The 57671-nt window shown below is 47.4% G+C and carries 55 protein-coding genes and 1 other annotated feature (1 of these 56 cut by a window edge); of the genes, 35 read left to right on the forward strand and 20 right to left on the reverse strand.

Going from position 1 to position 57671, the window contains the following annotated elements:
- The 3 genes from A1OO_RS20040 to A1OO_RS20050 all read left to right on the forward strand — a co-directional run.
- On the forward strand, positions 1–1873 hold a 1873-nt coding region (locus A1OO_RS20040), incomplete at its 5' end, for an RHS repeat domain-containing protein (protein ID WP_035008684.1).
- A gap of 153 nt (positions 1874–2026) precedes the next feature.
- A complete protein-coding gene (locus A1OO_RS20045; protein WP_016961181.1) occupies positions 2027–2278 on the forward strand; it encodes a hypothetical protein in 252 nt (83 codons plus the stop codon).
- 81 nt (positions 2279–2359) lie between these two features.
- Positions 2360–2602, forward strand: a complete 243-nt coding sequence (locus A1OO_RS20050) for a hypothetical protein (RefSeq protein ID WP_016961180.1) — start codon at positions 2360–2362, stop codon at positions 2600–2602.
- Between the two features lie 84 nt (positions 2603–2686).
- Here A1OO_RS20050 and A1OO_RS20055 read toward each other — a convergent pair whose 3' ends face one another.
- Together A1OO_RS20055 and A1OO_RS23380 are read right to left on the reverse strand one after the other, a co-directional pair.
- Positions 2687–3586 carry an IS4 family transposase gene (locus tag A1OO_RS20055; RefSeq protein WP_139128080.1) on the reverse strand — a complete coding sequence of 300 codons (900 nt, stop codon included), beginning with the start codon at positions 3584–3586 and terminating at the stop codon, positions 2687–2689.
- A complete protein-coding gene (locus A1OO_RS23380) occupies positions 3583–3885 on the reverse strand; it encodes a hypothetical protein (protein ID WP_139124445.1) in 303 nt (100 codons plus the stop codon). Before A1OO_RS23380 ends, A1OO_RS20055 begins: the two co-directional genes overlap by 4 nt.
- Before the next feature lie 2189 nt (positions 3886–6074).
- On the opposite strand from A1OO_RS23380, the gene A1OO_RS20080 reads away from it, so the two are divergent.
- The 9 genes from A1OO_RS20080 (at position 6075) to A1OO_RS20115 (ending at position 12173) form a co-directional block, all read left to right on the forward strand.
- On the forward strand, positions 6075–6431 hold the full coding sequence (locus A1OO_RS20080; protein ID WP_017004224.1) for a hypothetical protein: 357 nt from the start codon (positions 6075–6077) through the stop codon (positions 6429–6431).
- A gap of 66 nt (positions 6432–6497) precedes the next feature.
- Entirely contained in the window at positions 6498–6830 is a 333-nt protein-coding gene (locus A1OO_RS20085; RefSeq protein WP_017004225.1) for a hypothetical protein, read from the forward strand.
- A gap of 8 nt (positions 6831–6838) precedes the next feature.
- Positions 6839–7231, forward strand: coding sequence for a hypothetical protein (locus A1OO_RS23165; RefSeq protein WP_083248056.1), 393 nt, complete (start codon positions 6839–6841; stop codon positions 7229–7231).
- Positions 7232–7593: 362 nt separating this feature from the next.
- Positions 7594–7929: a hypothetical protein gene (locus A1OO_RS20090; protein WP_016961173.1), complete on the forward strand. Its 336-nt coding sequence runs from the start codon at positions 7594–7596 to the stop codon at positions 7927–7929.
- Between the two features lie 128 nt (positions 7930–8057).
- Positions 8058–8342, forward strand: coding sequence for a 2Fe-2S iron-sulfur cluster-binding protein (locus tag A1OO_RS20095; RefSeq protein ID WP_016961172.1), 285 nt, complete (start codon positions 8058–8060; stop codon positions 8340–8342).
- 171 nt (positions 8343–8513) lie between these two features.
- Complete coding sequence (locus A1OO_RS20100; protein WP_016961171.1) at positions 8514–9185, forward strand: YoaK family protein; 672 nt, start codon at positions 8514–8516, stop codon at positions 9183–9185.
- A 98-nt stretch (positions 9186–9283) separates the two neighbouring features.
- Positions 9284–10552, forward strand: a complete 1269-nt coding sequence (locus A1OO_RS20105) for an O-acetylhomoserine aminocarboxypropyltransferase/cysteine synthase family protein (RefSeq protein WP_017004226.1) — start codon at positions 9284–9286, stop codon at positions 10550–10552.
- 168 nt (positions 10553–10720) lie between these two features.
- Positions 10721–11230, forward strand: a complete 510-nt coding sequence (locus A1OO_RS20110; RefSeq protein WP_017004227.1) for a VC2046/SO_2500 family protein — start codon at positions 10721–10723, stop codon at positions 11228–11230.
- Between the two features lie 268 nt (positions 11231–11498).
- A complete protein-coding gene (locus A1OO_RS20115; RefSeq protein WP_016961168.1) occupies positions 11499–12173 on the forward strand; it encodes an SDR family NAD(P)-dependent oxidoreductase in 675 nt (224 codons plus the stop codon).
- A 167-nt stretch (positions 12174–12340) separates the two neighbouring features.
- Here A1OO_RS20115 and adhE read toward each other — a convergent pair whose 3' ends face one another.
- The gene (gene adhE, locus A1OO_RS20120) at positions 12341–15046 is read right to left on the reverse strand and encodes a bifunctional acetaldehyde-CoA/alcohol dehydrogenase (protein ID WP_017004228.1); all 2706 of its coding nucleotides are present in this window, start codon (positions 15044–15046) and stop codon (positions 12341–12343) included.
- A gap of 603 nt (positions 15047–15649) precedes the next feature.
- Here adhE and A1OO_RS20125 point away from each other — a divergent pair.
- Entirely contained in the window at positions 15650–16291 is a 642-nt protein-coding gene (locus A1OO_RS20125) for a YchE family NAAT transporter (protein ID WP_017004229.1), read from the forward strand.
- Positions 16292–16382: 91 nt separating this feature from the next.
- Here A1OO_RS20125 and A1OO_RS20130 read toward each other — a convergent pair whose 3' ends face one another.
- Both A1OO_RS20130 and cysS read right to left on the reverse strand, forming a co-directional pair.
- Positions 16383–17330 carry a porin gene (locus A1OO_RS20130; protein WP_026023964.1) on the reverse strand — a complete coding sequence of 316 codons (948 nt, stop codon included), beginning with the start codon at positions 17328–17330 and terminating at the stop codon, positions 16383–16385.
- Positions 17331–17694: 364 nt separating this feature from the next.
- Positions 17695–19080 (reverse strand): cysteine--tRNA ligase, encoded by a 1386-nt coding sequence (cysS, locus tag A1OO_RS20135; protein WP_026023965.1) that lies wholly within the window; start codon positions 19078–19080, stop codon positions 17695–17697.
- A 237-nt stretch (positions 19081–19317) separates the two neighbouring features.
- Between cysS and A1OO_RS20140 the strand changes: the two genes are divergently transcribed.
- The 3 genes from A1OO_RS20140 (at position 19318) to A1OO_RS20150 (ending at position 21355) form a co-directional block, all read left to right on the forward strand.
- The gene (locus A1OO_RS20140; protein WP_016961163.1) at positions 19318–19815 is read left to right on the forward strand and encodes a peptidylprolyl isomerase; all 498 of its coding nucleotides are present in this window, start codon (positions 19318–19320) and stop codon (positions 19813–19815) included.
- Between the two features lie 41 nt (positions 19816–19856).
- Positions 19857–20585 (forward strand): UDP-2,3-diacylglucosamine diphosphatase, encoded by a 729-nt coding sequence (gene lpxH / locus A1OO_RS20145; RefSeq protein WP_026023966.1) that lies wholly within the window; start codon positions 19857–19859, stop codon positions 20583–20585.
- A gap of 161 nt (positions 20586–20746) precedes the next feature.
- Positions 20747–21355, forward strand: a complete 609-nt coding sequence (locus tag A1OO_RS20150; protein WP_016961161.1) for an EAL and HDOD domain-containing protein — start codon at positions 20747–20749, stop codon at positions 21353–21355.
- Between the two features lie 134 nt (positions 21356–21489).
- On the opposite strand, the gene A1OO_RS20155 is transcribed toward A1OO_RS20150, so the two are convergent.
- Both A1OO_RS20155 and A1OO_RS20160 read right to left on the reverse strand, forming a co-directional pair.
- Positions 21490–22977, reverse strand: a complete 1488-nt coding sequence (locus tag A1OO_RS20155) for a CoA-acylating methylmalonate-semialdehyde dehydrogenase (RefSeq protein ID WP_016961160.1) — start codon at positions 22975–22977, stop codon at positions 21490–21492.
- Between the two features lie 22 nt (positions 22978–22999).
- Positions 23000–24334, reverse strand: coding sequence for an aspartate aminotransferase family protein (locus tag A1OO_RS20160; RefSeq protein ID WP_017004231.1), 1335 nt, complete (start codon positions 24332–24334; stop codon positions 23000–23002).
- A gap of 199 nt (positions 24335–24533) precedes the next feature.
- On the opposite strand from A1OO_RS20160, the gene A1OO_RS20165 reads away from it, so the two are divergent.
- Positions 24534–26030, forward strand: coding sequence for an aldehyde dehydrogenase (locus A1OO_RS20165; RefSeq protein WP_017004232.1), 1497 nt, complete (start codon positions 24534–24536; stop codon positions 26028–26030).
- Positions 26031–26136: 106 nt separating this feature from the next.
- Here the strand turns inward: A1OO_RS20165 and A1OO_RS20170 are convergent, their stop codons facing one another.
- Positions 26137–27354: a bifunctional alpha/beta hydrolase/OsmC family protein gene (locus A1OO_RS20170; RefSeq protein WP_017004233.1), complete on the reverse strand. Its 1218-nt coding sequence runs from the start codon at positions 27352–27354 to the stop codon at positions 26137–26139.
- A 159-nt stretch (positions 27355–27513) separates the two neighbouring features.
- Positions 27514–28818, reverse strand: coding sequence for an NAD(P)/FAD-dependent oxidoreductase (locus tag A1OO_RS20175; RefSeq protein ID WP_017004234.1), 1305 nt, complete (start codon positions 28816–28818; stop codon positions 27514–27516).
- Positions 28819–29152: 334 nt separating this feature from the next.
- On the opposite strand from A1OO_RS20175, the gene A1OO_RS20180 reads away from it, so the two are divergent.
- Positions 29153–29701, forward strand: a complete 549-nt coding sequence (locus tag A1OO_RS20180) for a cupin domain-containing protein (RefSeq protein WP_016961155.1) — start codon at positions 29153–29155, stop codon at positions 29699–29701.
- Between the two features lie 82 nt (positions 29702–29783).
- Here the strand turns inward: A1OO_RS20180 and A1OO_RS20185 are convergent, their stop codons facing one another.
- The 8 genes from A1OO_RS20185 to A1OO_RS20220 all read right to left on the reverse strand — a co-directional run bounded on the left by A1OO_RS20185 (position 29784) and on the right by A1OO_RS20220 (position 38911).
- Positions 29784–31112, reverse strand: a complete 1329-nt coding sequence (locus A1OO_RS20185; protein ID WP_017004235.1) for an NAD(P)/FAD-dependent oxidoreductase — start codon at positions 31110–31112, stop codon at positions 29784–29786.
- 9 nt (positions 31113–31121) lie between these two features.
- Positions 31122–31964 (reverse strand): ABC transporter permease subunit, encoded by an 843-nt coding sequence (locus tag A1OO_RS20190; RefSeq protein ID WP_016961153.1) that lies wholly within the window; start codon positions 31962–31964, stop codon positions 31122–31124.
- A complete protein-coding gene (locus tag A1OO_RS20195; protein WP_017004236.1) occupies positions 31961–32905 on the reverse strand; it encodes an ABC transporter permease subunit in 945 nt (314 codons plus the stop codon). The genes A1OO_RS20190 and A1OO_RS20195 overlap by 4 nt, the downstream gene beginning before the upstream one ends.
- Positions 32902–34029 carry a polyamine ABC transporter ATP-binding protein gene (gene potA, locus A1OO_RS20200; RefSeq protein WP_016961151.1) on the reverse strand — a complete coding sequence of 376 codons (1128 nt, stop codon included), beginning with the start codon at positions 34027–34029 and terminating at the stop codon, positions 32902–32904. Before potA ends, A1OO_RS20195 begins: the two co-directional genes overlap by 4 nt.
- An 87-nt stretch (positions 34030–34116) precedes the next feature.
- Positions 34117–35217: a polyamine ABC transporter substrate-binding protein gene (locus A1OO_RS20205; RefSeq protein WP_017004237.1), complete on the reverse strand. Its 1101-nt coding sequence runs from the start codon at positions 35215–35217 to the stop codon at positions 34117–34119.
- Positions 35218–35350: 133 nt separating this feature from the next.
- Positions 35351–36739, reverse strand: coding sequence for an aspartate aminotransferase family protein (locus A1OO_RS20210; RefSeq protein ID WP_017004238.1), 1389 nt, complete (start codon positions 36737–36739; stop codon positions 35351–35353).
- A gap of 59 nt (positions 36740–36798) precedes the next feature.
- Positions 36799–38145, reverse strand: coding sequence for a glutamine synthetase family protein (locus tag A1OO_RS20215; RefSeq protein ID WP_016961148.1), 1347 nt, complete (start codon positions 38143–38145; stop codon positions 36799–36801).
- Complete coding sequence (locus tag A1OO_RS20220) at positions 38138–38911, reverse strand: gamma-glutamyl-gamma-aminobutyrate hydrolase family protein (protein WP_017004239.1); 774 nt, start codon at positions 38909–38911, stop codon at positions 38138–38140. Before A1OO_RS20220 ends, A1OO_RS20215 begins: the two co-directional genes overlap by 8 nt.
- Before the next feature lie 318 nt (positions 38912–39229).
- On the opposite strand from A1OO_RS20220, the gene A1OO_RS20225 reads away from it, so the two are divergent.
- From A1OO_RS20225 to pseI, 17 genes are all read left to right on the forward strand, one after another.
- On the forward strand, positions 39230–40639 hold the full coding sequence (locus A1OO_RS20225) for a glutamine synthetase family protein (protein ID WP_241819211.1): 1410 nt from the start codon (positions 39230–39232) through the stop codon (positions 40637–40639).
- A 110-nt stretch (positions 40640–40749) separates the two neighbouring features.
- Positions 40750–41250: a YchJ family metal-binding protein gene (locus tag A1OO_RS20230; RefSeq protein WP_017004241.1), complete on the forward strand. Its 501-nt coding sequence runs from the start codon at positions 40750–40752 to the stop codon at positions 41248–41250.
- Between the two features lie 60 nt (positions 41251–41310).
- Positions 41311–41499, forward strand: coding sequence for a hypothetical protein (locus A1OO_RS20235; RefSeq protein WP_017004242.1), 189 nt, complete (start codon positions 41311–41313; stop codon positions 41497–41499).
- Positions 41500–41781: 282 nt separating this feature from the next.
- Positions 41782–41921: a sequence feature (His leader region), on the forward strand.
- A 70-nt stretch (positions 41922–41991) separates the two neighbouring features.
- Positions 41992–42888 (forward strand): ATP phosphoribosyltransferase, encoded by an 897-nt coding sequence (gene hisG, locus A1OO_RS20240; protein ID WP_016961143.1) that lies wholly within the window; start codon positions 41992–41994, stop codon positions 42886–42888.
- 3 nt (positions 42889–42891) lie between these two features.
- Positions 42892–44187, forward strand: a complete 1296-nt coding sequence (gene hisD / locus A1OO_RS20245) for a histidinol dehydrogenase (RefSeq protein WP_017004243.1) — start codon at positions 42892–42894, stop codon at positions 44185–44187.
- 20 nt (positions 44188–44207) lie between these two features.
- On the forward strand, positions 44208–45248 hold the full coding sequence (gene hisC, locus A1OO_RS20250; protein WP_026023970.1) for a histidinol-phosphate transaminase: 1041 nt from the start codon (positions 44208–44210) through the stop codon (positions 45246–45248).
- Between the two features lie 25 nt (positions 45249–45273).
- The gene (gene hisB, locus A1OO_RS20255) at positions 45274–46341 is read left to right on the forward strand and encodes a bifunctional histidinol-phosphatase/imidazoleglycerol-phosphate dehydratase HisB (RefSeq protein ID WP_017004244.1); all 1068 of its coding nucleotides are present in this window, start codon (positions 45274–45276) and stop codon (positions 46339–46341) included.
- Positions 46342–46352: 11 nt separating this feature from the next.
- Positions 46353–46955: an imidazole glycerol phosphate synthase subunit HisH gene (hisH, locus tag A1OO_RS20260; protein ID WP_017004245.1), complete on the forward strand. Its 603-nt coding sequence runs from the start codon at positions 46353–46355 to the stop codon at positions 46953–46955.
- A 2-nt stretch (positions 46956–46957) separates the two neighbouring features.
- Positions 46958–47695, forward strand: a complete 738-nt coding sequence (gene hisA / locus A1OO_RS20265) for a 1-(5-phosphoribosyl)-5-[(5-phosphoribosylamino)methylideneamino]imidazole-4-carboxamide isomerase (RefSeq protein WP_017004246.1) — start codon at positions 46958–46960, stop codon at positions 47693–47695.
- Positions 47677–48450 carry an imidazole glycerol phosphate synthase subunit HisF gene (gene hisF / locus A1OO_RS20270; protein ID WP_016961137.1) on the forward strand — a complete coding sequence of 258 codons (774 nt, stop codon included), beginning with the start codon at positions 47677–47679 and terminating at the stop codon, positions 48448–48450. Before hisA ends, hisF begins: the two co-directional genes overlap by 19 nt.
- Positions 48447–49085, forward strand: a complete 639-nt coding sequence (gene hisIE / locus A1OO_RS20275) for a bifunctional phosphoribosyl-AMP cyclohydrolase/phosphoribosyl-ATP diphosphatase HisIE (protein ID WP_016961136.1) — start codon at positions 48447–48449, stop codon at positions 49083–49085. Before hisF ends, hisIE begins: the two co-directional genes overlap by 4 nt.
- Before the next feature lie 152 nt (positions 49086–49237).
- Complete coding sequence (gene pseB / locus A1OO_RS20280) at positions 49238–50233, forward strand: UDP-N-acetylglucosamine 4,6-dehydratase (inverting) (protein ID WP_017004247.1); 996 nt, start codon at positions 49238–49240, stop codon at positions 50231–50233.
- On the forward strand, positions 50230–51384 hold the full coding sequence (pseC, locus tag A1OO_RS20285) for a UDP-4-amino-4,6-dideoxy-N-acetyl-beta-L-altrosamine transaminase (RefSeq protein WP_017004248.1): 1155 nt from the start codon (positions 50230–50232) through the stop codon (positions 51382–51384). The genes pseB and pseC overlap by 4 nt, the downstream gene beginning before the upstream one ends.
- A gap of 8 nt (positions 51385–51392) precedes the next feature.
- Complete coding sequence (pseF, locus tag A1OO_RS20290; RefSeq protein WP_017004249.1) at positions 51393–52094, forward strand: pseudaminic acid cytidylyltransferase; 702 nt, start codon at positions 51393–51395, stop codon at positions 52092–52094.
- The gene (gene pseG, locus A1OO_RS20295; RefSeq protein WP_017004250.1) at positions 52091–53158 is read left to right on the forward strand and encodes a UDP-2,4-diacetamido-2,4,6-trideoxy-beta-L-altropyranose hydrolase; all 1068 of its coding nucleotides are present in this window, start codon (positions 52091–52093) and stop codon (positions 53156–53158) included. Before pseF ends, pseG begins: the two co-directional genes overlap by 4 nt.
- On the forward strand, positions 53155–53706 hold the full coding sequence (pseH, locus tag A1OO_RS20300; protein WP_017004251.1) for a UDP-4-amino-4,6-dideoxy-N-acetyl-beta-L-altrosamine N-acetyltransferase: 552 nt from the start codon (positions 53155–53157) through the stop codon (positions 53704–53706). Before pseG ends, pseH begins: the two co-directional genes overlap by 4 nt.
- 8 nt (positions 53707–53714) lie before the next feature.
- A complete protein-coding gene (gene pseI / locus A1OO_RS20305) occupies positions 53715–54767 on the forward strand; it encodes a pseudaminic acid synthase (RefSeq protein WP_017004252.1) in 1053 nt (350 codons plus the stop codon).
- 64 nt (positions 54768–54831) lie between these two features.
- Here pseI and A1OO_RS20310 read toward each other — a convergent pair whose 3' ends face one another.
- The 3 genes in view from A1OO_RS20310 to A1OO_RS20320 are tightly spaced (at most 48 nt apart) and all read right to left on the reverse strand, a layout consistent with a single transcriptional unit that may run on beyond the window.
- The gene (locus A1OO_RS20310) at positions 54832–55833 is read right to left on the reverse strand and encodes a formate dehydrogenase subunit gamma (RefSeq protein WP_017004253.1); all 1002 of its coding nucleotides are present in this window, start codon (positions 55831–55833) and stop codon (positions 54832–54834) included.
- Positions 55834–55881: 48 nt separating this feature from the next.
- On the reverse strand, positions 55882–56487 hold the full coding sequence (gene fdh3B / locus A1OO_RS20315) for a formate dehydrogenase FDH3 subunit beta (protein ID WP_016961129.1): 606 nt from the start codon (positions 56485–56487) through the stop codon (positions 55882–55884).
- Positions 56488–56502: 15 nt separating this feature from the next.
- Positions 56503–57671, reverse strand: partial view of a formate dehydrogenase subunit alpha gene (locus tag A1OO_RS20320; protein ID WP_017004254.1) — the 3' portion only. 1687 nt of this gene lie beyond the right edge of the window; 1169 of the gene's 2856 nt are visible here — the last part of the coding sequence; its start codon lies beyond the right edge, outside the window — the gene reads right to left on this strand; it ends in the stop codon at positions 56503–56505.

The following is a 57671-nucleotide window of genomic DNA, read 5'->3' on the forward strand; positions in this document are numbered from 1 at the left end:
CCTATCAGAGGATGTCGCAGCGCTTTCCGGTGTTTACTGTGAAATGGCCAACCAACTCGGGGGCAGCCTGACCACGGCGCAACGTTCAGATTGCCAAAACAACAAAGAAACCAGTCAGGCTGAGCAGCTTAATACCCTCTTAACTAACGCAGAATTAGCCGCAGCCAATGACGACAGCACGTACCTGTATTATTGGCAACGTCGCGAAACCGATGCGTGGGACCATACCCTGTCTGAAACGCTGGGTAATGGTTTGGTGAATACCTATCACCATAATGCCAATACAGGCCGACCAGACTATATTGCTACGCACAAAGCGAGTCAGTTATTTAGTAAAGGTGTGTCTGGTTATACCGCGACGGGCAGAAACCTTCGTTTGATTGAATACAAATATGATAATCATGACAACGTCACCTATCGTTATGACCAGTTCTTGGGCATTCGCGACGCCTTCGAGTATGACGGACTGGATCGCGTCACTAATAACAGTGTGGTTTTGGATACACCTGACAAACACTTGGCAGGCAACCCAGACTTCAATGGTCCGTTTGCGGTGCAATACGACAAGTTAGGGAATATCAAACAGCGTTCAGAAATCGGTGACTACACCTATAGCGGTGTGCAGGCTGGTCCACATGCTGTCACGCAAGCTAACGGCCTGACTTACCAGTATGATGACGTCGGTAACATGGTCAGCGCCAAAGCGGTGGCAGGCACTGACAATGCCATGGAGCGCGAACTGGAATGGAACGCGTTCAACAAACCAACCAAAATCACCCGCAACGGTAAAACCGTTGAATTCAAGTATTACGCCAACCACAGCCGCTATCTGAAAACTAACAGTGACGGTGTGGAAACCTTCTACTTTGATAAAACCTATGAGCGCGTCAAAGACACCACAACTGGCGAAGTACAACACAAACACTTTGTGTATGCCGACGGCAAGCTAATTGCGCTGAACACCCAAACCCGTGACAGCGAAGACAAACTCAAAGACAAGCAGGTGCGCTACCTGCACTATGATGCTTTGCAGTCCGTCGACATGATCACGGATGGTTATGGTGTGGTGGTCGAGCGCCGCAGCTATAATGTATGGGGTAAACAGCGTAAAGTAATCTGGCAGGAAGACAGCACGACATCGGTGCAGCTAAAAATCATTACTAACCGTGGCTATACCGGCCATGAGCAGATCGAGGAAGTCGGTCTGACCCACATGAATGGGCGGGTTTATGATGAGGAGGTGGGGCGGTTTATTAGTGCGGATCCGATTGTTCAAGCGCCGTTTGTGACCAATAGCTTTAATCGGTATGCGTATGTTTGGAATAATCCGCTGAAGTATCGAGATCCTTCTGGGTTTGTAGCAAGATCTCATTATGAAAGCAGTTTAGACTATGATCCTATATTGTCTGGTGCGGATTCCTATGCTGAACATATGGGCTCACGATATGGCAGTACTATAGAGATACAACAACCACATAACATGGGATCTTCTGGAAACTTATTTGGTGCTGCAGTTGCGGCAGCTATCCATGCTGTGGCTGCGAGTTCATTGCAAGACGAAATTGGCAACATCCAACAAAGCAAACCAGAAGATGTAGATGAGCCTCTTGATGCTGACAATGAAATTGAAACAAAATACCATGGCGAACCAACACAATTCGATGATGATGATATAGTATCGGTTGAGCTCAGAAATAAAAAGCATACTAATAGATTGGGGGGTGCTGCTGATGGGCATGGAATCACAATTACTTTAGAAGATGGTACAGAGATTGATGTAGAGGAAACTCGTGCGAAAGAGAAAAAGGACGACCCGTTCAATCCTTCAGGTAGAAGTCCGGTACGATTTAAGCACGCTTTAAGCACGCTTTAAGCAGCGATGGTAAGAAGAGAGTTGCTCAACCTAAAGAGTTAGATCTACTTCGAGAAGCTGTTGAAAACAAAACAAAACAAAACAAAACAAATCTTCAGACTCTAAAGCGAAGGAAGGAAACGAAAATAATGACAACAATGAGTATTCAGGAAGATGATTGATTACATAACCAAACAAAGAGTAACTGTAGAGCTAGATGAGAACAGCTGCCCAGTCATTGAAATAAGCAATTATAGCGACATGGATCAACTAGATGATATTCTCTCTGAGAAATTTCATTTAATATATATATACAGCACCACTACCCGCCTAAGAAAACATGGAGGAGAGCGATTTCATTTCAGCTCATTAGTTGATCGTGAAGAATTACAGAAAGTATTAGATTCTATTGATTTAAACGAATAAAACCCAAAAAAATCTTGAAATCCTAGCATCCATGCACTTATATATAATCACTTCAAAAAGAAATAAAGGATAGTGAGGACAATGATTGACAACGTAACAAAAAGAAAAATAGTAATAGAGCTTGATGAAGAAAGCTGTCCTTTTGCAGATGTGAGTAGCGCTAATGATGCTGATCGATTGGCGGAAAATTTAGCAAGAAAATTTCACATCCTTTCTATATTCTCTTACCACGAGCACTTAAATGAATATGAAGGAAAAAGACTCGAGTTCGGTGCATTAGTAGACCCTCAAAGACTACAAGAAATAATAGACACCATAGAGTAATTGAGAAGATTAGCACTTAATAACGGCGTTGTTGATCAAATAATTCGAAGACAACGGGGACAGCACTGAGGGATCCCCACAAAGTTAAGCAGTAACCTTTTGAGCTAACGATAATTTATCTAATAGTAATATAAGTGTGTCTCGCCAAACATCTACAGAGAATCGCCAAGACGACTTTTTATAGAGGCGTAAACCTAGGTTCATGTAGCTCAATACTCGCCGATCCTTGATGGAATTTGCTTGGAAACGACGCTGAATGCCTTGTTGTTCGGCGAGTAAACCTAACGTTATCAAGATCGTGTGCACAATGGTGCCAATCAGCACCAAGATACTCATTCTCTGTTGCTGTTTAGTGCCATGTAACGTCATTCCCAAGCCAAAGCGTTTTGATTTGCAATCTCTAAAAGCTTCTTCAATTTGCATTCTTTTCTCGTAAATGCCAACGGCTCGTTTTGCTAGGCCTCTACGAGCGGGTAAAGAAGTGACGAGTATCCATGGGTCATGAGCTCTGCGCGCATTTTTTCGGCTGTAGTTAGACTGTTGTCGCTGACCTTTTGCCGTTTTGGCTATTCGCCCTACAGGTTTTGCCTTATACAATACCATGTTGATTTTATAGGGATTTACGTTACCCATGTACCAGTTTTTCATTAACTTGGCGGTAGATGTTGCCTGTGGAAAGAGCGTTTTGCATAGCAACCCTTTCTCGCCATTATTGCTGAGACAAACACGTCCGCGTACTCGACCCATAAAGTGCCAACCTTGACCTCTGACTGCTTTAAACCAAGGGCGCTTAAATCCAGCATCGGTAACAATTATGGGGTGACTAAAAGGCGGCAATAGCAGCTTGAGTGTTGCCAAAAATGCGCTATGTGTGGCTGCCGTTTCCTTGGTTTCTATTGGATGAACTTCTTCGTAAAGAGTCAGGGAGCGCCCCTCAAAAGAGAGCGATGCTCGAAGTAAAAATAGCGTTTTTTGCTTATTCAAATCAGACCAATCAACATAATAACTGGCTCATTAAGGTGAGAGGAAAGCAGGGTAACAATATGTTTATATTGAATAATTTTCGCATTGAACAGATGGTCATTGGAGCACAGCCTATCTGCCCGTTTAATGGCATGTTTTTCATAAGCTTGCGTTGATATGCCTCGCCCCATTGAAGTTACAGAGAGTGAATGCCCCGATAAAATGCTCTCGACGCAGGCTCGAAAGGCATTTGCTCGAGTTTTATGCATTGAGCCAAGGATTGAAGAGAGAAAAAGCGATACGATGTTATTTACATTCATGGCGCTATTCCTGTTAAGGGTGAAAAACAGATTTGTTGTGGTGATAAATCTGTGATCACAAAGCACCATGAATGTTTCTAACAAAATGAATTCATTTGCTTTTTGTCTTATTTTTGAGGGGATACCTCAGGGACAGACACCCTAAGAGAAAGTCAGTAACTCTTCTATCAGCAAGCCATTGTTATAACGATAGATTTATCAGAAAATCACTCAAAACAGCTAAGTAACCAAATTTCGCATTAAATCACACAAAATCAGTGCGTTTCAGACAGCACAAAAACAGGCGATTGCCTGTTGGTTGAAGGGGTTTGGGCTAGGAAAGAGAATTTAGCCGTCGGGCAGTCTAAATCCCGACACTCGCTTTCGGTTTAGGAGAGGAAGTGCTGCTTTAATTGCGTGATGACTGCCCACTGACCTGCCCTGCTCCGCTTTTGTGCAGGCATTGAGCCAGTCGACAGAATCAAAGCCGATTCGGGAAATAATTGGCGGTATCGTGTTGACAATATAACCGCGTTTGTTGTCCCTGAGTTGTCTGCCTGCCCAGTCGATGTCCGCCATCAGAACGGCTAACGCTTTTCATCAGGTATTACTTCGTTGTTTGAATACAATCTTCACAAATCCATATTGCTACTACCTTCTCGACTCACTTGATAACAGATTAAAGACTAGCAAGGACAAATAATGAGAAAAAAATTGATAATCAAACTTACTCTTGTTGGGCTGTCATTAGTTATGTCACATCCAGTGATGGCACTTAGAAACAACACGTACAGCACCATAATCCAGATGAACTCTTGGGCAACGGAAAATGACATCTATTTAAGTGAAGATCATTTATGTACTGGTTCAGAAAAATCACTATATAAATTATCGAAAATTGATAACCAGCAATTTTCCCTACTACTCGCAGCATTTTCTTCCGGATTCAAGGTTAGGTTAAACTATGACTGTGCCTCTAATGACTACCCCATAATTACTGCTATTCGAGTTCAAAAATAGAAGTAATAACCTTAGCCAAATCAATCTTATAAAAATAGGCATGTGAAAAATGAACCACATTAAAATTTTGCCACTTATAATAACACTATTTTTCTCCAGCATTGCTAATGCGGCCAAGTGGAGCGGGCCTACTGATATACGAAAAATATACCCTCACTCAAATAACAACGGTGTAGGTACAATATATTTTTCATTTGGGACCATGATAAACCCCTCAGCTTGTTCTGAAAATTGGTTAATCGCACTAAGAAAAGACAATAAATTATCGAGTGAAATTTACTCCTTAATTTTATCAGCATTCACAACTGATAAAAAAGTGAATTACTACACAGGAGGTTGCGACGATTCAGGGTTCCCATTGTTACTTCACATTCAATTGGATAAGTCTTAAACCAAAAGTCATTAAAAGGTTAGACATGAGAATAACAGCACTCGCTTTACTATTATTTACCAGCTCCAGTTATGGAACCGTCTACTCTGTTGAAGCATCCCTTAGTGGAAATGCACTACATGTAATATCAACTGATACTCCCAGGCTGTATATTTACGGCGTTCCACTTAATGCTCAATGTGAACACCAGACTCCCGTATTATTGCTCGGTGGTGAGCACAAAAATCCAATCGCAGCCGAAATGTACTCTGCCCTGCTAATGGCAAAGGCAAGCAGCAAAAAGATCACCATCCAATCCACACACTGCTGGGAAGCGTGGTCAACACCTGTTATAACATCGATTTATATACAAGATTAGCAATGGGTTTAATACCATGATAAATATAAAGGCATTAAAAAAATCACTTTATCCACACTCTTATTATTAGTGCCTATTTCAGCACAAGCATCAATTAAAACAACAGCAACAGGAATAATAACGAAAATCTATGCTTATGATGATTGTGGTTCAATACACGGCGTTGAAGGTGCAGATATAGCGGTCTTCTTCCCAACAGGTTTGCCACAATGTGCGGCTGGCGTATGGCTTTCTCCTGCTCAACCGAGTTATAAGACACTAACCTCTTTCTTGCTCTCTGCTTACAGTGCGAATATATCTGTTCGCTTTCAAGTGTATGAAGACCAATTGTGGGCCGGAACCTCGAGCAAGTTAGGTAAGATTGATGCTGTTAGGTTGGAAAAATAAGATCAATACAATACATGCAGACAAACAATAATTTAATTATGGTGAATTAAAATCATGAAAGTACATTATTTCTTGTTTATATTTTTAGCATTACTCTCTTTCTATGCGAAATCAGAAATATCATATGATAACAAAATAGGATGGATTGCAGTAAGCACTTTCAATTCAAACAAAGGGAATTTTGTTGAGTTAGAAAACCTGCTTCAAAATGAAAATGATTGCAGGTATGACCTTAACCACATGCCTAGAATTATGTTTTCTAAAGAAGATAAAGATATATTATCTCTACTTTTAACCGCTAAGGCGTCAAACAACTTCGTCGGATTTTATTATTCAAAAACCAGTTCTATCCCTAAAGCTACTGGTCATGGCTTATCGGAATGTGAATTCATTAACGTGTGGATAAAATAGAGATCGCAGTAATCACCACACTTTCCATCTCCTTTCACTATAACAACGACACCTAGAGAAACCACAATGAAGTATATCTTTTTTCTCCTTGTTTTTTGCTTCAGTGCTCATGCAACCGAAAACCCCGGACCATTTAAGATAAATGAAGTCTACATGGCCCATCCTGCCAATTTTCATTTTCGTGTTATATCAGATAACCCCGAAGCTTGGCATTGCCATAATGGCCCCAAAAACCCTGCGTGGTCTTTTGTAAATGAAGCTGCCCCTGGAAGTAAAGGAATGATGTCAGCATTATTGGCGGCATACGTTTCCAATAAGACTGTGACTTTAGTAACGCTGGGTGTTGATACATATGCTGGGCGTATGTGCCAAATTGTTGAATTAAAAATATCCCAATAGGTGGAAACATGTCACGAAGAATACTGTTATTTCTGTCCTTACTATTTTTAGCTGTAGCAACATCAACACCGATAAGAGCTGCGACACCAATTTTCCATTCAACTCCTCACAATTACTGTCAATATCACGGGATGGTAAAAAGCATTTATGTGAACTCTGGAAACATAATACTTTTATATTTTGACACCCCATTACATATCAATTCCGCATCGTCAGTTGGCTTTAACGTCTCTTTTGGTGAAGCTGCTGCAATATACATTAATGATAACCCTGAATTTGCCAACCTTTTCTATTCCACAGCTCTAGCGGCTCAAGCTTCAAACCAACCAGTTACAATACAAATGCGTGGCGAACATTCTGGATATTTGAAAATTGACAGAATATGGCTATCAAAACAATGAGGTTCTCCATGATTAAATATTTTTTGTTACTAACTACCATCTCGGCTTTTAGTGCGAATTCTTATGCAGCAATCAACTGTAGCGGCCAAATAGAAGTGCTACTTCAATATAGTAATGGCGACGTCAATGTCCGAACCTCGTATAGAGGTGACTACACGGTTTTTTGTAATCTTGAAAACAGGTGGAAAGATGTAAGCCCTGAAGCTTGTAGAGGCATGCTAAGTATCCTTCTCGCAGCAAAATCTACAGGTAAGCCGATTTTGACGTACTACCCAACATCCGCATATAGCTGCGAGTCTCTTCCAATTTATGGAAGTACACCTGCTCCAACCTATGTTGGTTTGGTTGAATAAGGTTTCTCAATGAACAAAAAAGTGTCGTTTTTTCTTTTACTGTTATTTTCGTCCACAGCTATTGCCGAGCGACAGAGTGGTCAAATCACGGGCTATATCCCCTACACAAATGACGGCAAAAAAATCATCATCTTTCAAATAACATCTAATGTTAGCGGTGGTTGTAATACTACCGGACGATTTGCTGTTGATAGTTTGTCACCGATATATGAAGGGACTATTTCAGCAGTTATTGCCGCACACCATGCACAATCTCCTGTTACCATAATTTACACTCAAAGCTGCAAAGCATGGGATAACAGTTGGGATGCTCAAGGAGTCTGTGTTGGCAATATTCCATGTTGAAAATATACTTTCTACCCTGTAATTACACTTAGGCTGCAATACTTGTGCATGACCAAATGAAAAATTTGTGGCTTGCGACTACCCTTTCTAGAAAGGCGTTTTTAAATCAATAGAAAAGGAATGTCGCCATGCCAAAAGTCACTTTCGGTCATACAGGAAATACTGTTGAACTTGCCAATGGCAGTTCATTGATCGATTTGGAAGACACAGGAAAAAGCGAAGTGCCGTTTGGCTGTCGTTCGGCGGCATGCGGGACGTGCGCCATTGATGTGACGGCTGGTATGAACAACCTAAGCCCAAAGAATGAAGATGAGATCGACCTGCTTGATACACTGGACATGGACGGTGATAAACGCCGCCTTGCCTGTCAGTGCACGCTATACGGTGATATCACGATTATTCCAATCAACTAACGCTTGGTTGGCCAGCATCTTTCGATGCCTATCGGATCGCGCTTGACCACGTTCGATTTGTCCCTTTGATCTAAACCGCGAGCTTTTTCGCGGTTTGATGTAAAATCCCTCATCTATTCGGCATCATGCCGAGCACTTCTTTATCGCCAGCATTTCATTAAAGGTTTACGCGTGATATCCAAGCTGCCCAAATGGGTTGAGTACGGGGCTTTTATTCTGGCCCTCACCGCAGGTTGCGTGAATGGCATTGGCTTGCTCGGTTTTGAGCACCAGGCTATCTCTCACCTGTCTGGCACTGCTACGCTGATCGGCACCGACATGATCAATAGCCATCCTGCCCAGCTCTTCCATTTGTCGAGCATTCTTGCCGGTTTTTTCGGTGGCGCACTCTTATCTGGTTTCATTTTGAAAGATGGCACCCTGTCACTAGGGCGTCGTTACGACATTCTGCTTATCGTCGAAGCTGGTTTATTGCTTGGTGCCATCTATCCAATGCAACACAATGCTGTGTATGGTTTGTATCTCGCGGCAGCGGCTTGTGGTATTCAAAATGGCTTAGTGACAAGCTACAGCGGCGCGATTGTTCGCACGACACACATCACCGGGATTATCACGGACTTGGGCTTAATGTTTGGCGCACTGCTGCGCGGACAACCACTCAATCGGCGTAAGCTAGTGTTGTTTTTAGTCATCGCGATCGGGTTTATTTTAGGCGGTACAATCAGCGCGCTTATCTTCCCTATTTTAGGCGCTTATTCCTTTGCGGCTCCCGCCATGGTCTGTGTTGTACTTGCAATCATTTATCGTATTTACATGCACCAGATTAGTATTCGTCTGCGCTAAGGCTTATCAAATACAAGATCCTTGAACAGTAGCAATTTACACCCCTGTGCTTTATGCGATAGTGAGCCTTTCGGTTGAAATGTGCACAAGGATGAAACATGAAAGACGAAACGCTCTCCATTCACGCTGGCTACCAAACGGACCCAACCACCAAATCTGTCGCAACGCCTATCTATCAAACCGTTGCCTATGAATTTGACAGCGCTCAACATGGTGCTGATCTGTTCAACCTTGCCGTGCCGGGAAATATCTATACCCGCATTATGAACCCAACCAATGATGTGCTTGAGCAACGCATGGCAGCTTTGGAAGGCGGTATAGCGGGTCTGGTGGTCAGTGCCGGTAGCGCTGCCATCAACTATGCCATCCAAACACTGGCGGAAATCGGTGATAACATTGTGTCTACCCCACAGCTGTACGGTGGCACTTATACCCTGTTCGCACACATGCTGCCAAAGCAAGGTATTGAAGTCCGATTTGCAAAAGACGACAAACCAGAAAGCCTCGCGGCATTGATTGATGAAAAAACAAAAGCCGTTTATTGCGAGAGCATTGGTAACCCTGCAGGCAACATTGTCGATTTAGCCAAAATCGCTGAACTGGCTCATGCACAAGGTGTGCCTGTCATCGTCGACAACACAGTCGCAACACCTGTGCTTTGCAAACCGATTGAGCACGGTGCGGACATCGTTGTTCACTCATTGACAAAATATGTGGGCGGTCACGGTACAACGCTTGGTGGTGTTATTGTCGATTCAGGTAAATTCCCTTGGGCACAGCACAAAGCGCGCTTCCCTGTGTTTAACCAACCAGAGCCTTCTTATCACGGCGTGGTTTACACCGAAGCCTTTGGCGACGCAGCTTTTATTGGCCGCGCACGGACCGTTCCACTTCGCAATACTGGCGCTGCTTTGTCTCCGATGAATGCCTTTATGTTGATGCAAGGACTAGAAACCTTGTCTCTTCGCATGGAACGCCATGTTGAGAACGCCCTTAAAGTCGCTGAATATCTGAAAGGACACGAGAAAGTGAGCTGGGTCAGCTATGCGGGCCTGCCAGACTCTGCGTTTTATGATCTCGCGAAAAAATACATGGGTGGGAAGCCATCAGCGATTCTTTCTTTCGGATTGAAAGAAGGTTATGACGCAGGTGTGAGTTTCTATGACGCGCTGGGCTTGTTTAAACGATTGGTTAACATTGGTGATGCAAAATCATTGGCATGCCCCCCAGCCTCTACCACGCATCGTCAATTGAGTGCAGAAGAGCAAGCACAGGCGGGCGTCTCGCCAGAGATGATTCGACTGTCTGTAGGTATTGAGCACATTGACGATATTATTGCTGACTTGGAGCAAGCGCTAAACGCTTAGTCCATACACGCCCTAACCATTTGACACGTAAAGCTCGCTTCGGCGGGCTTTATCTTTTTCTATTACAAAGGAAAAACGTCTAACACACAGAAAAAAAGCAAAAAGTCGTTAAAGGTTTTGGCTTTGACGTCGATAAACAGGAGGTACCCAGAAGAACTGCTGAGAATTATGCAAATCCACGCGCTCGACAAAGCCCAACTTATTACTGATGTACAGCTAGGTGATCACCTAAGTCATGCTGTTACACAGGACCGTCGTTCGGATTTTGCTTTGATGCTTGCACTACTTTCTACTGACGCAACAGAAACAACCCCTCTCAACCCTCCATACCCTGAAAAAGCAACCGAGGCCGATCTTCGTCAAGCGCTGAATTTGCCTGAGCCTACGCGCCTGATTGCAGAAGAAAAAGATTATGAGTTGTGCGGAACGCAAGCCGATGCATTCCACAAAGCCGGTATCGCCAGCGCACGATTAAATCACTGTGTCGCACCATCAGCATTACATTTTCCTGCCATTGGAACGCACAATTTGGGCGAAGATGTTTACCATAATCTCTCAGGACATCAGAGAAGACAGCTTGCGGCTGAAAATCCTACAACTACCGCACTCGATCCGGTAAATCTATACCATCAATTAGTGACGGCCAAGCGCTATCAAGAGCTTAACATCCAAGCTTAATCCTTTGATTATTAAGGACAGATAGCTTCCCACTAACATAGCTAATTTAATACTTCAACTTCTTCCACTCCAAAAAACATAACTGTGATCACTTACTAAAAAAATCACCTTGCACACAGTTTGCACACACATTTTTGAACAATTTCACATCGCTTTCTCAAATCATGGTCCAAGATTGTTATCCACCCGTTGAAAAGCTGGGTATAAGTTGTTAGTTAATGCCGTATAACAATGTAATAAGTCGGAACAAATTGAGAAAGGTCAGACAATGGATATCGCAAAATCCGTCATTGTGATTACTGCAGCAGGCACCCCAACTGGACGTGCAATGGCTGAATATTTCTGCAAGCTGAACGCACGTGTTGCTTTGGTCGATACTGAGCGTCAAAAGCTGCAAACAACTTACGATTCGTGCATGAGATCGGGGGGCATTTGCTACTCATTCTCTCTCGCCAGTCGAAGCGTTGAGAACATTTCCTTCCTGTTTGAGGAAATAAATCGCGAAATGGGTGCGGTAGACGTACTGATTAATTATTGGCAAGCGAGTTGTTTGCCTAGCCTGTTGGCAAGCAATGATACCGTTGACCAAACCATCGCTGATGTTGCTTCTAATCTTTATCTTTTCGGACGCGGCGCTGCATTCAATATGCTCGATCGAGGCCGCAAAGGTGTCATCGTGAATATCCCTGGCTTGCAAGCTGAGATGGGGCGCGACCAAAGCCTTGATAGTTCAAATGCTGTTATTCGTGGTTTAACCCGTAGCTGGGCGCAAGAATTAGAACATGCCAATATTCGTGTAGGTGGGGTGCTTCCCCGCAAACGTCATTATGAGAATGGCAAAGTCCATTATCACCCTGCGGTTAACTACGACATGATTGATGGTGCCGCATACATCGTTGAAAACGACAGTTTCACCGGCCGTATATTAGAAGCTGCAAGTTAATCGGTTGGTGAACTTTGCCGTAGCCGCTTCTGTACCCTTTTCCTTGAAATGACCTAAATTCCGACAATTGGCGATGCCCATTGTCAGGGCTTATTCGCTTCAAAGGGTATTTACCACTGCCAATAAAAAAGCCCGCGAAAGCGGGCTTTTTCTATCAGGTCAGCGGATTACGCTTTTGCTGATTCTTTTTTTGCTTTTGCAGCAGGCTTAGCGGCTACATCACGGTCTTCTTTCTTCTTGATAACCGTTGTACCTTCGAAAGTTTCACCTTCAACAAAGGCTGTGCCGTAGTAAGAAGAAACCAGCACTTCTTTCAGCTCAGTGATAAGCGGGTAACGTGGGTTCGCACCAGTACATTGGTCATCGAACGCTTCTACTGCTAGGCCGTCAAGCTTCGCGTGGAAATCAGCTTCAGACACACCAGCCGCTTGGATAGACAATGGAATGTCCAAGTCAACTTTCAGTTCTTCCAGCCACGTTAGCAGACGCTCAATTTTCTGAGCAGTACGGTCGCCTGGCTGTGCCAGACCTAGGTGCTCAGCAACTTCTGCGTAGCGACGACGTGCTTGTGGGCGGTCGTACTGAGAGAATGCAGTTTGCTTCGTTGGGTTGTCGTTTGCGTTGTAACGAACCACGTTAGAAATCAGCAATGCGTTCGCCAAGCCGTGTGGCAGGTGGAACTCAGCACCGATTTTGTGCGCCATTGAGTGACATACACCCAGGAATGCGTTAGCAAACGCGATACCTGCGATAGTCGCTGCATTGTGCACTTTCTCACGAGCGATTGGGTCAGCTGCGCCGTTCGCGTAGCTAGATGGCAGATATTCTTTCAGCATCTTCAGAGCTTGAAGCGCTTGGCCATCAGAGTATTCGTTCGCAAGAACAGATACGTAAGCTTCTAGTGCGTGCGTCACTGCATCGTAACCACCGAATGCGGTTAGCGACTTAGGCATGTTCATCACCAAGTTCGCATCTACGATTGCCATTTGTGGCGTCAACTCGTAATCAGCCAGTGGGTATTTCGCGCCAGTCTTGTCGTCAGTTACAACCGCAAATGGTGTGACTTCTGAACCGGTACCTGAAGTGGTAGTGATACATACCAATTCTGCTTTTTTACCCATTTTAGGGAACTTGTAGATACGTTTACGGATGTCCATAAAGCGCATTGCTAGTTCTTCGAAATGCGTTTCTGGGTGCTCGTACATTACCCACATGATTTTCGCTGCGTCCATCGGTGAACCGCCGCCAAGTGCTATGATTACGTCAGGTTGGAAGCTCTGCATTGCTGCAGCACCTTTCTCTACAACAGACAGTGTTGGGTCAGCTTCAACTTCGAAGAACGTCTGAACTTCCATGCCTTGTGCTTTCAGCAACGCAACGATTTCGTCAGAGTAACCGTTGTTAAACAGGAAGCGGTCAGTCACGATCATTGCGCGTTTCTTACCTTCCAAATCGCCAAGAGCGATTGGCAGGCTACCACGACGGAAGTAGATTGATTTAGGTAGTTTGTGCCACAGCATATTCTCAGCTCGCTTCGCTACAGTCTTCTTGTTGATAAGGTGCTTAGGACCAACGTTCTCAGAAATCGAGTTACCGCCCCAAGAACCACAACCCAAGGTCAGTGATGGTGCAACATTGAAGTTGTACAGGTCACCGATACCACCGTGAGTGGTTGGGATGTTGATAAGAATACGTGCAGTTTTCATCTTGTCACCGAAGTAACGGATGCGATCTTGGTTGACGTCTTGGTTTGTGTATAGACCAGAAGTGTGGCCGATACCGCCGATTTCAACCATGGTCACTGCTTGAGCAACAGCGTCTTCGAAATCGTCAGCGCGGAACAGACCCAGTGTTGGAGACAGTTTCTCGTGAGCGAATTCATCGTCATAAGACACTTTACCTAGGCCTTCACCGATAAGTACTTTGGTGTCTGCTGGCACAGTAACACCTGCCATTTCAGCAATCTTAACGGCTGGCTGACCAACGATTTTTGCATTCAGTGCGCCGTCAATCAAAAGAACTTTACGCACTTTCGCTGCGTCGTCTTTGTTCAATACGTGTGCTTTGTGAGACGCGAAACGCTCTTTTACTTCTTCGTAAACAGAATCTACAACGATTGCTGCTTGCTCAGACGCACATACTACGCCGTTATCAAACGTTTTAGACATCAGGATAGAGGCGACTGCACGCTTAATGTCAGCTGTTTCATCGATAACAACAGGAACGTTACCCGCACCTACACCGATGGCTGGTTTACCAGAAGAATAAGCCGCTTTAACCATGCCTGGACCGCCAGTTGCAAGGATAAGGTTGATGTCGTCGTGCTTCATTAGAAGGTTTGACAATTCAACTGATGGCTCATCAATCCAGCCGATGATGTCTTTTGGCGCGCCAGCCGCAACTGCAGCATCAAGAACCAGCTTCGCAGCATCATTCGTTGAGTTTTTAGCACGTGGGTGTGGCGAGAAGATAATACCGTTACGGGTCTTCAAAGAGATAAGAGATTTGAAGATAGCCGTTGAAGTTGGGTTGGTCGTAGGGACGATACCGCAGATGATGCCTACTGGTTCAGCGATAGTGAAAGTACCGAACTCGTCGTTCTCTTCCAAGATGCCGCAGGTTTTTTCATCTTTGTATTTGTTGTAGATAAATTCAGAAGCAAAGTGGTTTTTAATAACTTTGTCTTCGACAATACCCATGCCAGATTCTGCAACAGCCTGTTGGGCTAATGGGATGCGGGCATTGTTCGCCGCCAAAGAGGCCGCGCGGAAAATTTTGTCGACTTGCTCTTGCGAGAAAGTGGCGAACTCTTTCTGTGCGTTCTTTACACGCTCAACCATTGCATTGAGTTCGGCTACGTTAGTTACAGGCATAGTTGTCTCCTACATACCTAAAGTTTAAAAATCATTTAGTAACTACATGCTTATTTGATTAGAGGCCTAAGCAACTCACACTACCTGTGAGCCTTGGCAAGCATTTAGTAAATAACTTTCAAAATTGATTATAGATTTTCAGAGAAGCAGAAAGTTGATCCGGATCATGTGTAATAAACTTTCATAAAGTTTTTCACCACCCGCTCAATTTTCAATCAAAATGCTCTACAATCTACGTTTTGAAAGCTTAAACCCACATTAAAACTACGAGAATGTAACACATACGCACCGTGTCTCACACACTTGCACAACGACTTTTTGTTTTAAAAAAATTACAATACACTCTAATGTGACACACATCACATATGTTAAATTGGTCATATGTGTCTGCCATACTTTCCAGCCAAAAACTCTCGATTACATTTAGAGCACTCAGGGTTAAAGCGCCTATTTTTGCAGCATCTAGGCCTTTCCACTCTTCTCTGTTCATTGTCATGTTATCTACTGATTGGCATTTAATATTTCGTCGCTATACTAGCGCCCGCGATTGCTTTTTTGCGATCAATACCATATGTCCATTTTTCACCGACCGAGTGATTGGAAATGAATAGCATCGAGCTTGTAATATTTTTTCAGTTTTTCATTGGGTTGTTTGCTGCGGTAAACCCACTTGGCATCATGCCTATCTTTGTTTCATTAACCGCTCACTTAGATCCGGCCGAGCGCAACAAAACGGCATACACCGCCAGCATTGCTGTCGCTGCTATTCTGGTTGTGTCATTGCTCGCTGGGCAGCTGCTTTTGGATGTGTTTAGCATTTCGCTAGATTCGTTTCGAGTCGCCGGCGGTATGCTACTTGTTAGCATTGCCTTCACCATGATGAATGGTAAGTTGGGCGAAGATAAGCAGAACAAGCAAGAACAGTCTGAGTCGATCAGTCGTGAACAGATCGGCGTTGTACCGTTAGCAATGCCTCTTCTTGCTGGCCCTGGTGCAATAAGTTCTACCATCGTGTATTCAAGTCGCTACCCAAACTCAGTCGATACCATCGGTTTGATTGTCACCATTTGTGTCTTTACCGCCGGCATCTGGGGTTTATTTCGTCTTGCGCCAGCCATCGTGAAGTTTCTGGGCCAAACCGGCATCAACGTGATCACGCGTATTATGGGTTTGATTCTTGGCGCATTGGGCATTGAGTTTATTGCCAACGGGATGAGAGCGTTGTTTCCCGGATTAGGCGGATAAACTAAACACCAAAAACATTAAACAAATAAGAAGAGAGGAGCCGAACGGCTCCTTTCTTATTTAATGCGTATGAAAAAACAGCATGGCGTATTTAGAACATGTAACGTGCGCCAGCTTGTAGCTGGTTGTCATTAATTTGCCCATCAAGACGATTAAATTCATACCCCGCATAAGCAACAAAATCACTCGTCACGTTATAAACACCTTCAATCGCATTATAGTTCACGCTGTATTCACCACTTTGTGCTGCTGGAAAATCAGACGTTCTGTAGTTGTACACATAGCGGAAGATAAAGTCATCGAGGGTATAAGCTGTCGCGACTTCAAACCCACTCACATCCACATTGTTGACTTCACCGTTCACATAAACACCACCAATGTAGAAATCACCTACCGTGTAGGCGGCTGCTATATTGTATTGATCGACATCCAGACTCGTTTGCTCTCCTGAAACATAGCCAACACCAAATTGAAGCCCCACTGGAGAGTTATAGAAAAGGGAGCCCCCTGTGGTGTAATTTCCTTTCGAATCATCTCTCACATAGTTGAGCGTAGCGGTAAGATCTAAGGGCAATTGAGCAAGATAAACGAAGTTATTCTCTAGCTCATCTTGGTTCCCTGTAATGATATCTGACGCGCTCCCACCAAAAGTTTCCATAATATCAGTGACGTTGGTTAGTACGACTTGAGACGAGTCTTGTTGCCCATAAGAAAGCGCGCCGTAATCCGTGCCCACCCCAACGTACATATAGCGATTTTTGCTGTCAGAGCGATCTGAATAGATTTCACCACTGTAGTAGCCAAAGACTTTGATGGACTCTGTCACCTTAGTGCTTCCGTCCAAATTCCCTCGAATACGACTGATGTCATCAAAAGCGCTATTGTCAGCGGTTTTGTTTGCATCAGAAATATTAAAGCGCGGCTCAATGCGCCCAGTCACTGTAAGAGAAGATTCATCAGTCGAATAAACAGTGTACGCATAAGATGTCGTTGAGAGGAAAGAACTAAGAATCGCTGTTACTAGGAATGGTTTATTCATGAGCTGTCCTTCATTGCCTGTGATTGATATGACCGATATCGAGTCGAGCATCTCCTTTCGGACTCTCTTCAACTAAAGATAAATCGCAGCCATCTAGGTTCAATGTAACCAACAGAAATGATGGGATATTACTGAGTTATTCTTGTTTTAATGTTGAGAAAGTCAGACAAAATCAAGCACAGTGCTTTCACTAATCTCTATATATTCAAAACTATCAAAGAATTAGAGATGGAAGAAAAAGTAGACCGATAAATGCAGTATTCGGAAGGATGGTTATTGATGCAGCCGTGATAATAATTACAGATATAAAAAAACGGAGCGCGCGCTCCGTTTTCAGTTTCTAGATAATGCTAATTTGGGTTGATTACTTACGACGCCACGATGTGCCACCAGCACCGTCTTCAAGGACGACATTAAGTGCTGCCAGTGCATCACGTGCAGCATCAGCTGCTGCCCAATCTTTGTTTGTGCGCGCATCGTTACGCGCCTTGATCAGCGCTTCGATTTCAGCCACTTCATCGCCGCCGCCCTGCGCGTTACCTTGCAAGAAGGCTTCTGGGTCTTGACCAAGCAGACCCAACACATCAGCGAGTTCACGCATACGAGCAGCCAGTTTTGATGCCGCCACAACGTCTTCTATTTTCAGGCGGTTAATTTCACGCACCATATCAAACAACACGGAATACGCTTCTGGTGTGTTGAAATCATCATTCATTGCCGCTTTAAAGCGCTCAACAAATGCCTCACCACCTTCAGCTTCAACCGACGAATCCAAGCCGCGAAGTGCGGTGTACAAACGCTCCATCGCTGAACGTGCTTGTTTGAGGTTTTCTTCGCTGTAATTCAGCTGACTACGGTAGTGACCTGACATCAGAAAATAGCGAACCGTTTCGGCATCGTAATGTGCTAGCACGTCACGGATGGTGAAAAAGTTGTCCAGTGATTTTGACATCTTTTCACGGTCAATCATCACCATGCCGCTGTGCATCCAGGTATTCACATACTGGGTATCATGGGCACAGCAAGATTGCGCAATTTCGTTTTCGTGGTGTGGGAACGTTAAATCTGAGCCGCCGCCATGAATATCAAAATGGTTACCCAAAATTGCTGAGTTCATCGCTGAACATTCGATGTGCCACCCCGGGCGACCGGGTCCCCATGGCGATTCCCACGTCGGTTCACCTGGCTTGGACATTTTCCAAAGCACGAAATCAAGTGGGCTCTTCTTCGCTTCTTCAACGTCAACACGGGCGCCCGCTTGAAGTTGATCCAAGTCTTGGCGCGATAGCTTGCCGTAATCGTCAAATTTCGCGACTTCAAACAACACATCGCCATTGGATGCGACATAAGCAAACCCGCGTTCGATCAAGCGTTCGACCAATTCAATAATTTCAGCAATAAATTGCGTTGCTCGCGGCTCAACATCTGGGCGCTTCATGTTCAATGCATCAAAATCGGCGTGCATTTCCCCGATCAGTCGATTGGTCAGTGAGTCACAGCTTTCGCCGTTCTCAGCTGCACGTTTGATAATTTTGTCGTCAATATCTGTAATGTTGCGAACAAAATTGAGGTCATAACCCAAAAATCGCAGGTAGCGCGAAACAACATCGAAAGAAACAAAGGTGCGACCATGGCCGATGTGACACAAATCGTAGATGGTAACCCCACACACATACATGCCAACCTTGCCAGGATGGATAGGTGTAAATTCTTCTTTTTTCTTGGTGAGGGAATTGTAGATTTTCAACATGGCCGTCGGGTTACCCATTACAATAATTAACGTAATTTAATGACTGTATATTACACCTTTTCCTTTCGTTTAAGGCAAGGCTATATGCCCAAGCGACTTGAAAGTACGGGAATTAAGATACCGTATGCCATGACTTACCTGCACTCTGCGGTTTTTTATGCGGCGATCGGTTGAATGTCACGCCCGTTGGGATAGAATCATCGGTCTAAAGCTTAATGCTCTTTTAAGGAACTCAACATGGTTACGCTTCATACCAACTTTGGTGATATCAAAATCCAACTTAATGCAGAAAAAGCACCAGTAACAGCAGCGAACTTCCTGCAGTACTGTCGTGACGGTTTCTATAATGGCACTCTGTTCCACCGTGTTATTGATGGCTTCATGATCCAGGGCGGTGGCATGATTTCTGGCATGGAAGAGAAAGAGTCAGGCGCGTCAATCAAGAACGAAGCAAACAATGGTCTGAGCAACAAAATCGGCACCCTTGCGATGGCTCGTACCATGGAACCGCATTCAGCCAGTTCACAGTTCTTCATCAACGTTGGCAACAACACCTTCCTAGATCACAAATCTGAATCTATGGACGGCTGGGGTTACTGCGTATTCGGCGAAGTGGTTGAAGGCATGGACGTGGTTAACAAGATCAAAGACGTAGCAACCGGCAACTGGGGCTATGTACATCAAGATGTACCTGTTGAAGAAGTGATCATCAACAACGTGACCATCGAAGAATAAGGTGGCAACGGGCAGTGGCTCCCTCCACTGCCCTTTTATCTATGACCATACTATTTATTGCAGATCTTCATCTCAGTCCATCTCATCCAGACATTACTGATTGCTTCTTCCGTTTTATGGAACAAGAAGCACCGTCAGCCAGCGCACTCTATGTGCTTGGGGATTTGTTTGAATCATGGATAGGTGATGACGAAGAAACGCCACTACAATGTGATGTCGCCAACGCCTTTAAAACGCTGAGTGCTAAAGGTGTGCCAATCTATTTCATCCACGGCAACCGCGATTTTATGATTGGAAAGCGCTTCGCGAAATCCGCTGGCATGACGCTGCTTCCTGAGCACCATGTTATTGACTTATTTGGCGAGCCAACGCTCATCATGCATGGTGACACCCTGTGCATCCAGGATGAGGCATACCAACGCTACCGCAAGAAAGTTCACAATAAATTTACGCAATGGCTATTCCGTCGATTGCCGCTTTCAACACGACAGAAGATTGGTCAGAAGATCCGCTCAAGCAGCTCGTCAAACAACCAAGAAAAGCCACAAGAAATCATGGATGTCGATCAGAATGAAGTCACCCGAGTGATGCAAGCTTACGGTGTCAAACAACTGATCCATGGTCACACCCATCGCCCAAATATTCATACTTTGTCGATCGGGACTGATCTTGCGCAACGAATTGTTCTTGGCGATTGGTACACTCAAGGGTCTGTTCTCGCTTGCACCCCAGAAGGCTGCACGCTAGAAGCGCGAAAATTCCAAAACTAACCATATTTCTTCAGCTAAATCTGACATTTCAAGATTAAAAAAGTATTATTTACTTAATTAATTTTCTTCGCGAAATATCAGACTTATTTGGCACTCTCGATTTTGAGACGGAGTATACACTTAGTTTTATATTGATTTGCTTGAAGGTACTGTGGCTTTCTATGAGTTCGAACTTTGCAAGACAAGCGATTTTTGATATTCATAAGCAAGTAATCGCTTATGAGTTTTTGTTTCGTGATGGATTTCGAGACTCGTTCCCGGGTATTGCTTCTGACGTAGCCACGCAGAGCATACTCAATGACCTCTTTATCGAAGGCAATATCACTCAGGAAGCTGTCTCTGATGGCTTACCATGCTTCGTGAATTTCTCTTACCAAAGCCTAATTGATGGCACTGCTCTTCAGTACCCACCAGAAAATCTTGTGGTCGAAGTGTTGGAAGATTGTCCGGCAGACTCGGTACTGTTTGAGAAGTTGATTGATTTAAGAGCCAAAGGATACTGCATCGCATTTGACGACTTTATCCCGTCGACTGATTGGATCCCTTTTCTTGGCCTTGCCGACATTATCAAAATTGATTTTCGCGCACAGTCACTGGATTCAATTACTCGCTTTGTGCAGGAATATCGAGAAAAGTTCAGCTTCAAGTTGTTAGCGGAAAAAATTGAAACCAAAGAGGAATATCACTTCGCACGTGAACTCGGTTTCGATCTCTTTCAAGGCTATCAACTGAGTAAACCTGAACGCATGCCCTATCCGTTTGTTGCTTAACTTTGTTACTTAGCTTTGTTGCTTAGTTTTGCTAAATAGCTTGGTTAAATCGCGATAGCAAATGACAAAGAAAAAGGAGCCAGTAGGCTCCTTTTTGTCGTTTCAATGCGCTCGGTTTTTATCGCGTTCCACGCTTATTTCATTGTCGGCATGACAAAATCTGCGTTGGCGCGAATGCCTGTGGGCCATCGAGCCGTAATGGCTTTTCGACGTGTATAAAAACGTACGCCATCTGGCCCATGCATATGAAGAGGCCCAAACAAAGAACGTTTCCAGCCACCAAAGCTATGAAACGCCATGGGCACAGGAATGGGCACATTCACACCCACCATGCCCACCTGAATTTCATGGCAGAACTGCCTTGCCGCATCGCCATTTTGCGTGAAAATTGCGGTTCCATTGCCAAACTCATGTTCATTGATAAGCTTCACGGCGGTGGCATAATCTGGCACACGCACAACCGCCAGAACAGGACCAAAAATCTCATCACGATAAATAGTCATATCCTCGGTGACGTTATCAAACAGACAACCACCGAGGAAGAAACCGTCGCCGCCGCCCTCTGCAACCACACCTCGACCATCAACCACCAGCGTTGCCCCTTCGGCAACACCCGCGGCCACATAGCCTTCTACTTTCTTTAAATGCTCGGCGGTGACCAAAGGCCCCATTTCCATGCCTTCAATCACGCCATTACCAACACGCAACGCTTTCACTTTTGGGGTTAACTTTTCAATCAATGCATCAGCGACGTTGCCGACGGCTACCGCAACGGAAATCGCCATACAGCGTTCGCCTGCCGAACCATATGCCGCGCCCATTAATGCAGCAACGGCTTGATCAAGGTCGGCATCTGGCATCACCACCATGTGATTTTTCGCGCCGCCCAATGCCTGAACACGTTTGCCATGCGCAGAGGCTGTGCTGTAAATGTATTCGGCAATGGGTGTTGAGCCGACAAAGCTAACAGCTTGCACATCGGGGTGAGTCAACAGCACATCAACCGCTTCTTTATCACCGTTCACCACATTGAATACGCCATCTGGCAATCCCGCTTCCGTTAATAGCTCGGCGATACGCATCGTCGAACTCGGATCTTTTTCCGACGGCTTCATAATAAAGGTATTGCCACAAGCAATCGCAATCGGGAACATCCACATGGGTACCATGATCGGGAAGTTAAACGGCGAAATTCCCGTCACAACACCGAGTGGCTGGTTAAGCGACCAAGCATCAATACCGGTACCAATTTGTTCGGTCATCTCGCCTTTCAACAAGTGTGGAATACCGCATGCAAATTCCACCACCTCCAAGCCGCGGGTCAGCTCACCTTTGGCATCATCGAGCACTTTGCCATGTTCTTTGGTGATCAACGCCGCCAACTCGTCGATGTTTTCTTCCACTAGCGCTTTGAACTTAAACATCACACGAGCACGGCGCAGCGGTGACATTTCGGACCACGCTGGAAACGCCGCTTTTGCCGCAGCAATAGCAGACTCGGTTTCAGACACCGACGCCAAAGAAACGTCACCACACACCTTTCCGGTGGCTGGATTAAACAACGATTGTTTTCTTTCACTCGCAGCAGTGTATTTACCATCAATGTAATGTGTCACAGACATATCCCTATATTCCTCAGTTAACTCATAACGCGTTTTTGATGGCGCGTTCCAGCGTGCTGACCATCTGATCAATGTGTTTTGATTCCAAAATCAATGGCGGTGACATGGCGATGATGTCGCCGGATGCGCGCACCAAGACACCGTCGTAAAAGCTTCGTGTAAACACGTCGTATCCACGTTTTCCAATCCCTTTCTCGCTTGGCGCAAGTTGAATACCTGCGATAATGCCCGCATTCCGGACATCGATAACGTTGGCATGGCTTGCAAGGGAATGAACGGCATCTTGCCATTCCGTTTCCATTTCGCGGGCATGCTCAAACAGCTTTTCATCTCGGTAGATATTCAGTGATGCGAGCGCGGCGGCGGCGGCAACGGGATGACCCGAATAGGTATAGCCATGAAAGAATTCAATGGTGTCTTCCGGCGCATTCATACACGTATCGTAAATTCGCTCGCTCACCAACACTGCGCCCATTGGGATCGCGCCATTGGTCAAGGCTTTCGCCGTGGTGATCATGTCCGGTGTCACATCCCAACGCTGTGCGGCAAACGCATCACCCATCCGACCAAATGCGGTGATCACTTCATCGAAGATCAGCAAAATGTCATGTTTGGTCGTAATTTCACGCAGACGTTTCAAATAGCCAACGGGTGGCAATACCACACCGCCAGAGCCAGACATAGGTTCAACAATAACGGCAGCAATGTTCTCAGCGCCGTGCAGGGCAACCAATTGCTCAAGCGCCTCCGCTTTCTCTATACCGTTTTCTGGTAATCCTTTAGAGAACGCATTTTTCTGCATATCCAGCGTATGAGGAAGATGCGCGACACTCGGTAAAAGCTGGCCGTTAAACGCTTTACGGTTGTTGACCATGCCACCGACAGAAATACCACCAAATCCAGTACCGTGATAACCCAACTCACGACCAATCAACATCGTGCGATTGGAGTGACCTCGAGCACGTTGGTAAGCCAACGCAATCTTCAACGCCGTGTCGGCCGATTCAGAACCTGAATTAGTGAAAAATACGCGGTTTAGGTCGCCGGGTGCCATGTCAGCCAAACGCTCAGCCAACTCAAACGGCAAAGGATGCCCCATCTGGAACGTTGGCGCGTAATCCAACTCTGAGATCTGACGGCTCACCGCTTCAGAAATCTCGCGTCGGCTATGACCCGCGTTACAACACCAAAGGCCCGCAGTTGCATCAAGCACTGAATTGCCTTCAACATCTTCGTAATACATGCCTTTCGCTTTTGCGAGTAAGCGAGGGGTCGCTTTGTATTGTCGATTTGCGGTGAAAGGCATCCAGAAATTATCCAGATTCACTCCCTCACTTTGTGGTTTTTTCACTGCCATCGTCAAGTATCCTTACATGCCGTCATTATTGTTAATGAGTTGTTGCTGAATGAGCAATATTTGCAATACTATGTCAAATATAACGAACAGTAAATGGGTTATGTTCAAGATAAAAACAATTAATCGCACTATTTGTAAAATATTTTGAAATAGTGCACAGTGGCAAAAATCGGCAATTAACATGGATTAAGGGGCAGATATGACTTCTCGCACGTCTCGTCAAGACTGGGATTCGTTGGCAAATACGCTGACAATTAAGGGCCAAGCTTTCATCAATGGGGAACTCCGAGACGCCGTATCTGGCGACACGTTTCCCTGTCTTAGTCCTATCGACGGCCGAACACTTGCCCAGGTCGCCAGTTGCGATCTGGATGATGCCAATCTGGCCGTGGCCAACGCCCGTGAAACATTCGAATCTGGCGTGTGGGCGCATCTTCCTCCCGCAGAACGAAAAAAAGTGGTTATCCGTTTTGCTGAGCTTATTGAAGCAAACGGTGACGAGTTAGCGCTACTTGAAACCCTCGATATGGGTAAACCTATTCGCTATTCAAAAGCGGTGGATGTTAACGGTGCAGCGCGGGCAATACGCTGGTCTGGCGAAGCGGTTGACAAAATTTACGATGAAATCGCCCCAACGCCTCACAATGAAATTGGGATGATCACGCGAGAGCCTATCGGTGTTGTCGCGGCTATTGTGCCTTGGAACTTCCCGATGTTAATGGCGTGCTGGAAACTCGGCCCTGCGTTGGCTTCTGGTAACTCCGTCATTTTAAAACCCTCAGAGAAGTCACCATTAACGGCTATTCGATTGGGTGAGCTTGCTCTTGAAGCGGGTATGCCAAAAGGTGTACTTAACGTGTTACCGGGCTTTGGTCACACCGTGGGTAAAGCCCTCGCTTTACACATGGATGTCGACACGCTGGTGTTCACCGGCTCCACCAAAATAGCCAAGCAGTTGATGATCTATGCGGGTGAATCGAACATGAAGCGTGTTTGGCTCGAAGCTGGCGGAAAAAGCCCGAACATTGTCTTTGCTGACGCCCCAGACTTAGATGCCGCGGCTGCTTCTGCCGCATCTGCGATCGCTTTTAACCAAGGCGAAGTGTGCACTGCAGGCTCTCGATTGTTGGTAGAAGCCTCCATCAAAGATGCCTTTGTGGCGAAGGTGGTTGATCAACTAAAAAGCTGGCAGCCGGGTCACCCGCTTGACCCAGAAACGCAAGTCGGCGCTGTCGTCGATCAGCAGCAACTTGATACGGTATTGAGCTATATCGAAAAAGGCACACAAGGCGGTGCAACCATGGTTTGTGGTGGGAGTCGTGTTATGCCAGAAACCGGTGGATTATTCATTGAGCCTACTGTGTTCGATAACGTGAACAATGACATGTCTATCGCGCGCGAAGAGATCTTTGGCCCCGTGCTCTCTGTCATTACGTTTGAAACGCAAGAGCAGGCTGTAGCAATTGCCAATGATACGGATTATGGCCTCGCGTCGGCGGTGTGGACATCGGACATTTCCAAAGCCCACAAAACCGCGAAGGCACTACGTACTGGCATGGTGTGGATTAATCACTACGATGGCGGCGACATGACGGCACCGTTTGGGGGTTATAAGCAATCAGGCAACGGTCGCGATAAATCGCTTCACGCGTTTGAAAAATACACCGAAGTCAAAGCCACGTGGATTGCGTTCTGATCAGCCAAAACCCACGCTTATGGGCGATAGCAATCGATAAGTAATCAATACAAAAAGACCCAGCACAGCTGGGTCTATTCCCTTTGCGTCAGCCACTTTTTTAGCGTTACGCTTTCAACGCCGTGGTGATCACGATTTTGCTTTCTAGGGTTTTATGAACCGGGCATTTGTCCGCTATTTCCAACAAGCGTTGTCGTTCATCGTCCGTCAAGTTGCCAAACAACGCAATTTCACGCGCAAGCACTTCCACTTTAGAATGCTCATCATCGCAGTGCTCACAGTCGTCGCCATATTGGCGGCTATGTGACAGCGTGACTTTGACATCATCAAGTGGCAGGTTTTTGCGGTTCGCATACATACGAAGCGTCATGGAAGTACATGCACCTAGCCCCGCAAGCAAATGCTCATAGGGATCGGGCCCTAAATTGTCACCGCCGAAATCCACAGGTTCGTCCGCAAACCATTGGTGATGATCGGTTTGAATAGTGCGGGTAAATTGCTTGTTGTGCTCAGTCACTCGCACCTCACCACGTTTGATAGAGGTGCTGCTTTCTTTGATCGGCGACGCCAAATCAATGTAGCGATGTGACCACGCGGCAATCAGTTCAGCGACATACTGGGCGTCATCCTTGTTGGTCAGCAGATGATCAGCAGTGTCGAGCGTCACAAAGCTTTTCGGATGCTTGGCGCGAAGGTAAATTTTCTCAGCTTCTTTAATCGAAACGACGCTGTCGATTGGCGAGTGCATCACAAGCAATGGCACTCGAAGGGATTCAATATCGTCATTTTCGGTGCGAATGTCGTCGAGAAACTGCTTTTTGATGGTAAATGGACGACCCGCCAAGCTCACTTCAGCCTCGCCATCTGCATCAATTTTTCCCACATCAGCAGAAAATTGCTTTACGACATGTTCTGCATCCGCTGGTGCGCCAATGGTTGCCACAGCGGACACCTCAGGAATACGTTGCGCCGCAGATAACACGGCGCGTCCGCCAAGGCTATGACCAATCAATAACAAAGGCGCTTGATAGTGCTCACGAAGAAAATCGCCAGCGGCCACTAAATCGTTCACATTGGATGAGAAATTTGTGTTGGAAAAATCACCGTCACTGCCACCAAGACCCGTGAAGTCGAAGCGCAATACAGCGAAACCAATATTCACCAATGCCCGAGAGATACGAGATGCCGCCGCGACATCTTTTCCGCAAGTAAAGCAGTGGGCAAAAAGCGCGTAGCCACGTGCAGTATGTTCCGGGGTTTCCAACATGCCAGCAAGTATGTTGTTTCCACTGACAAAAGTGACTTTACTTCGTTTTCCAGCCATTTAGCTCTCCAGATAAGTTCACGGATACGTTCGCATTGTGAGTGAACGAGCACTAACAATCCTATCACTAACTGAAGAGACCGGAATGACGGAAAAAGTATGACAACACGTCTCTCATTTAGGCGAGAGACGTGAATAGATGGAAAGTTGGCTGGTGTGTTATTGCAGGATTTCTTTGATCTTGTGGTACGTCATACCAATTGCAAGCAATGGAGAGCGCAGTATCGGGCCACCAGGGAACGTCATGTGTTTCACTCGGGCAAACACATCAAAGCGTTCGGCTGTGCCTGAGATAGCTTCAGCAATCACCTTGCCCGCCATGTGCGTAGCATTCACACCGTGACCAGAATAGGCCTGCGCATAGAAAATGTTCGGTGCATCCGGTAAGCGCCCAATTTGAGGCAATCGATTCGCACCAATACCAATCATGCCGCCCCACTCGAAATCAATATTCGTCCCTTTTAGCTGCGGGAACACACGCTCAAGGTTTGGCAACAACGCGCCTGTAATGTCTTTTGGATCTTTGCCAGAATACGTACACAACCCACCAAACAGCAATCGGTTATCGCCGGATAGATGATAGTAATCCAGCGCGATACTGAGATCGGCAAACGCCATGTTCTTAGGGATCGTACTTTGTACCTGCTCATCCGTCAGCGGCTCGGTCGCAACGATGTAGCTCCCCGCAGGCAAGACTTTCCCGCCAATGTAAGACTCAAGCTTGTTGCCGATATAGGCATTGCCTGCCAAAAGCAAATACTGACACGTCACCTGCCCCTTGTTGGTTTTCACTAAGGGCCTATTGCCTTTGATGATTTCAATCGCGGCGCTGTCTTCAAACATCTGCACACCCAAACTAGCCGCCGCCGCCGCTTCACCCGTCACGAGATTTAATGGATGCAAATGGCCGCTTCCCATATCAAGCATACCGCCAATATAGCGTTCAGAGCCGATAACCTCAGGCATCGCCTCTTTATCTAGCATGCGGATTTCATGGGCATAGCCACTTTGTTTTAGGCCATTGAAATCGTCTTCGAGTTCTTTCATGTGCGCGGGTTTCAACGCTAGATCGCAGTATCCCATGGTGAGATCGCAATCAATGTTGAACGCCCCGACGCGATCTTTAACGATCTCAACTGCTTCCACACCCATTTGATTGATAGCTTCAACGCCGTCTTTGCCTATCTGATTCGTGAATTGCTCAATGCCATGACCAATACCACGGATCAGTTCGCCGCCATTCCGTCCTGACGCTCCCCACCCAATCTTATTCGCTTCCAACACCACAACAGAGTAGCCACGTAGCGCGAGCTCTATGGCACTGTTCACGCCACTGAATCCACCACCGACAATACAGATATCGGCCGTTATCGATTCAGTGAGTTCGGGATAGCGTTGCGGATACTTCGCGGTCGCCGCGTAGTAAGACTGTGTATGCGCTAGTTTTGACGACGTAGAAGCCATGACAAACACTCTCTGTAAAATATAATCAACAAAGATTAACGTATTCTCTACATGAAGGTGAAGTGAAAAATACACACAGTGAGACGTCGATTAATATTCCGCCGCCCACCAGCCTGACTCTTATCTCCCTCTGGTTACAAAGGCTAATCTGTCATCACCACACATTACATTCCGTTTTCATATCAAATAAAGCGATCATGAAACGGTAAATATTTTTTACATTATGGCTGTGCCCTCACAAAACACTTGATTACCTCGGGCTAAGAAGTAGGATTGCTTGTTCAAAATCTATTACATTAGTGACTGATACATTCGAAACGAGGAGAGTCGGACATTGGATATTGGTGCCAACCTAAAGGCCGTAAGAAAAAGTCGTGGATTATCTCAGCGTGAATTGGCAAAACGCGCCGGTGTGACAAACAGCACTATCTCAATGATTGAGAAGAACAGTGTTAGCCCTTCTGTCAGTTCGCTCAAAAAAGTGTTGTCAGGTATTCCCCTTTCCCTCGTGGAGTTTTTCTCTGCGGATATCGGTCAAAGTGAGTCGGCACCGGTGATTTATCGCCAAACTGACTTATTGGAAATTGGCGATGACGCGGTTTCCATGAAGGTAGTTGGTAAAGACTATCCGAATCGTGCGCTGTCTGTACTCTCGGAGATCTACCCGCCAGGCTCGCACTCAGGTGACGATATGCTTCAGCATGAAGGCGAAGAAGCTGGACTGGTTATTGAGGGGAAATTGGAGCTTACCGTCGGCGATGACATTTATGTTCTAGAGGTGGGTGACAGCTATTACTTTGACAGTAATCGCCCCCACCGATTTGCCAATCCGTTTGATGATGAATGCCGTATTTTCAGCGCGACCACGCCTGCTAACTTCTAAAAAGAATCTCCTCGTAATAAAGCGCCCTCAATCTCGGGCGCTTCTTGTTGATAAAGCCATTTGTGCGGGGCTAGCTGTGACATCAAATCCCGAATTTGTCGCGCATCGTGTAATACCACGCACCCAGTGCTGAAAAAGGCACACTCAGTACATGTCCACCAGGGAAAGGTAAATGCGGTAAGCTCGCGAACGCATCATACCGCTCTGCTTGCCCGCGCAACACTTCCGACAACAAGCGCCCCGCCAAATGGGTATAAGTGACGCCATGACCGCTACAACCCTGCGAGTAGTAGATATTACTGCCTACCCGTCCCACCTGGGGCAGACGAGATAACGTCATCAAGAAATTTCCTGTCCAGCGATAGTCAATTTTGACATTGCTGAGCTGAGGAAACGTTTTGAGCATTTTCGGGATAATAATCGCGTCAATATCCGCGGGATCGCGAGCGCCATAAACTACCCCTCCGCCATAAATCAGCCGTTTGTCGCCAGATAACCGAAAGTAATCCAACAAGTAATTACAATCTTCCACACAGTAATCTTGAGGCAATAAGCTTTTGGCTTGTTCGTCCGTTAGCGGTTCGGTCGTGATCACCTGTGTGCCACAAGGCATCGATTTTGCGCGTAGCTCAGGCATCAATCCGCCCAGATACGCATTGCCAGCCACAATCAGAAATGATGCGGTGACAGAGCCTTGCTCAGTGAACACTTTAACGGGCTCGCCTCGCTCAATGCGAATAGCCGCAGAATGCTCATAGATTTTGCCGCCTAAGCTTTCGACAGCAGCCGCTTCGCCCAATGCAAGGTTTAGCGGGTGAATATGCCCACCAGACTTATCGAGCAATCCCCCCACGTAGCGTTCGGTATCGACCATACTACGAATGTCATTCTGATTGAGCATTTCAAGTTGGTCGTTACCATGGCGCTCCCAAAGCGCTTTTTGATGTTCAAGCTCGTGCATCTGTTTGGCATTCAGCGCCGCAAACACGCCGCCGTTTTTCAAATCGCATTCAATGTTGTATTTCTCAACACGCTCGCGAATGATTTTACCGCCCTCAAACGCCATCTCACCGAAAAGGCGGGCTTTCTCTTTACCCACCGTTTTCTCAATCACATCAATATCACGGCTGTAGCTGTTGACGATCTGGCCGCCATTGCGACCTGACGCGCCCCAGCCCACTCGCGCAGCCTCAAGCACAACAACATTAAACCCCGCTTCCAGCAGATGCAGCGCTGACGACAATCCGGTATAACCCGCGCCGATAATGCATACATCCGTGGTGACATCTTCTTTCAGTGTCTCACGCAACGGCGAGGGATTGGCAGACGCCGCATAATACGACGAGGCATGCTCTAACTGAGGGTTTTGGGTGCGTTGCTTCGATTCCATTGAACCTGCTTGCTGCTGCATGTGACGTTCCTACTGTTGTTCTAATTCTTGGTTGAGCCGTTTCATTTCTTCCTTGGACTTACGCTCAGAGCGACGAGCGATATACCAAGAAATAAACGCAAACAACGACACAACCAGAATGATTAATGTGGCAAGGGCATTGATCTTCGGTGACACGCCCAGGCGCACAGAAGAGAACACCACCATAGGTAGCGTGGTTGACCCCGGCCCCGACACGAAGCTTGCGATAACCAGATCATCAAGAGACAAACTGAAGCTCAATAACCAACCCGCCACCAGCGCAGGCGCAATCATAGGGACAGTGATCACGAAGAAGACTTTCAGCGGGGTTGCCCCCAAATCCATGCCGGCTTCTTCAATCGAGAAATCCAATTCTCGCAAGCGCGATGACACCACCACCGCCACATACGCGGCGCAGAATGTCGAGTGTGCAATCCACACCGTTGTCATCCCGCGCTCAGCTGGCCAACCAAACAGCTCGCCCATTTGAACAAACAACAGCAACAGCGAAAGACCGATAATCACATCAGGCATGACCAGTGGCGCCGTGATCATGTTTGATAGCGTGAGCCTCCCCCATGAACGTCTAAACCGTGTCATTACAAACGCTGCAAGCGTGCCTATGATCACCGCCATGGTGGAGCTATAAAACGCGATGCGTAGGCTGGTCCAGACGGCTTGCAGGATCTGTTCATCTTTGAACAGTTCGATATACCACTTGGTGGAGAATCCGCCCCACACCGTCACCAGCTTTGAGGCATTAAATGAGTAGATCACCAAGATCAACATCGGCAAATAGAGAAACACTAACCCTACCCACAACATGACGGTTGAAAATTGCCAACGTTTCATCGGCTAGCCTCCATGTCCTTAGATTGATAGTGATGGAACAAGGTGATCGGAATGATCAACAGCGCCAACATCACAATCGCCAATGCCGAGGCAACAGGCCAATCACGGTTGTTAAAGAATTCTTGCCACAACACCTTACCAATCATCAGGGTTTCAGGACCGCCAAGCAGCTCTGGTATCACGACTTCACCCACCACAGGAATAAACACCAACATGGAACCTGCAATCACACCGCCTTTCGATAAGGGCAATGTCACTTTCCAGAAAGTATTAAAGTTACGTGAGCCTAAATCAGCTGCCGCTTCGAGCAAGCTGCCATCGAGCTTGACGAGGTTGGCGTAAAGGGGCAGCACCATGAATGGCAAATAGGTATAAATAATACCGATGTACACCGCGACATTGGTGTTGAGGATCTGGATAGGGTCTGAAATCACACCGAGCCAGAGTAAAGAATTATTGATGATCCCCGAGTTACTCAATAGCCCCATCCAGGCATAAACACGGATCAAAAAAGAAGTCCAAGATGGCAACATGATAAGCAACAGCAGCACGGTCTGCATCCGTGCAGGTGCACGGGCAATCGCATAGGCCATCGGGTATCCCAATAGCAGACAACCAATCGTCGAGAAAAAAGCAATTTTGACCGAACTGAGATACGCGAGAACATAAAGATCGTCATCGAGTATTCGCAGATAGTTTTCAAGATTCAGCGTGATCTCAACCACTTCATCCACATATTGCATAATCGCTTCATAAGGCGGTATTGCAATGGCAGCCGTGGAGAGGCTGATCTTAAACACTATCGCAAAGGGCATCGCAAAAAAGAGCAATAGCCAAAGATAGGGGATCCCTAAGGTCAAATGCCGACCCTTTGGAAACAGAATGTGTGTCTTAGTCGGCGGCTTTTTCACGTCAGTATTAGGGTTAGAGGGCATCGTCATACGCGTAATACCACACCGCTGGTGGCCTCCCAACTGATGAACACTTCGTCATCCCAAGTCGGTCTGTCTTGGCGTCGAGAGATATTCGCCATGCTACACATCACGATTTTGCTGCTAGGTAATTTGACGTAGTAAACGGACATTCCACCGAGGTAGGCAATATCATCCACCACACCTTTGGTCCAGTTGTACTCGCCTTCAGGTGGCTCTTTGCTGATCAAGGCTTTCTCTGGCCTGACCGCCAGCCATACTTTTTTGTCTTCGACATTCGTAGCAACGCCGTGACCAACATAGATGGGCTGTGAGATTTCGTGTGAATCAATCACGCAATGGTCAGTTTCATCCACCACGATATCGCCTTCAAACGTGTTCACCGAACCAATGAATTCGGCAATCATGCGACTGTTGGGGCTTTCGTAGATGTCCGTTGGTGAGCCTGTTTGGGCGATCCATCCTTCGTGCATCACGGAGATACGACCTGCCATGGTCATGGCTTCTTCTTGGTCGTGAGTTACCATCACACAGGTCACACCAACACGTTCAAGAATTTCCACCACTTCTAACTGCATTTGTGTGCGCAGCTTTTTGTCCAATGCCCCCATGGGTTCATCGAGCAACAAAAGTTTTGGTCGCTTTGCCAATGATCGCGCCAAAGCAACCCGTTGGCGCTGACCGCCCGAAAGTTGATGTGGCTTTCTTTTGGCATACTCTTCCATTCGCACTAAACGAAGCATCTCGGCAACGTGGAGATCAATTTCAGCCTTCTTCATTTTGTCTTGCTTCAAACCAAAGGCGATGTTTTGCGCCACCGTCATGTGCGGAAACAAGGCATAAGACTGAAACATCATATTGATAGGGCGTTCGTAAGGAGGCATGTCGGTGATGTCTTCACCATCAAGATAAATTCGACCGCTTGACGGTTTTTCGAATCCCGCCAGTATGCGCAATAAGGTAGATTTACCGGACCCTGACCCACCCAATAGCGAAAAAATCTCTCCTTTCTCAATCGTGAGGGACACATCATCGACGGCACGAACATCGCCGAACACTTTGCTAACACGGTCAATTTTTAGCAGATCCTGTTTCTTCTGCTGACTTTCGATAGGTTGCGGTTTATTCGTCACACTCTGATCCTCCCTGTTACCGCTCAGAAAACGTAAATCCTGAAAACAGCGAGAGAGCCACAAACAATGCGGCTCTCTGATTAACCGTTACTGGCCAGTTTTCATTCGCGTCCAGTTACGAGTCTTGAGACGGCTTATTTTCAGAGGTAACACTTCAGACACGAACAACTTCTCCATCACCTCAGGAGTCGGATAAATAGAAGGGTTGTTCAACACGTCCTGATCAATCAGTGTGTTCGAGGCAGTGTTAGGGTTGGCATACACAACATAATCCGTGATTGGGGCAATCACTTCTGGACGCATAATGTAGTTGATAAAGGTGTGAGCGTTTTTGGCATTCTTCGCCCCCGCAGGGATTGCCATCATGTCGAACCAAATATTGGCGCCGTCACTTGGAATGGCGTATTCGATAACCTGACCATTGTCAGCTTCTTCCGCGCGATCTGCCGCTTGAAAGATATCCCCCGAGAAACCAAAGGCCAGACAAACATCACCATTCGCCAAATCGGTGATGTAGCGCGACGAATGGAAGTAGGTAATGTAAGGGCGAATTTTAGCCAGTGCTACCCCTGCTTTTTTGTAGTCTTCTTTATTGGTGGAGTTTGGATTCAAACCGAGATATTGCAGCACCTGCGGCATCACCTCATCGGCGGAATCCAGCATGGCAACACCGCACTCTTTTAATTTGGACACGTACTGAGGGTCCATCAAAAGGTCTAGCTTATTCTCGGGCAAGTTATCACCCAAAATCGCTGTCACCTTTTCGGTGTTGTAACCAACACCATTGGTACCCCAAAGGTAAGGAATGGCGTACTTATTACCTGGATCAGCCATTTCCAAACGCTTCATTAATACCGGGTCCAAATTTTTCATGTTGGTCAGCTGACTTTTATCCAATGGCTGGAATGCGCCCGCCGTGATTTGTTTGGCTAAGAAGTTATTTGATGGCACAACCAGATCGTAGCCCGAGTTCCCGGAAAGCAACTTCGCCTCGAGTATGTCGTTGCTGTCGTAGACATCATAGGTAATCTTAATACCCGTCTCTTTCTCGAAGTTTTCTATCGTGTCTTCCGCGATATAGTCACTCCAGTTGTAAATTCGTAGCACTTCTTCTGCGTGTAGCCCAGTTGAAACCACCAGTCCCGCAAGCATAACTGCGGTGACCTTGTTGCGGATTACCATCTTCATGTTTTCTCCTTTTAGCCCTCTCCTTTTCAAAAGAAAGGCATTACTACATTCCAATGTCCAAGCCAGTTTTTTAAGCTGGCTTTGATGGTTGATTGGCATCGCTTTGATGCCAATCAGTGAGATCTCGTGGGCGTTAAATCACGCCATTTTCCTGCAAATGTTGTAACGTCAAATCCAGCGACAATTTCGCTTTATGGATAAGTTCATCGACCTCAGCTCTCGTGATCACCAGCGGGGGACTGATGATCATCGTGTCGCCACAAGCCCGCATTACAAGGCCATTTTCAACACTCAAGTCACGGCAAATACCACCAATGCCAACAGATTCAGCGAATCGAGATCGCGAGGCTTTGTCTTTGACCAATTCGATCGCAGCCACCAGCCCTAAGCCTCGTGCTTCACCCACTAACGGATGATCTAACAGTGTTTGCCACTGCGTTTGCAGATAAGGGCCGATGTCTTCTTTGACATACTGAACAAGGTTCTTGTCTTTCATCACGCGCAGATTTTCCAACGCCACAGCCGCGGCCACAGGGTGACCGGAATAGGTAAAGCCGTGGTTGAAATCGCCGCCTTTTTCTTGAAACGCATTCGCCACACGATCACTAACAATCACACCGCCCATCGGGATATAGCCAGATGTCATGCCTTTTGCGATAGGCATAAAATCAGGCGTGATACCAAAGTGTTGGCAGCCAAACCATTCACCGGTTCGGCCAAAGCCTGAGATGACTTCATCAGTAATCATGAGAATGTCGTATTTTGCCAAGATGCGGTTGATTTCAGGCCAGTACGTCGAAGGTGGAATGATCACGCCACCCGCGCCTTGAAACGGTTCTGCAATAAACGCAGCGACTTTATCTTCGCCAATCTCAAGAATGGCTTTTTCCAATTCTTGCGCCGTTTTGATTCCAAACTCTTCGGGTGTCAGGTCGCCGCCTTCCCCAAACCAATAAGGTTGTGGAATATGGTGAATGCCAGGGATCGGCAGCCCACCTTGCTTGTGCATACCTTTCATGCCACCTAAGCTCGCACCTGCAACGGTGGAGCCGTGATAACCGTTATGACGACCAATGATGTTGAATTTTTCAGGCTGGCCTTTCAACGTCCAATAATGACGAACCATGCGCAGCACAGTGTCGTTTGATTCAGAACCAGAGCCGGTGAAGAACACCTGATTCATGTGGTCAGGAGCAAGGTCTGCAATTTCCTTCGCGAGTTCCACCACCGGTGGGTGAGCACATTGGAAGAAACTGTTGTAGTAAGGGAGTTCAAGCATCTGTCGATGCGCGGCGTCGGCCAATCTTTTCTCGCCGTAACCGATATTGGTGCACCAAAGACCTGCCATGCCATCCAGAATGCGATTTCCATTGCTGTCCCAGATGTACACACCCTGAGCACGCACAATCATGCGAGCGCCCGTCTCTCTCAGCGTTTTGTGGTCGCTGAATGGGTGTAAATAGTGCGCGTTATCTAGCGCTTGCAGTGTTTCGGTATCTGGGTGTTGTGCGACGTGTGTCATTTAGACCTCCACATCCATATAGTTTGACTCAATGGCAACCTATTAGGTTGTCTCCCTTTTTACACTGTCAGCAATAAGAACTCTCGCTCCCACGAACTGATCACACGTTTGAAGTTTTCCTGCTCTTTACGCTTCACCGCGATATAGCCTTTGGCAAATGACTCGCCGAAATATTCAGCAACTTCATCGCATTTCTCCATGCGTTCCAATGCTCCTTCCAAGGTATACGGCAATGCAGGGCTTCTGATTTCATAACCACGTCCTTGTGCCGGCGGCGTCGGTTTTAGCTCTCTCACCATGCCGATATAGCCACACAATAAGCTCGCTGCGATGGCGAGATAGCAGTTTGCATCAGCGCCCGGCAAACGGTTTTCCACACGTCGATTTTGCGGAGAGCAACTCGGCACACGTAAGCCACAGGTTCGGTTTTCTTCGCCCCATTCGACATTGACAGGTGCGGAGGTATCAGGAAGGAAGCGACGGAACGAGTTCACGTTGGGTGCGAACATCGGCAGCATTTCGGGAATAAATTGTTGAAGACCGGCAATGTGTCCGTAGAACAACGACGAACTGGTGCCATCTTCATTGGTAAATATGTTTTTGCCCGTTTGGGTATCTAAAATACTCTGGTGTAAATGCATTGCACTGCCCGGCTCATCGGTGACCGGCTTAGACATAAATGTTGCCACCACTTCGTGTTTCAGCGCGGCTTCTCGCAATGTGCGCTTAAACAAAAACACTTGATCGGCCAGAACCAGAGGGTCACCGTGACGGAAGTTAATTTCCATCTGTGCAACCCCTTCTTCATGAATTAAGGTATCAATGGCTAAGCCCTGCTTTTCACACCACTCATACATATCTTCAAACAAGGGGTCGAATTCGTTAGCGGCATCGATCGAGAATGATTGGCGTCCTGTTTCCATTCGACCTGAACGGCCAATAGGTGGCTTCAAGGGTAAATCGGGGTTTTCACTGCGAGCGGTGAGGTAAAACTCCATTTCAGGCGCAACAACCGGTTTCCAGTTACGCTCCTCATAGAGTTTCAGCACTTTCTTGAGCAAATTTCGTGGCGTCAACTCGATGGGATTACCCATTTTGTCGAACGTGTCATGAATGATCTGTGCTGTTTTCTCTATTGTCCACGGCAACAGATAAACGGCGTCTTCATCAGGTTTACAAATGAAGTCGATATCCGCTTCATCGAGCAATGAGTAGTAGATATCGTCATCCACATAATCACCGGTCACCGTTTGAAGCAGAACGCTTTCAGGCAATCGCATCTCACCTTCGTGGATAAATTTATCCACGGGTGCAATTTTACCGCGCGCAATACCTGATAAGTCGCCAACCACACATTCGACTTCCGTAATTTCGTTGTCCTTCAACCATTTCTTAAGCTTATTCATATTCTTTCTCACGTGATTTCGCTCTTAGTCTGCAGGCATTCCCGAATACTTCGAAGATAGCTGAATAAAAGGGATTTTTTGTGACTTCCCACTCAGGATGCCACTGAACCCCTAACGCGAAACGTTTTGCATCGATAACAGAGACTGCCTCTATCAACCCATCTGGCGCATACGCTTCTGGTCGCAAACCCTTGCCTAATCGGTCAATGCCCTGTGTATGAACAGAATTGACCTCCGCAAAAGTGCGACCCCACGCCTCGTAGAGAAGGCCTCCAGGTTCGATTGTCACTGTGTGAGAAAGGCCATATTGAACACCCACGGATGCGGTTTTATCTTCTCGATGTTCAATAAAGCCACCAACTTCATGCAGCTTTTGGTGTAAAGAGCCGCCCATCACGACGTTCATTTCTTGAAAACCACGGCAAATCGCCAAAACGGGGACACCCATTTCAATAGCGGCTTTCATTAAGGGCAATGTGGTGGCATCGCGTTCTGGGTCGTGATGAGCATCTGTACCGCTTGGCATGCCTTGATAGTGATGAGGTTCAATGTTGGAAGGAGAGCCGGTGAACAAAAGGCCATCAAACGAGGCGAGCAATTGCTTCATAGGAAGCGCATCGCCCAATGCAGGAATAATCAACGGGCAACAACCCGAGCCATCAACAACACCTTTAACGTATTTGTCGCCAGCAATATGGAAGGGATGCAATCCCAGCTGAGCACTGCAACCTGTCACGCCGACTAATGGCGTTGTTGAACACTGCATACCGTCCTCTACTTTGTCGTTAATTCCATGTGATGGGATAAGTTAAAAACCGTTATCACCACTTAACGCGTTCGTTTTTTCACACGCTACACGTTAAAAATAAATTACGCAAGTGACCAACTCAACAAAATCAACCTAATTGTTTATCAATTTCTTAACATTGTTAATTGCCTGATTTATCCGCGCTTATCGCATTGATTTGCAGCAAAAATAAGGAATTTGTGACGTGGAGCGCGGTTGACATTATTGCGTGTTTACTATTCACTCAGAGGTACACATCGAGGTGGCCAATATAATTTACACTCAGGTAGGTGTTTAATGCGATATCAAACAGACAAGGAAATGTTTACGCCTGAAGATACAAATTTACCGGATGCACAAGAAGCGATTCAGTTTCTCGAACAAAATCCGGATATTGAATTTGTCGATCTGCTGTTACTTGATATGAATGGCATCGTGCGGGGCAAACGCGTCGAGAAGGATAAACTGCCCAAGGCTTATGAACAGGGCATAGCATTACCTATCTCTATTTATGGCATGAACATTAAAGGCAACCCAGTCGAGGAAACCGGATTGGGATTGGAGATTGGCGAATCCGATGCGATCTGTTTCCCGGTTTCAGGATCACTGACACGCCAGCCTTGGCAAAAGCGTCCCATTGCTCAGGTCATGCTCGAGATGTATGAAAAGAGTGAAATGCCCTTCTTTGGCGACCCACGAATGATCCTTCGTCGGGTATTACGTCAAATGCAAGAGCGCGGCTTGAACCCCGTTTCGGCCTTTGAGCTTGAGTTTTACCTCATTGACAGTAAAACGCCGGGTAAAGCGCCATTGCCGCCAATCTCTCCTGTGACAGGAAAACGACCTGAGAATACACAAGTCTATTCGTTGGATGACCTTGACGAGTATGCCGACCTGCTTACCGATATTATCGAAGCAGCCCGTGAGCAAGGCCTACCTGCTGATACCATCGTTGCCGAATCTGCGCCCGGTCAATTTGAGATTAACCTCAAACATACCGATGATGCGCTCGCCGCATGTGACCATTCAATACTGCTTAAACGCGTGATCAAGCAAGTCGCCCATGATCATGATCTCGACATCACCTTTATGGCAAAGCCCTACGCCGACCAGGCCGGCAATGGCATGCATCTGCATATCAGCTTACTTGATGAAGAGGGAAGAAACGTCTTTCAACCTGAGGAAGACGGCCAGGTCACCGACACCATGCGCTATGCACTGGGTGGTTTGCTTGAGCTGATGCCACAGTATTTTTCAATCTTGTGTCCGAACATCAATTCGTATCGCCGATTCAGCCCAGATTTCTATGTGCCAAACGCAGCGACTTGGGGTCTGGAAAACCGCACCACAGCACTTCGTATTCCCGGCGATTTACCAGAGGCAACACGAATTGAACACCGTGTGGCAGGGACTGATGCCAACCCCTATTTGATGATGAGCGCCTTCCTCGCTTCGATCATGCATGGCATCGATAACAAAATTGAACCCTGTGATCCCATCGTCGGTAATGCTTATGACATGGACACCACGCCATTGCCCACCAACCTTCGTGACGCGTTAAGGTTGCTGTCGTCGTCAGATGTCTTGCGACAATATCTCGGTACTGATTTTGTCGACGTGTTCGTCACCTGCAAAGAGAAAGAACAGGAAGAGTTTGAGCAACACATCACTAACTTAGAGTACGACTGGTACCTTCACGCATTCTAGTGACGATATACCGATGTCAGCTTTCTTCCTCCCACAATGACATCGATATATTGACTCTTTGTGGCTAGCCTTCGAAAATGAACCGGATTTTATTCATTCGGTTCATTTTCATGACTGCTCAGCCTTCTAAAGCTTCAACACAAACACTTTGCCCATGCGGCAGCCAGCAGCCTTATAACCAATGCTGCGAACCTATTCATCATCAACACAGCAATGCGGATCACCCAGAAAAACTGATGCGCGCACGTTACAGCGCACATGTTGTTGGATTAGTGGACTTTGTTGTTGCCACCTATCACGCCTCTTGCCACGCAGAAGAACACCGCGAGGCCATTGCCAAATCAGTGAAGAGCCGATGGCAAATGCTGCAAGTCCTATCAAGCTCTGTTGATGACGGTGGCAAGCAGGGTTTCGTCGAATTCAAAGCCCACTATGCAGAAGACGGCACGCCTTACTGCCTGCATGAAAAATCGCGTTTTGTCACTGAAGAGAAAAACGGTGAAACCCTTTGGTTTTACATTGATGGGGAATACCCAAAAATCGAGAAAGTGGGCCGAAACGATCCTTGTCCTTGTGGAAGCGGTAAAAAGCATAAAAAATGCTGCGGTTAGAAAACACTCAAGCTGATTGATTTTTGGTCGATATATAGGGGGAGCAACTCATGAGGACATATGATGGCTTGGTTCCCCAAAATCTCAGACTATTCACCACAAAAAGTGAATAACGTCTCGAAGCAAAATAAAACAGAGCAGCAAAAACAAAAGCTTGTTGATGAAGAAGAGCACGACAACGCTGAAAACGAACAGCAGCCCGCATCGACAGATAAGAAAAACGATGGGTTGTTAGATGTTTATGTCTGATCGAAAAAACCTTCGTCTTATTTCCGGTCTTTCATTCCCTACCCCTTGCTCCATCGCAAAGTAAGCAGAAGAAAAGTGTCATAAAACCTTCGCGAAATTGACCCGTTTGCACTCCCGCTCATCTCCTTTTAAGCCATTGCCCTTTCTCATAGTCGCTAATTCGTTAAACACACAAATTACTTGTTGCAATATTTAATGAGTTTGTTAGTGTTGAGCCCAAGCAAACGTTTACTCGTTTACATATTGAGAGAAGACACAAATGCAAAAAACACTAATGACCATTCACCACCACCATCACCCTGAGTAGTCTTTCGGGTAGATTGGTTTCGACTGGAAGACAGGGATTTAGGTTCTTCCAACGGTCATTATAGTGAATACAAGATTCAGACCCCCGGAAGCGAACCTTCCGGGGGTTTTTACATTTTAGGATTAAAAATTGTGGCAACGTCTTCTAGAAGGAAGCGTTGATACCAAAGATACAGGGATTAGATCATGCAAACAGAACGTCTAAGAATCGCAATACAGAAAAAAGGCCGTCTCGCAAAAGAGTGTTTTGAACTGCTTAAGCGCTGCGGTGTGAAAATCAATGTCTCCGGTGATCGTTTGGTCGCCCACGCAGAAAATATGCCTCTCGACCTATTGCTGGTGCGCGATGATGATATCCCGGGCCTCATCATGGATGGTGTTGTCGATCTGGGTGTGATCGGTGAAAACGAACTTGAAGAAGTGCGTTTAGAGCGAGTCAAGGTTGGCGAACCAAGCGAATACAATAAACTTCGTCGTCTTGATTTTGGTGGTTGCCGCCTGTCTGTCGCCGTTGAAAAAGACCAAGACTACAACGGCCCACAAGATCTAGCGGGCAAGCGCATTGCGACCACCTACCCTAACATTCTGAAAGCCTACCTCGACCAGCAAGATGTTAAATTCAGCACCTGTATGTTGAATGGTTCGGTTGAAGTTGCGCCGCGCGCAGGCCTTGCTGACGCGATTTGTGATCTCGTTTCTACTGGCGCGACCCTCGAAGCTAATGGCCTGAAAGAAGCAGAAGTTATCTTCCGTTCAAAAGCCGTGCTTATCCAACGTACTGGCGAGTTTGCTGTCGACAAAGCTGAGCTTATCGATCGCCTTCTTACCCGCATCAACGGCGTTATTAAAGCCAAAGAATCCAAATACATCATGCTTCATGCGCCAAGTGAAACGCTTGAGAAAATCGTTGAGTTACTGCCAGGTGCAGAAGATCCAACCATCCTGCCATTGGCGCATGACAAACAACGCGTTGCCGTTCATCTTGTGAGCACTGAAAATCTGTTCTGGGAAACCATGGAAAAACTGAAAGCACTAGGCGCAAGCTCTATTCTGGTGCTGCCAATAGAGAAGATGATGGAGTAAGCCATGAAAACAGTGGTTTGGAAATCGCTCAGTGACCAGCAGAAGGAAAGTTCATTAGAACGCCCTGCTATCTCAGACAGTGCTTCGATTACGGAAGCCGTTCAAAGCGTGATCAGTGATGTACGCCAAGGTGGTGACGCCGCACTAAAAGCACTGACCGAGAAATTCGATAAAGTCGTCCCTGAAAACATTCGTGTTAAACAGGAAGAAATCGATGCCGCTGAGTCACGTTTGGGTGAGGAGATTAAAGTCGCGCTCAAGCAAGCCTATGACAACATCGCTTGTTTCCATCAAGCACAAAAAGCACAGCCGCTGACTGTGGAAACCATGCCGGGTGTTGTGTGTGAGCTTGTCACCCGTCCGATCAATCGTGTGGGTTTGTATATTCCCGGTGGCAGCGCACCTTTGCCGTCTACCGTGTTAATGCTTGGCGTTCCCTCGCAAATTGCAGGTTGCCGTAAAGTGGTACTTTGCTCGCCACCACCTATTGCAGACGAAATCCTCTACGTTGCGAAACTGTGTGGCATTGATCAAGTGTATAACCTTGGTGGCGCACAAGCGGTTGCCGCCATGGCTTATGGCACTGAAACTGTCAGCAAAGTGGACAAAATTTTCGGCCCAGGCAATGCGTTTGTGACCGAAGCTAAACGTCAAGTCAGCAACGATCACCAAGGCGCAGCGATTGATATGCCTGCTGGCCCGTCTGAGGTGCTAGTCATTGCAGATGAAGAGGCAGATGCCGATTTCGTTGCCGCAGACTTACTCAGTCAAGCCGAGCACGGCCCAGACTCACAAGTTGTGCTAGTCACGCCGTCTCCCGTATTGGCAGACAGAGTCGCCGATGCCGTGCAGCAACAACTTTCGGTACTAAGTCGCGCGGACATTGCCAGCAAAGCCTTGGGTTCAAGCATTATCATCATCGCTGAAAGCCTGACCCAATGTATCGCCATCTCAAACAATTATGGTCCTGAGCACTTGATTGTTCAGACCAAAAAACCGCGCGAACTATTACCGCTGCTGGATAATGCAGGTTCTATCTTCTTGGGCGCTTGGTCGCCAGAATCTGTGGGTGATTACGCGTCTGGTACCAACCACGTACTGCCAACCTATGGTTATACACGCACTTACTCAAGCCTCGGGCTTGCGGATTTTAGTAAGCGTATGACGGTTCAAGAGCTATCCGCAGATGGCCTGCAAGCGCTCGCACCCACCGTGGTAGCAATGGCAAATGCAGAAGGTTTAGACGCGCACCGCAATGCGGTCACTATTCGCGTCAACAAGCTTAATAAATTGCAGTAATTTTGGGGTGAGTGATGGATATTGAAAAATTAGCTCGTAAGGATGTTCAGGCGTTGACCCCTTACATGTCTGCCCGCCGCTTAGGTGGTCAAGGTGATGTCTGGCTAAATGCCAATGAATCACCCTTTAACAACGAATACACCATTAATGGAGCTGGTCTTAATCGCTATAGCGAATGTCAGCCAGATGAACTCATCCGTGCGTATGCAGACTATGCGGGCGTGCGTCCAGAACAGGTGCTCACCTCTCGTGGCGCGGATGAGAGCATTGAGCTTCTTATTCGTACCTTCTGCGAAGCAGGCGAAGACAGCATTCTTTTCTGCCCGCCGACCTATGGCATGTATGCCATCAGTGCGGAAACCGCAGGTGTTGAGCGAAAAATCGTTCCACTGACGCCAGAGTGGCAGCTAAACATCGCTGAGATCGAAAACAATCTCGACGGTGTGAAACTGGTTTTCGTCTGTAGCCCAAATAACCCAACGGGCAACCTGATTGAGCGCAAGGACATTGAAGCACTGTTAGAAATGACCGCAGGTCGCGCACTGGTTGTGATGGATGAAGCCTATATTGATTTCTGCCCTGAAGCGTCGACCGTTGACCTTTTGGTTCGTTATCCAAACCTTGCGATTTTGCGCACCATGTCGAAGGCCTTTGCTCTCGCGGGACTGCGTTGTGGCTTCACCATTGCCAATCAACAAGTTATCCAGCTGATGCAAAAAGTGATCGCGCCTTATCCTGTGCCTGTGCCCGTGACGGAAATTGCTTGTCAGGCACTGTCTGAAGCCGGTCTTGCCCGCATGAAGTATCAAGTGTTGGATCTGAGTGCTAACCGTGCTTATTTGCAAGCAGGTCTTTCCATGTTACCGGGTGTGCAAGTGTTTGATGGCTATGCTAACTACCTTCTGGTGAAATTCGACGACGCGGAACTGCTGTTTACCGCCCTTTGGGACAACGGCATTATTCTTCGCCGCTCTCCGATTGAAGGCTGCATTCGTATCAGCATCGGCAACCGTGAAGAATGTGAAAAAACTCTGACCTTTATCCGCCAGCAACTGGCATAAAGAGCGAAACGAAAAGGAATTTGTAGTGAAAGAAAAAATCCTCTTTATTGACCGCGATGGCACATTGATTGTTGAGCCGCCTGTCGATTTTCAAGTCGACCGCCTCGACAAACTGAAGCTAGAGCCTGATGTCATTCCTGCTCTGCTTGCGCTTCAGGATGCAGGTTACAAGCTGGTGATGGTCACCAACCAAGACGGTTTGGGTACCGACAGCTACCCACAAGCTGATTTCGATGCGCCACATAATATGATGATGGCGATTTTCGAATCTCAAGGCGTTAAGTTTGCTGACGTTTTGATTTGCCCGCACTTCGACAACGAAGGATGTAGCTGCCGCAAACCCAAGCTGGGTTTGGTGAAAGACTACCTCCAACAAGGCCGAGTGGATTTCAAAACCTCCGCCGTGATTGGCGATCGTCAAACCGATCTGCAATTGGCTGAGAACATGGCGATCCGTGGTATTCAATACCACCCAGAAACCATGAACTGGAAACAGATCCTCAAAGATTTGACGACGTCCCCACGCGTTGCTTCAGTGGTTCGCACCACCAAAGAAACCGATATTTGTATCACGGTAAACTTGGATGAAAGCGGCGGCAACAGCATCAGCACAGGCCTTGGCTTTTTTGATCACATGCTAGATCAAATCGCCACACACGGTGGTTTCCGCATGGTAGTCGCAGTAGAAGGTGACTTGCACATCGACGACCACCACACGGTAGAAGACACCGCGCTAGCGCTGGGCCAAGCACTGAAAGAAGCCCTTGGCAACAAACGCGGCATCGGCCGTTTTGGCTTTAGCCTGCCGATGGACGAATGCCTTGCACAATGTGCCTTGGATTTGTCTGGTCGCCCTTACCTGAAATTCGACGCGACGTTCTCGCAAGACAAAGTCGGCGATCTATCAACCGAAATGGTCGAGCACTTCTTCCGCTCATTGACGGACACCATGGCCTGTACGCTGCACCTTTCCTCGGATGGTGATAACACGCACCACATCGTTGAAAGCCTGTTTAAGGCTTATGGCCGTACATTGCGCCAAGCGATCCGCGTTGAAGGCAACGAGCTGCCAAGCAGCAAAGGCGTACTCTAAGGAGAGATAGTATGAGCGACGCAAACATTGTCATTATTGATACCGGATGCGCCAACGTCAGCTCTGTGCGTTTTGCCATTGAGCGCTTAGGTTACGACGTCACGATTAGTCGTGACCCTGCCGTAGTACTGGCCGCTGACAAACTGTTTCTTCCTGGTGTTGGCACGGCGACCGAGGCAATGAAAAACCTTGAAGAACGCGATTTGATCTCGCTCGTTCGTGACGTCAAACAGCCATTACTTGGCATCTGTTTGGGCATGCAGTTGTTGGGCAAGTCATCACAAGAAGGTAAAGCAGCTGTTAACTGCCTTGGCCATGTTGATGCTGACACCACACTGATGGAAACAGGCAACTTACCGCTTCCACACATGGGTTGGAATACGGTCACTCCCGTGAATAACCATCCCCTGTTCAAAGATATCCCAGAGAACAGCTACTTCTATTTCGTGCACAGCTACGCCATGCCAGTGGGCGATTACACCATTGGCCAATGTGACTACGACAAGCCTTTTAGCGCTGCGGTACAAAACGGCAACTATTACGGCGTTCAGTTTCACCCAGAGCGCTCGAGCAAAGTTGGAGCGCAGCTGATCAAAAACTTTTTGGAGTTATAAGGATGATAATTCCTGCTTTAGATTTGATTGATGGACAAGTCGTCCGCCTTTATCAAGGCGATTACGGCCAAGTCACCGAATACAAAGTTGACCCTCGTGAGCAATTCGCGCTGTACCACAATGCAGGCGCAAACTGGCTACATTTGGTCGACTTAACCGGCGCAAAAGACACCACTGCTCGCCAGCTTTCTATCATCGAATCCTTGATTGAAAGCACTCCCGCGAATATTCAAATTGGCGGAGGCGTTCGTAAAGAAAGCGATGTTGTAGAACTGCTTCGCGCAGGCGCAAAACGCGTAGTGATTGGTTCAACTGCCGTGAAGCAGCCAGAAATTGTGAAGGGCTGGATGCAAAAATACGGCGCGGAACATATCGTCTTAGCACTGGACATCAATATCGATGAAAACGGCAATCGCATGGTTGCGGTATCAGGCTGGCAAGAAGATTCCGGCGTGACTATTGAAGCACTGCTGGAAAATTTCCTTACTGTGGGCTTAAAACATGTTCTGTGTACCGACATTTCCCGTGACGGCACATTGGCAGGTTCCAACGTTGAGCTCTACAAAGATCTTTGCGCAGCCTACCCGCAAGTTCAATTCCAATCTTCAGGTGGCATTGGTTCTCTGGCAGACATTGACGCGCTCAAAGATACTGGCGTTGCGGGTGTCATCGTGGGTCGTGCCCTGCTAGACGGCAAATTCACCGCAGAGGAGGCATTCGCATGTTGGCAAGAAGAATAATTCCCTGCCTAGACGTTCGTGATGGTCAAGTCGTCAAAGGCGTTCAGTTTCGTAACCACGAAATCATTGGTGACATCGTCCCACTTGCTGCACGTTATGCGGCTGAAGGCGCTGACGAATTGGTGTTTTACGATATTACTGCATCAAGCGATGGTCGCGTCGTAGACAAAAGTTGGGTAGCACGTGTTGCCGAAGTGATTGATATTCCTTTCTGCGTGGCAGGCGGCATCAAAACCGCAGAAGACGCACAGCGGATTTTGGAGTTTGGTGCAGACAAAATCTCCATCAACTCCCCGGCCCTAGCGAACCCAGAACTGATCACTACGCTTGCCGAAAAGTTCGGCGTGCAGTGCATTGTTGTCGGCATTGATTCTTACTACGACAAAGACACGGGTAAGTATCAGGTTTACCAATTTACAGGTGACGAATCGCGTACCAAGGCCACCAAGTGGGAAACCCGCGATTGGGTGCAGGAAGTGCAAAAGCGCGGCGCAGGTGAAATCGTGTTAAACATGATGAACCAAGATGGCGTGCGCAATGGCTACGATCTGGAGCAACTCAACATGGTGCGCGAAGTGTGCCACGTGCCTTTGATTGCATCCGGTGGTGCGGGTGAAATGGTGCACTTTGCCGAGGCATTCAACAAATCCAACGTTGACGGTGCACTCGCAGCCTCCGTATTCCACAAGCAAATCATTAATATTGGTGAGCTAAAACAATACCTAAAACAACAAGACGTGGAGATCCGCTTATGAGCCAGACAGATGGAACCGCCGCACTGGCTGAACGCATTGATTGGGAAAAGATTGACGGTCTCGTGCCTGCCGTGGTGCAAAATGCCACCAGCGGTCAGGTATTGATGCTGGGCTACATGAACCAAGATGCGCTAGCGAAAACACTCGAAACCGAGCAAGTGACATTCTGGTCTCGCACCAAGGAGCGTCTTTGGACCAAAGGCGAAACCTCCGGTAACGTGTTGCAGCTTAAACACATCGACTTGGATTGCGACAAAGACACCCTGCTGGTACAAGTCGACCCTATCGGCCCAACCTGCCACCTTGGCACCGAAAGCTGCTTTGGCGAAGACAATGAAAGCAAGCCTGCTCTGGTGTTCCTTCATCAATTGGAGCAAGTGTTGGCTTCCCGTCGAGGATCCGATCCTTCTACGTCTTACACCGCGTCCCTTTACGCTAAGGGTACCAAGCGTATTTCGCAGAAAGTTGGCGAAGAAGGCGTCGAAGTCGCGCTTGCAGCGACGTCGGGCGATAAGGAAGAGTTGATTAACGAATCCGCCGACCTGATGTACCACCTTATGGTATTGCTGCAAGATCAAGATTTCTCCTTACAAGATGTGGCGAACAAACTGAAAGAGCGCCATAAGTCATCATAATCCCTGATAACGTCCGCACAATGAGGCAACTTCATGAGAAGTTGCCTTTTTTTTCGACACCTAATCACGCTGTAGGCATTTTTCTGCGATCAAATTGGCATCGATACGTTAAAATTTCATTTAACTACTGAGACAAATGCTTAAGGGTTGAAATGTTTAACGGCAAGTCGATTTTAATCACCGGCGGTACCGGATCCTTCGGAAAAAAATACACCCAAACTATCCTTGCGCGTTATAAGCCTAAGCGACTCATCATTCTGTCTCGCGATGAACTGAAGCAGTTCGAAATGCAGCAAGATTTTAATCATCCTTCCATGCGCTATTTCATTGGTGATGTGCGTGATGCTGACCGCATGATGCAAGCGATGAATGGTGTGGACTATGTCATTCATGCTGCAGCACTCAAGCAAGTGCCTGCCGCCGAATACAATCCGATGGAGTGCATTAAAACGAACGTGCATGGCGCTGAAAACATCATTCGCGCCGCCATCGCTAACAACGTCGAAAAAGTCATTGCCCTGTCGACAGACAAAGCCGCAAGTCCCAACAACCTATATGGCGCTACCAAACTTTGCTCCGACAAACTTTTTGTCGCGGCTAACAACATGAGAGGCGAAAGCCAAACTCAGTTTGCGGTTGTGCGTTATGGCAACGTGGTTGGCTCCCGCGGTTCAGTTGTGCCCTTCTTCAAAAAGCTCGCCGCAGAAGGGGCTGAGTCGCTGCCAGTGACCCATCCAAACATGACCCGTTTTTGGATAACCTTGCAACAAGGTGTCGATTTCGTTCTCAAGAATTTTGCTCGCATGCAAGGTGGCGAAATCTTCGTGCCCAAAATTCCATCTGTTCGCCTCATCGATTTGGCCAATGCGTATGGAAATGGCTTACCGATCAAAGAAGTCGGCATTCGACCGGGCGAAAAAATGCATGAAATTATGTGCCCCAGCGATGACTCCCACCTCACGCTAGAGTTTGATGACCATTACGTCATGCGTCCAACCATCAAGTTCTATTCAGCAGATTATGACTATTCACACAATCCTCTCGGTGAAACAGGCACACCTGTTCCTGAAGGATTCGAGTATCACTCTGGCAGCAATCCTGAGTTCTTGGACGTTAAACAAATATTGGAATTTGAGCAGCAGTCATGATCCCCTACGGCAAACAAACTATCAGCCCAGCTGACATTGATGCGGTCGTCGATGTGCTTAGCTCTGATTTCATTACCCAAGGTCCAAAGGTGGGTGAGTTTGAACACGCCATTGCATCCAAAGTTGGGGCGAGTTATGCCATCGCGTCGAACAGCGCGACCTCCAGCCTTCACCTTGCCTGTTTAGCGTTAGGCTTAAGAAAAGGTCTGCGCCTTTGGACATCGCCAAATACCTTTGTTGCCTCGGCGAACTGTGGGCTTTACTGTGGCGCAGAGGTCGACTTTGTCGATATCGACCCTGTCTCCTATAACCTTTGCCCTGAAAAGCTGGCTGAAAAACTTGCGCTAGCGGCACAAGAAAATACCTTGCCGCACATCTTGGTTGCCGTACACATGTGCGGACAAAGCTGCGACATGGAAGCGATCCATCGCTTATCAAAGCAATACGGTTTCAAGGTGATTGAAGATGCTTCCCATGCCATTGGTGGGCGCTATCAGGGGGACTATATTGGTAGTTGTCGTTACAGCGACATCACGGTGTTTAGCTTTCATCCGGTGAAAATCATCACCACCGCCGAAGGTGGCATGGCGATAACCAATGACCCAGCACTTGCCAAGGCATTAGAAAGCTTGCGCAGTCATGGCGTGACTCGAGACCCCGCCGAGCTTGTCGATGCTGGACAAGGCGCTTGGTATTACGAACAGCAAGGCCTGGGTTACAACTACCGCATGACAGATCTTCAAGCGGCTCTAGGCGTATCTCAATTGACTCGTCTCGATGCGTTTGTCAAACGCCGAAATGCGCTTGCACGTCGCTACAACCGCTTACTCGAGAACCTACCACTGGCTACGCCGACACTACTCGAATCGTGCGAGTCGGCATGGCATTTGTATGTCATTCAGTTAGCGGAACCGGATTGCCGCCGCCACGTCTTCGATACGCTGCGGGCAAAAGGGATTGGCGTGCATGTTCACTATATTCCTGTGCACACGCAGCCCTATTATCGGGAACTTGGTTTCGATTGGGGCCAATTCCCTATTGCTGAAAATTATTACCATGCTGCGCTAAGTCTGCCGCTGTTTTTTGACATGACGGAAGACGAACAAGATCAGGTTGTGGCAGCACTTGCTGAGGCGCTTAACGCCAATTAAAGGACACAATGAAAGTCTGTATTATCCCTGCCCGAGGCGGCAGCAAGCGCATTCCAGGTAAAAACCTTAAACCCTTCATTGGTCAGCCTATCATCGCCTATGCCATCAACGTGGCGAAGCAGTCAGGTCTATTTGATCGCATTATCGTGTCCACCGACAGCGAAGAAATCGCTGCCGTTGCCACAGAATATGGCGCAGAGGTTCCCTTTATTCGTCCATCAGACATCGCCAACGATCACGCCACCACGCTGGATGTGATTAAGCACGCCATCGAATGGTTGAACGATCATGACCAAAGCCGTATCGAGGCGGTCTGTTGCCTGTATGCCACCGTGCCATTTACACGCACTTCAGATCTCGAAGAAGGCCTTGCATTGCTGCAAAGTGAAGGCACCAAATACACCTTCGCCAGCACGCGTTTTTCATTCCCGATCCAGCGCAGCATCCGCATGACCGAAGAAGGTAATGTCGAAATGTTCTGGCCTGAGCACTTCTCAACGCGCTCCCAAGATTTAGAACCGGCTTATCACGATGCAGGCATGTTCTACTGGGGTACGCCCACCGCTTTTGTATCAGGTTTGCCTATCTTTGCACCCCATTCAAAATCGGTACAAATTCCCCATTTTCGCGTGCAAGATATCGATGAACCCGATGACTGGCTACGTGCTGAAATGCTGTATGAAATTCTCTCAAAACGAGGCGAGTTGTGAACGTCGCCATTCGCGTGGATGCGTCGAGTCAAATAGGCACAGGACACGTGATGCGTTGCCTCGTTCTTGCCAAAAAGCTGATCGAGCACGGACACCATGTGCGCATGCTTAGCCGAGAACTAACGGGGAATTTGCTTGCGTATTGCCACCAACAAAACATCCATGTGATTCCCCTACCTGCCATTGAAGAAACCTTTTTGCCGGAGACTGGCGATTACGCGCACTGGTTAGGCGTAACGCAGGAAGAAGATGCGCATCAGTGTCTCGCGATGTTGGAGGACATTACCCTCGACTGGGTTGTTTTTGATCATTATGCGATTGATGAAAAATGGCAATCGCTAATGAAAACATCAGGTGCCAAGGTGCTCGCCATTGATGATCTCGCCAATCGTAGGCATGCCTGCGATATCTTGCTTGACCACAATCCTTGGCCTGACGTTGAAAACCGCTACCACTCATGGGTGCCCACTGGATGCCAACAACTGCTCGGCCCTCGCTTTGCGTTGTTGCGCGACTCATTTTCAGCGCTTCGAGATCACGATTTGAGCGTAATAAAAAACCAAATTGTGGCCTTCTTCAGTGGCACAGACCCAACAGGTGAAACGCTCAAACTTCTTCACGCCTGTCAGCAATTTTCTACGCTGCCCTTTAACGTTGTCATTGTCTATGGCATGGCAAATCCGCGAAAAGAAGCACTGTTAATGGAAGCCGTGCCTGAGTTTATCGAATTAGTTGAAAGCCTTCCTGACTTCGAAACAGAACTGGCTTGCTCGCGCTATGCATTTGGGGCTGCGGGTGTTAGCGCGATCGAACGTACCTGTTTACGCTTGCCCAGCACCTTGGTGTCAGTTGCTGAAAATCAGCGTGACATGGCAGAGCACCTTGCCAAATCTGGACAGTATCGTTATCTCGGTTTGAGTAATATCACAACAGCCTCTCGCTATGCACAAGAGTTGACTTGGCTCGCCGAACATTGGGATGCTTTGCCGCTTCGTTTGCCTGAATCAGACATTGACGGGCTAGGCGCAGAACGTGTCGTTCGCGCAATGGAGAATTGCCAATGAGCGAGATGACGCCCTGCGACAACACCAAAACAACGCTGCGCCCAATGACAGAAGCAGATTTAGCGATGGTGAGAGAGTGGCGCAACGACCCCGCGGTTCGCCAGTTCATGTTCACCCAACACGACATCAATGCCGAGGAACACCGATGCTGGTTTACTGGCATTGCTGATGATCAGACCAAGCGATGTCTGATCGCTCTGATTGATGAAACACCTATTGGTATGGTCTCTTTCACCAACATTGACGCCACCTCTGGCTCAGCCGAGTGGGGCTTTTACAAAGATCCATGTTCGCCGATCGGTACGGGGATTCGCCTACTTCAAGCTGCGCTGGTTTATGGCTTTACTGATTTAGCGCTGAGACAAATTGATAGCCGTGTACTTTGCACCAATTCTAAGGTGCTGCACCTCCACCACAAACTTAGTTTTCGCAAAGACGAGAGCGTCGCGGTGTTACAAAATGACTGTGGTGACGCTATTCCTTACTGCGTATTTCATTTATCACGAGAGCAGTGGACACGCAGCGCTAACCACTTAACAGAGTATTGAATCTAGCTATGACGCAATGCATCACGATAGATCGTCGAAAAATAGGCCCAGAGCATAAGCCCTATGTCATCGCGGAAATGTCGGCGAATCATAATGGTTCCCTAGAACGTGCTTTTCAGACCATCGAAATGGCAAAACGCGCGGGTGCTGACGCTGTCAAAATGCAAAGCTACACCGCCGATACCATCACCCTGAATTGTGCTTCTGCAGAGTTTCAAATTAAGGGCGGCTTGTGGGATGGCAGAACACTCTATGACCTCTACCAAGAAGCTCACACGCCATTTGATTGGCACAAACCGTTGTTTGATAAAGCGCGCGATGTGGGTATCACGCTCTTCAGTACCCCATTTGATTTTTCTGCCGTTGATTTACTCGAAGATCTCAACGCACCCGCGTATAAAATTGCCTCATTTGAAGCGATTGATTTGCCCCTGATCCGTTACGTTGCTCAAACAGGCAAGCCGATGATCATTTCTACCGGCATGGCTAACAACGACGAAATCGCAGAAGCGGTTGCGATGGCGCGAGACAGTGGCTGCAAAGAGTTGGTTTTGCTCCATTGCATCAGTGCTTATCCGGCGCCTGCATCGCAAAGTCATCTGCGCACCATTTCCGATTTGTCTTCGCGTTTTCACACCATTGGCGGCCTGTCTGATCATACCCTCGGCACTACCGTGTCCATTGCAGCTGTGGCGCTTGGCGCGTCTGTGATTGAAAAGCACGTTACGCTCAGTCGCAACGATCCAGGGCCAGATTCCACCTTTTCGCTCGAGCCTCATGAGCTTGAGGCGCTATGCCGTGACACGGGCATCGCATGGCAGGCACTCGGCCAGGCAGATTATCAACTCAAAGACGCAGAAAAAGCCAATGTGCAATTTCGTCGATCTTTGTATATCAGTGACGATATCAAAGCAGGTGACAAATTCACTGCGCAGAACGTTCGCAGCGTCAGACCTGGCTTTGGCTTAGCGCCAAAATATTATGACGATGTGATAGGAAAAACGGCGAGTGCAGACATTGCCTTTGGTACCGCACTTCGATGGGACATGGTCACCAAGTAGCTAAAAACAAAAAGCCAGCGAGAATTCGCTGGCTTTGTCGATAATTCATCATCACTCTGACTGACTAAACTTTTTGTTCATCCGTCGAGGGCTGCTTGCCTTCTTGTGCGGGTTGATTTTGCACTTCTTCCAACCACAGCTTGTGGTGTTGTTTAGCCCATGCTTCATCGACATAGCCTGTCGCCATGCCTTCAAACGCACCTTCTGTACCCGCGGTACCGATATAGATGTGCCCGAACGCGGCAGCCAGTAAGCCCAAAGATGCAATACCGTGGATAACGTTAGCGATTTGCATGTCTGTGCGGGTTTGACCGAAGATCGGAAAATCCATCACTAAACCCGTAATACACACCACCACACCCACGGTTGCTAACAACCAGAACCATATCTTCTCGCCGCCGTTACAAAAGCCAGCATCAGGGTGTTTACCGTTAGGTAAAATACCACCGCCTTGCTTAAACCATTCAATGTCGACCTTGTTGATCATGTTGTTCTTAAACCACTTCACTAACATGCAAAGCAGACCAAGGACGAACAAAGGGCCTAAGTAGTTATGCGACAGTTTCGCGGCGTAGATAATACTTCCCCACAAGGCCTCTGGTGCAACCGGTTTAATAAAATGTCTACCGTACAGCAGCACGACACCTGACAGCCCCAAAATGAGGAAGTTGATCGCGGTAAACCAATGCATTGCGCGTTCAAATGGCGACCAGCGGTGCACCTTTTTTCCTGTGCGTTCATTCGTTAGTTTGATGCGACCTGCCCACAGATAGAAAAGCAGTAGGCTTGCCGCAGATGCGCCCATAAAGATAAGCCCCAGCGGGCTAATCCATTGGTTGCGAACCTCACGCCATCGCTGTCCATCAACATTAATTAACTGACCCGCTTCAGCGCCAGTGGCGACAGTGAATCCCGACTCGCCGGATTTCACTTCTCGCCAATACTCAGGTCCTGCCAATTGCACCATCTCTCTTTGCGGATCGGCTGTTTCAGCCTGTTCCGCAAACGAAGTGGGCACGGCAAAGCTGGCGATCACCATCAGCATGGCGAGCAATGTTCTAAACATATCTCCTCCTAATGCTGCTGAGACGAACCCAGCAGCTCTCCATGCTCATCAGCTTTTTGTGGCGTCATAGGCAAGATCATTCCCGTTCGTCCAGCCAGCACCTTTCGCGCCACGCTCTACCACGCGCTGACGGAAGACCGCAGAGATTTTCTCCGCATCACCCGCAAGCAGCGCTTTGGTTGAGCACATTTCGGCGCACAATGGCAATTTGCCCTCTGCAATTCTGTTCGCACCGTAAAGCTCACGCTCTTTGGCAGAACCATCAGGCTCAGGACCGCCCGCACAGAAGGTACATTTATCCATCTTGCCACGCTCGCCAAACGCTGCCGTTTTCGGAAACTGAGGTGCACCAAACGGACAAGCAAACAGGCAGTAACCACACCCTATGCACGTTTCCTTGTTGTGAAGCACAATGCCATCTTCAGTACGATAGAAGCAATCTGCTGGGCAAACGGCCATGCAAGGCGCATCCGCACAGTGCATACAGGCAACAGAGATCGAGTTCTCACCCGCTTCACCGTCGTTTAATGTGACGACTCGGCGGCGTTGGATGCCCCAAGTCACCACTTCTGAGTTCGCGTTACTGCACGCAGTGACACAACCGTTGCACTCAATGCAGCGTTTGGTATCACACAAAAATTTCATATCGGCCATAATGTATGCTCCCTACTACGCTGGAATGATCTTACAAAGGGTGACTTTGGTTTCCTGCATCACAGTAACCGGGTCATAACCATAAGTGGTCGCGGTGTTAGCAGACTCACCAATCACGTACGGATCCGCACCTTCTGGATACCTATCAAGCAAGCTTTGTCCTTGGAAGACCCCGCCGAAGTGGAACGGCATAAATGCCAGCCCTGCATACACACGCGGTGTGATCATGGCTTTCACCTTCACACGACCTTTATCTGCGCCTTCGACCCACACATCTTGTCCATCAACAATCCCGATATTGTTCGCATCAACAATGTTGATTTCGACAAACATCTCTTGCTGCAAAACGGCTAGCCAAGGGTTAGAGCGTGTTTCCTCGCCCCCCCCTTCATATTCCACCAAGCGACCGGACGTCAGAATGATCGGGTAATCCTTCGCGGCATCAATGTCTTGAATCGACTTGTATAGCGTAGGAAGACGGTAGATATCGGCTTTGTCATCCCATGTCGCATACTCGGGGAGCAAATCCCGACGTGGCGTATAAAGCGGTTCACGGTGAAGTGGCACGCGATCTGGGAAGGTCCACACAATCGCGCGCGCTTTGGCATTACCGAAAGGAATACAACCGTGATTAATCGCGACGCGTTGGATGCCACCCGATAAGTCAGTCTTCCAGTTTTTGCCTTCAGCAGATGCTTTTTCTTCTGCATTCAGGTCATCCCACCAGCCAAGTTGCTTGAGCATCTTGTCAGTAAACTCAGGATAGCCATCTTCCAGTTCACACCCTTTTGAATAGCTGTCCACGGCCAATAAGCTTTGCCCTTCAAATTCCACCCCGAATCGTGCACGGAAATTACCGCCGCCACGCGCGACTTCTTTGGATGTGTCATAAAGAATGTGGGTGCCGGGGTGCTTCATTTCTGGCGTTCCCCAACATGGCCAAGGCAGGCCATAGGTTTCACCATTGACAGGGCCACCCTGCGCTTCGAGTGTCGTGGTATTGAAGGTATGCCAGTTTTTCTGGTGCTCTTTAATACGCTCTGGGCTTTGACCGGTATAACCGATCGTCCACATGCCGCGATTGAACTCGCGGGTGATGTCTTCAACCACAGGTTCGTCGTTTTTCACCGCAATATTTTTGAAAAGCTGATCGGAGAAACCGAGTTTGTTCGACAGCAGATACA

This window comes from Enterovibrio norvegicus FF-33, assembly GCF_000286835.2.
Taxonomy (GTDB): Bacteria; Pseudomonadota; Gammaproteobacteria; order Enterobacterales; family Vibrionaceae; genus Enterovibrio; species Enterovibrio norvegicus_A.

Coding starts and splice junctions, on each gene's coding strand:
- pseC (WP_017004248.1), top strand. CDS start 50,230: ATGATCCCCTACGGCAAACAAACTATCAGCCCAGCTGACATTGATGCG.
- A1OO_RS20205 (WP_017004237.1), bottom strand. CDS start 35,217: ATGAAGATGGTAATCCGCAACAAGGTCACCGCAGTTATGCTTGCGGGA.
- A1OO_RS20170 (WP_017004233.1), bottom strand. CDS start 27,354: ATGGCTGGAAAACGAAGTAAAGTCACTTTTGTCAGTGGAAACAACATA.
- cysS (WP_026023965.1), bottom strand. CDS start 19,080: ATGTTGAAAATCTACAATTCCCTCACCAAGAAAAAAGAAGAATTTACA.
- A1OO_RS20155 (WP_016961160.1), bottom strand. CDS start 22,977: ATGTCTGTGACACATTACATTGATGGTAAATACACTGCTGCGAGTGAA.
- hisA (WP_017004246.1), top strand. CDS start 46,958: ATGATAATTCCTGCTTTAGATTTGATTGATGGACAAGTCGTCCGCCTT.
- A1OO_RS20090 (WP_016961173.1), top strand. CDS start 7,594: ATGAACAAAAAAGTGTCGTTTTTTCTTTTACTGTTATTTTCGTCCACA.
- A1OO_RS20175 (WP_017004234.1), bottom strand. CDS start 28,818: ATGGCTTCTACGTCGTCAAAACTAGCGCATACACAGTCTTACTACGCG.
- A1OO_RS20095 (WP_016961172.1), top strand. CDS start 8,058: ATGCCAAAAGTCACTTTCGGTCATACAGGAAATACTGTTGAACTTGCC.
- A1OO_RS20220 (WP_017004239.1), bottom strand. CDS start 38,911: ATGCAGTGTTCAACAACGCCATTAGTCGGCGTGACAGGTTGCAGTGCT.
- A1OO_RS20310 (WP_017004253.1), bottom strand. CDS start 55,833: ATGTTTAGAACATTGCTCGCCATGCTGATGGTGATCGCCAGCTTTGCC.
- A1OO_RS20160 (WP_017004231.1), bottom strand. CDS start 24,334: ATGGCAGTGAAAAAACCACAAAGTGAGGGAGTGAATCTGGATAATTTC.
- A1OO_RS20130 (WP_026023964.1), bottom strand. CDS start 17,330: ATGAATAAACCATTCCTAGTAACAGCGATTCTTAGTTCTTTCCTCTCA.
- adhE (WP_017004228.1), bottom strand. CDS start 15,046: ATGCCTGTAACTAACGTAGCCGAACTCAATGCAATGGTTGAGCGTGTA.
- pseB (WP_017004247.1), top strand. CDS start 49,238: ATGTTTAACGGCAAGTCGATTTTAATCACCGGCGGTACCGGATCCTTC.
- A1OO_RS20045 (WP_016961181.1), top strand. CDS start 2,027: ATGATTGATTACATAACCAAACAAAGAGTAACTGTAGAGCTAGATGAG.
- A1OO_RS20085 (WP_017004225.1), top strand. CDS start 6,498: ATGAAGTATATCTTTTTTCTCCTTGTTTTTTGCTTCAGTGCTCATGCA.
- A1OO_RS20165 (WP_017004232.1), top strand. CDS start 24,534: ATGACTTCTCGCACGTCTCGTCAAGACTGGGATTCGTTGGCAAATACG.
- A1OO_RS20215 (WP_016961148.1), bottom strand. CDS start 38,145: ATGAATAAGCTTAAGAAATGGTTGAAGGACAACGAAATTACGGAAGTC.
- A1OO_RS20050 (WP_016961180.1), top strand. CDS start 2,360: ATGATTGACAACGTAACAAAAAGAAAAATAGTAATAGAGCTTGATGAA.
- hisD (WP_017004243.1), top strand. CDS start 42,892: ATGAAAACAGTGGTTTGGAAATCGCTCAGTGACCAGCAGAAGGAAAGT.
- A1OO_RS20110 (WP_017004227.1), top strand. CDS start 10,721: ATGCAAATCCACGCGCTCGACAAAGCCCAACTTATTACTGATGTACAG.
- pseF (WP_017004249.1), top strand. CDS start 51,393: ATGAAAGTCTGTATTATCCCTGCCCGAGGCGGCAGCAAGCGCATTCCA.
- A1OO_RS20195 (WP_017004236.1), bottom strand. CDS start 32,905: ATGACGATGCCCTCTAACCCTAATACTGACGTGAAAAAGCCGCCGACT.
- A1OO_RS20125 (WP_017004229.1), top strand. CDS start 15,650: ATGAATAGCATCGAGCTTGTAATATTTTTTCAGTTTTTCATTGGGTTG.
- A1OO_RS20185 (WP_017004235.1), bottom strand. CDS start 31,112: ATGCAGCAGCAAGCAGGTTCAATGGAATCGAAGCAACGCACCCAAAAC.
- A1OO_RS20210 (WP_017004238.1), bottom strand. CDS start 36,739: ATGACACACGTCGCACAACACCCAGATACCGAAACACTGCAAGCGCTA.
- A1OO_RS20115 (WP_016961168.1), top strand. CDS start 11,499: ATGGATATCGCAAAATCCGTCATTGTGATTACTGCAGCAGGCACCCCA.
- A1OO_RS20230 (WP_017004241.1), top strand. CDS start 40,750: ATGACTGCTCAGCCTTCTAAAGCTTCAACACAAACACTTTGCCCATGC.
- pseI (WP_017004252.1), top strand. CDS start 53,715: ATGACGCAATGCATCACGATAGATCGTCGAAAAATAGGCCCAGAGCAT.
- A1OO_RS20150 (WP_016961161.1), top strand. CDS start 20,747: ATGAGTTCGAACTTTGCAAGACAAGCGATTTTTGATATTCATAAGCAA.
- fdh3B (WP_016961129.1), bottom strand. CDS start 56,487: ATGGCCGATATGAAATTTTTGTGTGATACCAAACGCTGCATTGAGTGC.
- hisIE (WP_016961136.1), top strand. CDS start 48,447: ATGAGCCAGACAGATGGAACCGCCGCACTGGCTGAACGCATTGATTGG.
- A1OO_RS23380 (WP_139124445.1), bottom strand. CDS start 3,885: ATGAATGTAAATAACATCGTATCGCTTTTTCTCTCTTCAATCCTTGGC.
- A1OO_RS20080 (WP_017004224.1), top strand. CDS start 6,075: ATGAAAGTACATTATTTCTTGTTTATATTTTTAGCATTACTCTCTTTC.
- A1OO_RS20105 (WP_017004226.1), top strand. CDS start 9,284: ATGAAAGACGAAACGCTCTCCATTCACGCTGGCTACCAAACGGACCCA.
- hisF (WP_016961137.1), top strand. CDS start 47,677: ATGTTGGCAAGAAGAATAATTCCCTGCCTAGACGTTCGTGATGGTCAA.
- lpxH (WP_026023966.1), top strand. CDS start 19,857: ATGACCATACTATTTATTGCAGATCTTCATCTCAGTCCATCTCATCCA.
- A1OO_RS20190 (WP_016961153.1), bottom strand. CDS start 31,964: ATGAAACGTTGGCAATTTTCAACCGTCATGTTGTGGGTAGGGTTAGTG.
- hisH (WP_017004245.1), top strand. CDS start 46,353: ATGAGCGACGCAAACATTGTCATTATTGATACCGGATGCGCCAACGTC.
- A1OO_RS20235 (WP_017004242.1), top strand. CDS start 41,311: ATGATGGCTTGGTTCCCCAAAATCTCAGACTATTCACCACAAAAAGTG.
- A1OO_RS20225 (WP_241819211.1), top strand. CDS start 39,230: ATGCGATATCAAACAGACAAGGAAATGTTTACGCCTGAAGATACAAAT.
- pseH (WP_017004251.1), top strand. CDS start 53,155: ATGAGCGAGATGACGCCCTGCGACAACACCAAAACAACGCTGCGCCCA.
- A1OO_RS20140 (WP_016961163.1), top strand. CDS start 19,318: ATGGTTACGCTTCATACCAACTTTGGTGATATCAAAATCCAACTTAAT.
- A1OO_RS23165 (WP_083248056.1), top strand. CDS start 6,839: ATGTCACGAAGAATACTGTTATTTCTGTCCTTACTATTTTTAGCTGTA.
- hisG (WP_016961143.1), top strand. CDS start 41,992: ATGCAAACAGAACGTCTAAGAATCGCAATACAGAAAAAAGGCCGTCTC.